The organism is Azospirillum brasilense (genome assembly GCF_005222205.1).
Classification (GTDB): domain Bacteria; phylum Pseudomonadota; class Alphaproteobacteria; order Azospirillales; family Azospirillaceae; genus Azospirillum; species Azospirillum brasilense_G.
This window is the reverse complement of the sequence record NZ_CP032346.1, coordinates 1,232,501-1,289,226: the sequence shown is the minus strand read 5'-3', so window position 1 is coordinate 1,289,226 and position 56,726 is coordinate 1,232,501. Positions and strand designations below refer to the sequence as shown.

Here is a 56,726-nt window from a genome sequence, read left to right as displayed (position 1 = left end):
TGCCGGGGGACACCACCTGCGCCGCCGGGCGGCCCAGCACCGTCTCGATGGCCGCCCCCACCGCCCGCACCACCGGCGCGTCGGCGTCGGTCAGGGTGGGCAGGAAGGCCAGCACCTCGCGCAGTTCATAGTCGAAGCCGGAGCGCTCGCGGCGCAAGCCCTCCAGGATGCCGGTGATCTCCGCCCGCACCTCCTCCGGGTCCTCCTCGATCAGGTAGCGGCGGTCGATGACCATGCGGCAGCGGTCGGGCACCATCGGGCTGGGCAGGCCGCCATGGTTCTCCGGCTGGCCGCCATGGATGGCGTTGATGTTCAGCGTGGATTGCCGCGCCCCTTCCGGGACCACCGGCATGGCGGTGCGCTTGGCGGCCAGACGGGGAATCAGCTCCGTCTCGATCCGGTGCAGCACGGCCCCCATGTGGCGCACCGCGCAGTTGCCGAGGAAGGGCATGGACCCGTGGGCGACGCGGCCCTTCGTTTCGATCTCCGCCCACCAGACGCCGCGGTGGCCGATGCACACCCGGTCCACGTTTAGCGGCTCCGGGATGATGACGTGGTCGACGCGCGGGCGGGAGAAGTAGCCGAGCGTGGCGAGATGCCCGACCCCGCCGTAGCCGCCGGACTCCTCGTCCACCGTGCCGGAGATTTCCAGCGCGCCGGGGAAGGGGATGCCCGCCTCCAGGATCGCCTCCACGGCGATGATCGAGGCGGCGATGCCGCCCTTCATGTCGCAGGCGCCGCGGCCATAGACGCGCCCGTCCTTCACGACGCCTTCGAAGGGATCGACCGTCCAGCCCTGGCCGGCGGGCACCACGTCGATGTGGCCGTTGAAGTGGACGCAGGGGCCGGGCTCACGACCCTCAATGCGGGCGACGATGTTGGTGCGCGGGTAGCGGTCGCTGTCGCCCGGCGCCCCGTCCGCCCGCACATACTCCACGGCGAAGCCGCGCCCGGCCAGCCGCCGGCCGAGGAGCTCCGCGCAATCGGTGTAGACGTCGCCGGGCGGGTTCACGGTGGGGATGCGGATCAGGTCGCGGGTCAGCGCGACGAGGTCGTCGCGCCGCTCCGCGATGCGGCGGAACAGCGACTCCCGGTGGTCGAGCGGCATGCATCACCCCCACGCACAATTCGTCGCGCGGAAGGATCGGTCATGCCGGCGCGCCTGTCGAGGGGGTTCCGCGCCTCACTCCGCCGCGTGATGCCGCAACCGCCCGTCCTGATTGGCCTGCCCGTTGCGGATTTGCTCCTCATACCAGCGGCGGTGATGGTCCTTGGCCCAGTTCTCGTCCACCACGCCGCGGCCCATGGCGTCGAAGGCGCCTTCCATGCCGATGGTGCCGATGTAGATGTGCCCGATGATCAGCGCGATCATCAGCGCGGCCACCACCCCGTGCGCCACATGCAGGATCTGCATGCCGCCGATCCCGGTGACGGCGAAGGGCATCATCAGCAGGAAGCCGGTGAGCGACAGCGCGAAGCCGCCGAACACCACCGCCCAGAAGACGCCCTTCTGGCCGGCGTTGAAGCGTCCGGCCTCCGGATGCTCGCCGGACTTGTTCAGCACGCCGCCGAGCGTCTTCAGCCAGACGAGATCGGCCTTCTCCGGGATGTTGTCGCGCACCCACAGCACGAAGATCATCAGCAGCCCGAGGACGAAGGGCACGCTGAAGAAGTTGTGCATGTACTTGCTGGCCTCGGCCAGCATCGTGAAGTTCGGATGGCCGATCAGCGGGATCAGCAGCATGCGCCCGAAGGTCAGGATCAGCCCGGTCACCGCCATCAGCAGGAAGCTGACCGCCGTGGTCCAATGGGCGAAGCGGTCCATGCCGCTGAAGCGCGGCACCGGACGCCCCGACCGGCCGCCCTGGATGCGGATGGTGCCGCGGATCAAATAGAAGATCGCCAGCGCCGCGATCGGCCCCAGGATCAGCGCCCCCGCGATGATCTTCAGCCAGACCATGCGGAACTCGCGCCATTCCCGCCCCTCCGGCTGAACCAGGACGCCCAGCTTCGCGTCGGGGATGCTGACCCGCCCGGACAGCTTGCCGTCCGGCGTCTGGTAGAGCTGCACCTCGTCCTTCGACGTTGGCGAGGTTGGCCCCGGCGTCTGGTAGAACTGCGCCTGCACCGCCGGGGCGGCGAGCAGCAGAACGAACAGGACCAGCAGGGGGCGCAGGAGCTTCGTCATGGCGCGTCCTTCCCTAGAAAATATGCGCTTTGCGGGGTGCTGCATCGGGACAAACTCGCCCCCACCCCGGCCCTCCCCCGCTTTGCAGGGGAGGGAGAATTGTCCCCTCTACCGCGACAGCGGGGGAGGGTTAGGGAGGGGGCATACCCCACCCGCTCAGCTCCCGCCCGTGCCCTCGCGGCCCGGGCTGAAGGCGTCGCCACGGTCGTTCTGGCCATAGGCGGTGGACCAGCCCCAGGCGCCGGAGCCGTAGCCGCGGCGCACCGTCCGCTCCTTGTAGATGTCGGCCAGGACGTCGCCGTCACCGGCCATCAGCGCGCGGGTGGAACACATCTCCGCACAGAGCGGCAGCTTGCCCTCGGCCAGCCGGTTGGTGCCGTATTTCTGGTACTCCTCCATCGTGTTGTCCTCTTCGGGACCGCCGGTGCAGAAGGTGCATTTGTCCATCTTGCCGCGGCCGCCGAAGTTGGTCGCCTGCGGGTACTGCGGCGCGCCGAAGGGGCAGGCGTAGAAGCAGTAGCCGCAGCCGATGCACAGGTCCTTCGAGTGCAGCACCACCCCGTCGGCCGTCTGGTAGAAGCAATCCACCGGGCAGACCGCGGCGCAGGGCGGGTCGTTGCAGTGCATGCAGGCCATGGAGATCGACCGCTCGCCCGGCACGCCGTCCTTCAGCGTGATGACGCGGCGCCGGTTGATGCCCCAGGGGATGTCGTGCTCGTTCTTGCAGGCGGTGACGCAGGCGTTGCACTCGATGCAGCGTTCCGCGTCGCACAGGAATTTCATGCGGGCCATGGTTGTCTGTCCTCCTTGCGGCGCGTCAGGCCGGTTCGACGCGGCACAGCGTCACCTTGGTTTCCTGCATGAAGGTCATGGGGTCGTAGCCGTAGGTCGTCACCCCGTTGGCCGGCTCGCCCAGGACGATGGGGTCGGTGCCCGGCGGGTAGTTCTCCCGCAGGCTGTTGCCCTGCCAGTAGCCGGAGAAGTGGAAGGGCATGAAAACCGTGCCGGTGCCGATGCGTTCGGTCACCAACGCGCGCATCCGCGCCTTCGCGTTGTCCTCCGGCCCATAGACCCAGACCATGCCGCCGTCGCGGATACCCAGACGCTCGGCGTCCTTGGGGTTGATCTCCACGAACATCGTCTGCTGCAGCTCGGCCAGCCAGGGGTTGGAGCGGGTCTCCTCGCCGCCGCCCTCATACTCGACCAGCCGTCCGGAGGTCAGGATGAAGGGGAAGCGCTGGCGGATGTCGCTGTCCGCGATCTTGAACTGGAGCGAGCGGGCGAGCTGCGGCAGGCGGTAGTCGCGCCGGTCCTCGATCGCCGGGAACTCCTTCACCAGCTCGGGCCGCGGGGAGTAGATCGGCTCGCGGTGCCGCGGCACCGGGTCGGGCAGGTTCCAGGCGACGGCGCGCGCCTTGGCGTTGCCGTGCGGCACGCAGCCGTGCTTCAGCGCGACGCGGATGATGCCCATCGACAGGTCGGTCTGCCAGCTCACCTCGTCGGTCTTGTCGCCGCCGATGGCCTGGATGACGCGCATCTCCTCCGCCGTCAGGTCCTTGTCCCAGCCCAGCTTGCGCAGCATCGCCATGGTGAATTCGGGATAGCCGTCCTCGATCTCCGACCCCTTGGAATAGGAGCCGTCGGCGAGCAGGCTGACGCCGTTGCGCTCCACCCCGAAGCGGGCGCGGAAGACGCCGCCGCCCTCCATCACGTGCTTGGAGGTGTCGTAGAGGACGGCACAGCCGGGATGCTTCAGTTCCGGATGGCCCCAGCAGGGCCAGGGCAGGCCGTAATACTCGCCCTTCAGCGGGCCGCTGGTCGCCTGCATGGTGATCTTGTCGAAATCGGCCTGATGCTTCATGTGCATCTTCAGCCGCTCCGGCGACTGGCCGGTGTAGCCGGTGGACAGACAGCCGCGGTTGATCTCGCGCAGGATGTCCTCCGGCACCGGGCGGGTCTGCTCCACCGTAATGTGCTTGAACATCTCGTCGGCGAAGCCGAACTTGCGGGCCAGCAGGTAGATGATCGTGTAGTCGTCCTTGGACTCGAAGATCGGCTCCACGACCTTCTCGCCCCACTGCACCGACCGGTTGGAGCAGGTGCGCGAGCCGTCCGTCTCGAACTGGGTGCAGGCGGGCAGGATGTAGGTGCCGTTCTTCCGCTCCTTGAAGGCGGCGAAGGTGGTCGGGTGCGGGTCGGCGATGACCAGCAGGGACAGCTGCTCCAGCCCCTTCAGCATCTCCGGCATGCGGGTGACGGTGTTGCCGCCGTGGCCGAAGACGACCATCGCCTTCAGCGGCGACGGCTGCTCGATCTCCTCCGGCTTGTAGGTGACTCCGTCGAACCAGCGGGTGGTCGGGATGCCCTTGGCCTCCATCAGCTCCTTGGACCCGAAGCGGCTCTTCATCCAGTCGTAATCGACGTCCCAGACGCGGCAGAAATGCTTCCACGCCCCCTCGGCCAGCCCGTAGTAGGAGGGCAGCGTGGAGACGTCGAGGCCGAAGTCGGTGGCGCCCTGCACGTTGCAGTGGCCGCGGTAGATGTTCGCCCCGCCGCCGGCCGTGCCGATGTTGCCCAGCGCCAGCTGCAGGATCGACAGGGCGCGGACGTTGGCGGTGCCGGTGGTCTTCTGGGTGATGCCCATGCACCAGATGACGGTGGACGGCCGGTTCTTCGCCAGCGCCTCCGCCACGCGGTAGAGCTGCTCGCCGGGCACGCCGCTGACCCGCTCCACCGTCGCGGGGTCCCACTTCTTCACCTCGGCGCGGATCTCGTCCATGCCGTAGACGCGCTGGCGAATGTACTCCTTGTCCTCCCAGCCGTTCTCGAAGATGTGCCAGAGGATGCCCCAGGTGACCGGGATGTCGGTGCCGGGGCGGATGCGCACATAGTCGGTGGCGTGGGCGGCGGTGCGGGTGAAGCGCGGGTCGATGACGATGAAGGGCGCGCGGTTGTGCTCCTTCCCGCGCAGCATGTGCGGCAGCGAGACCGGGTGGGCCTCCGCCGGGTTGCCGCCGATGATCAGCAGCGCCTTGGAATTCTGGATGTCGTTGTAGCTGTTGGTCATGGCGCCGTAGCCCCAGGTGTTCGCCACCCCGGCGACCGTGGTGCTGTGGCAGATGCGCGCCTGATGATCGACGTTGTTGGTTCCCCAGAAGGCCGCCAGCTTGCGGAAGAGATAGGCGCCCTCGTTGGAGAATTTGGCGGAGCCCAGCCAGAAGGTGGCGTCCGGCCCGGACTGCTGGCGGATCTCCAGCAGCTTGGTCCCGATCTCCTCGATGGCTTGGTCCCAGGAGATGCGCTGCCACTGGCCGTCCACCAGCTTCATCGGGTATTTCACCCGCCGCTCGCCCTTGGTCAGCTCACGCACCGAGGCGCCCTTCGCGCAATGCGCGCCCTGGCTGATCGGGCTTTCCCAGCCCGGTTCCTGCCCAGTCCAGACGCCGTTCTGCACCTCCGCGATCACCGTGCAGCCGACGGAGCAGTGGGTGCACACGTTCTTGCGGGTGACGACTTCGACGTTGGGCAGGGTCGGCCCGGCCTCGGCCTTCCGGATCATCGCGGCGGGCAGCGCGCCGAGCGCCGCCATGCCCCCGGCGGCGAGGCCGGAGGTCTTCAGGAAGCCGCGGCGGTCGACGGTTTCTCCCAGCCCGGCGGTGCCCGCCGACAGCCCGTTCAGGCGGCGGGACAGGGAGGCGCGGGTGGCGGCGGTTCCGGCGTTGCGCTTGACGAGCATGGGGCGGCCCTCTGGATCAAAGTCGCGGTCAGAGTCGGTTCAGCGCGTAGAACCGCTTCACGTGTTCGGTTTCGCGGTAGCGGGACTTCACCTGCTCCTGCCGCGATTCCATCGCTTCCGCCGGGGCGGCGCGCAGGGTCGCGGCCGCGGCGGCGGCCCCCGCCGCACCGAGCCCGAGGCCTTTCAGCAGGCTCCGGCGTTCCAGTCCGGCCTTGCCGGCTTTCGGGTTGTCGTCACGGTGCATGGATCGTGCCCTCCCGCTGGTCGGCCCCGCGAGGCGCGCCCGGAGGGGCGGACGCGATCATCGCGAAGGCGTTGGTCTCGATGTCCAGGAACAGCCGCCCGAAGGTGCCCAGGGGCCGGTAGAAATGCGCCGCCGACGCCTCCTCCAGGTCCTGGAAGAAGCGTCCCGCCCACGGGGCGAGGTGGCGCTCGAAGAAGCGCTTCTGGCGCGGCAGGTCCGGTTCGCCGTCCGTCGTTCCGACGGTTCCGGCGGCCAGCGCGCCCATGATCTCGGCGATGGCGGCGATGTGGTCCTCCGGCTCGCTGACGCCGGGAGCGCGCTCGATGCCCAGCGCCTGCATGTCCTCGCGCAGGCGGGCGAGCGGCCGGTCGATCAGGAATCCGGTGCGGTAGTAGGAGGCGAAGGGAACCAGCTCTCCCCGCGTCACCCCGAGGAACAGCTCATGATACTCGCGCTCGGCCCGGTGTTCGCCGTCCGGGTCGTCGGCGAGCGTACGGGCGCGTGCGGCCAGATCGCTGATGGCCCGGCCCAGCGGCGAAGCGTCACCGGCCAAAGCGCCGACCGTGGCCAGCAGGTCGCGCGACGGCGGGCGCGCCAACAGGTGGGCCAGCAGGCCGTACGCCTGCGCCCGCAGCCGATCCGCGTCGTCGATGATGGCCGTTTCCGCCATGCCCTTGCCCCGCTTCGCCTTTTCCGTGGCCGGTTAAGGTCCGGCTCATCAGGGACAACAGCGGGATTGCCCAAAGGTTGCGCAGTCCAGGCGGGGTGGTGGGCTCGCCTGACTGCTTCAGCGCTTGCCCCCTCCCTAACCCTCCCCCGCTTTCGCAGGGGAGGGAACTGCCGCCGCTTCGCAACCATCTCCCTCCCCTGCGCAGCGGGGGAGGGTCGGGGTGGGGGCAAGGACCTCGCTTTCCTCAGGCTTATCCATGTCAGCCACCACCACCTCCTCCGGCTCCTCCTCCTCCGGGGGTTTCTCGTCGGTGGCGATGCGATCCAGCAGGTCGGCGATGCGGTCGGTGGCGAGCAGCTTGCCGTAGCCGGGGGCGTTGCAGTCCCAGTCATACTCGGCGAAGCCGCGGAAGCCCGCGATCACCGGGTCGCTGGTCCAGGCCTTACGCAGGGCCAGCCGTTTCAGCTCCTGCGGGACGTTGCTGGCGAGAAAGCCGGTGTAATCGCTGTCCGCGCCCAGGCTCTCCACCGGCGGCAGGCTTTCCGGGTCGAAGGGTTCCGGCGGCGGAACGGCAATGGCCTGCGGCTCCTCCGCCGCGTCCCGCCCCTCCTGCGGCTCGGAGGGCTCGACGGGAAGCGCGCGCGCCTCCTGCTTGCGGCGGGACCAGCGGGACAGGAAACCTTCGGACCCGTCATCCATGACTCTGATCCTTTCCGGGTTGGGAAACCGGTGCACGGCGGGCCAGCGCCTCCGGGTCGGCGCGGTCGCGCTGGCGCTTGTAGAAGGGCCGTTCGGTGTGGTGGCGGGCCACGAAATCGCGCATCCATTCCGCGAGATCGGGCGGCAGGGGGATCGCCTCGATCAGGTCGTCGCCCGCGTCGGAATGGGCGTCGACCTCGCCGGGATCGACGGTGACGGCGAGCAGCCGCAGCCCCGGCTCCTCCGCGCAGCGGCGCAGGATGACGTAGAGCATCGGGTGGCCGCCCTTCAGATTCTCGACGTAGTTCTCCGTCTCGCCGGGATGGAGCACGATCTCGGTGGCGCCAGCGTAATAACCGGTGCGCTCGCCATCCTGAGCCAGCACGGTCCAGGGCGCGCGGTCGGGCAGCGCCGGCAGGGCGCCGGTCACCCGCCAGCGCGCGTCCACCCACGGGTTGTCGATGCGCTGGCGCTCCACCGTGATGCCGACGCCGCGCCGGTCGGCCGGCCCGGTCATGACCGCGTCCCCTGTGCCGTGGGGATCAGCCGCTGCTCCCAGACCCGCCGCACCGGCTCGAAGCCCGCGTCCATCCAGCGGTCGATCCAGGTCAGGAAATGCCGGGTGAAGCTCTCCAGCACCGCCACGGCGTCGGTGTCGCCGAAGCCCTCCTCGCGCAGCGCCGTACGGTCGGGGTGGCGTCCGGGGTCGGGGTCGTCCGGGTCGCCCAGAACCTCCAGCTCCGCGCCGACCACGGCCCAGGCGGGAAGCCCGTCCTCGGCGCCGGGGCCGAGAGCGACGGTCACCCCGCCGGCCACGGCACCGTTCAGCAGCAGTCGGCCCGCGCCGTCGAAACGGATGCTCTGGTTCGGCGGCCCCAGCGCCTCCAGCGCGTCGGCCAGCGCCACCAGGGTGACGGCGGCGAGGCCGTCGCCCGCGTCCGGGCGGTCGGGGACCAGCACCACCGCCACGTCCAGCCGGTCGCGCCGGCCGCTGTGGACGAGCGTGCCGGGCGCCGCTCCCTCCGCGGCGAAGCGGCAGGCGGTGGCGAAGGGGCCGCCCGCCTCGGCGGGCCAGGGCTGGAAGATGGGCGGCAGAGTCGGAGTGTCGGTCGGGTCCATGCCTCTGATAACGCATGAGCGGGAGGGTTGGTGCCCGCGCCTGTTGGTGGGGGGACGGCCTTGTCACCCCCCTTGCCCAAAGGAGTCCGCCGCCTTGCTCGCTGCTCTCATTTCTTCCAGCCTTGTCGCCGGGCTGCTGATGACCGGCAACGTCATCGCCCAGGAAGCCACCAAGGAGTCGCTGTCCAACGACATCAAGGTGCAGCAAAGCCAGGAGCCGCCCCCCAACCAGCAGGGTGTCCGCGCGCCGAAGGCCACCACCAGCGGCGAAACCCAGGGGGCGGAGCTTCAGCAGGCGCTGGCCGACGTTCGCCGGGCGCCGCCCGACCTCCAGGGCAACCCGGTGCCGCGTCCGAACCAATGGGCCAGCGAGCCCGACATGGGGCACGAGCCGACCCGCTCCGAGAACCCCTCGGACCTGAGCAGCCAGGAAGCCAAGTAAGGCGAATCACCGACGTTCCGCGCGACGCATTCTTTTCCTCTTGATATGCTCCAATTGAGCATTTATGGTTTTGCTCATAGCGAGCATTAAAGGAATGCGCCATGCGCGACACCACCGGCCTTGCCTACACGCCCGACATCGCCGCGGCGACGCAGCCGATCTACGAGCGCATGAAGCGCGTGGTCCCCGCCGTCGAGTGGCCGTTCCACGCCCCGCTGGTCCACGAGATCAACCGCCTGAAGCGGGAGCGCAACGCGGTGATCCTCGCGCACAACTACCAGACGCCGGAGATCTTCCACGGCGTGGCCGACATCGTCGGCGACAGCCTGGCGCTCGCCGCGCGGGCGACCGAGACCGACGCCGACGTCATCGTGCTCGCCGGCGTGCATTTCATGGCGGAGACGGCGAAGCTGCTGAACCCGGCCAAGACGGTGCTGATCCCCGACACCGGGGCGGGCTGCTCGTTGGCCGAATCGATCACCGCAGCCGACGTGCGGCTGCTGCGCGAGCGCTATCCGGGCGTGCCGGTGGTCGCCTACGTCAACACCTCGGCCGACGTGAAGGCGGAGGTGGACATCTGCTGCACCTCCGGCAACGCGGTGGAGGTGGTGGAATCGCTGGGCGCGCCGCGCGTCATCATGCTGCCCGACGAGTATCTGGCGAAGTACGTCGCCACCCAGACCAGCGTCGAGATCATCGCCTGGAAGGGCCATTGCGAGGTGCACGAGCGCTTCACCGGCGACGAGATCCGGGAGTTCCGCGGGCGCTTCGACGAGCTGATCGTCATCGCCCATCCGGAATGTCCGCCCGACGTGCTGGAGGCCGCGGACTTCGTCGGCTCCACCGCGCGCATGGTCGATTTCGTGGCGGACCGCCGCCCGCCGCGGGTGCTGATGGTCACCGAATGCTCGATGAGCGACAACGTCGCCGCCGCCTCGCCGGCGACGGAGTTCGTGCGGCCCTGCAACCTGTGCCCGCACATGAAGAAGATCACGCTGGCGAACATCCTGGACAGCCTGCGCACGCTGGAACCGCAGGTGACCATCGCGCCGGAGGTGGCCGACCGCGCCCGCCGTTCGGTGGAACGGATGCTGGCCGTCAAGCCGCGCTGATCCTCCATCATCCATTCCCTCTCCCGGCACGGGAGAGGGTGGCCCGAAGGGCCGGGTGAGGGTCGCGCGAGGATCAAGGCGCTGATCCTTGCCGGTACCCTCACCCTCCCTCTCCCGGCATGGGAGAGGGAGGCTCTCGTCAAAATTCCCTCTCGTCGGGAGGCTTTCCATGCCCACCCCCTACACGGTCCGCGATTCGGAGGTGGTCGTCATCGGCTCCGGCATGGCCGGGCTGACCGCCGCCCTGCATCTGGCGCCGCGCGCCGTCACGCTGCTGACCAAGACGCCGGACCTGCCGGGCGGCTCCAGCAACCACGCCCAGGGCGGCATCGCCGCCGCCATCGGCCCCGGCGACGGGCCGGAGGCGCACGCCGCCGACACGGTGGCCGCCGGCGCCGGCTTCGTGGACGCCGGACGCGCCCTGCTGCTGACCCGCGAGGGGGCGGAGCGGGTGCGGGCGCTGCTCCTCGCCGGGCTGCCCTTCGACCGCGGGGCCGACGGCGCGCCGCTGCTGGGGCGGGAGGCGGCGCATGGGGCGGCGCGCATCGTCCATGCCGGCGGCGACGCCACCGGGGCGACGCTGGTCGCGGCGCTGGCCGAGCGGGTGCGCGCCACCCCGTCGATCCGGGTGGAAAGCAACGCCTTCGCCGTCGATCTCGCGGTGCGCCACGGGCGGGTCTGCGGCGTGCTGGCTTGCCATTCCGAAGGCTGGGTGTTCCACCGCGCGCCGCGCGTGGTGCTGGCGACCGGCGGGGTCGGCGGGGCCTACGCCCGCACCACCAACCCGCCGGAGGCGACCGGCGACGGGCTGGCGCTGGCCGCCCGGGCCGGGGCGCTGCTCGCCGACGTGGAGTTCGTGCAGTTCCATCCCACGGCGCTTGCCGTGGACGCCGATCCCGCCCCGCTGCTGACCGAGGCGCTGCGCGGCGCCGGGGCGCTGCTGCTCGACCGTCGCGGGGTCCGTTTCATGGCGGCGGAACATCCCTTGGCCGAGCTGGCGCCGCGCGACGTGGTGGCCCGCGCCATTGGCGCCCGCGTCGCGGCGGGCGAGCCGGTGTTGCTGGATCTGCGCCCGGCGCTGGCCGCCAAGCCGGACGGCTTCCCCACGGTGCTGGCGCTCTGCGCCGCCCATGGGCTGGACCCGTGGCGGGAGCCGGTGCCGGTCGCCCCGGCGGCGCATTACCACATGGGTGGGGTGGTCACCGATCCCGCCGGGCGGACCAGCCTGGACGGGCTGTGGGCCTGCGGCGAGGTCGCCTGCACCGGCGTCCACGGCGCCAACCGGCTGGCCAGCAATTCGCTGCTGGAAGCGCTGGTGTTCGGCGCGCGGGTCGCCCGCGACGTGGCCGGGCGGGACCTGCCCCCCCTGCCGCCCTTCGCCCTGCCCGACATCCCGGCCATCGCCGGGGAGATCGGCGCCGGCCTGCTCGACGCCATGACGGACGAGTCCCGCCGCACGCTCTACCAGGGCGCCGGGCTGGTGCGCGACGGGGTGGGGCTGTTGGCCGCCCGGCGCAAGCTGGACCGGCTCGCCGTGGCGCTCGACGCGCTGTGCGGCGGCGGCCCGGCGGACCTCCCCGCCGTCCGCCGCTGGGGCGAGGCGCGCAACCGCCTGCTGGCCGGGCGGCTGATCGTCCACGCAGCGCTCGCCCGCAGCGAAAGCCGCGGGGCGCATTTCCGCACCGATTTCCCGCAGGAAGACCCGGCAGCGCAGCGCCACCGCTTCACCCTCACCGACCTGACCGGGGCCGCCGGCCCCCTTTCCGGAGACGCCGCATGCTCCATCCTCTGACCTATGAACCGATCGTCCGCGCCGCCCTGGCGGAGGACCTCGGGCGGGCCGGCGACATCACCACCGACAGCATCGTCCCGGCGGACGCCGTGGCGACGGCGCGGGTGGCCGCGCGCAGGGACGGGCGCGTCGCCGGGCTGGAGGTCGCCCTGTCCGCCTTCCGCATCCTTGACCCGGTGGCGGAGCTGCGGGTGGAGCAGGGCGACGGCGCCGACGTGGCCCCCGGTGCCACCATCGCCACCGTGACGGCCCGCGCCCGCGCCCTGCTGACGGCAGAGCGCACGGCGCTGAATCTCCTGGGCCGCCTGTCCGGCATCGCCACCGCCACCCGCGCGCTGGTGCGCGAGGTCGAAGGGACCCGCGCCCGCATCGTCTGCACCCGCAAGACCACCCCCGGCCTGCGCGTCCTGGAGAAGCAAGCGGTGCGGCTGGGCGGCGGCTTTAACCACCGCTTCGGGCTCGACGACGCGGTGCTGGTCAAGGACAACCACATCGCCGTGGCCGGCGGCATCCGCCCGGCGGTCGAGCGCGTCCGCGCCGCCATCGGCCACATGGTGAAGGTGGAGGTCGAGGTGGACACTCTGGCGCAGCTCGAGGAGCTGCTGACCCTGCCGGTCGACGTCGTCCTGCTCGACAACATGGACCCGCAGACGCTGCGCCGCGCCGTCGCCCTGGTGGACGGCCGCATGGTGACGGAGGCGTCGGGCAACGTCACCCTGTCCACCGTGAGGGCCATCGCCGAGGCCGGCGTCGATATGATCTCGGTCGGCTGGCTGACCCACAGCGCGCCGAACCTGGACGTCGGGTTGGATATGTAGCGACCCGGATGAGGAGGGGACGCGCTGTCCCCTCCTCCCGGAACGAGGTCGTCAGTGCCCCGTGAAGTTCCGATGCTGCACGGTGTTCTCCTCGCTCAGCCGGACCGAGGGGGCGGCGTAGGTCTCGTCGGCGGTGCGGCCCAGCGTGCCTTCCAGGATCACGCTGGCGCCGATGGCGAGGACGACCGCCGCGGCCAGGGCCATTCCGAACGCTTTCATGAGGCTTCCCTCCTGCTGTGGACCGGAGCGGACGATGGGGCGGCCGGTGGGGCGGCGCCGATCCCGGAAATGCCGCGCGCGCCCTCCGCCACGGCGCCTTCGGCCTTGGCGATGCGGGTGTAGAGCGCCAGCGCCTGCGCCACCACCTGATCCATGTTGTAGTAGCGGTAGGTCGCCAGCCGCCCGACGAAATGGACGTTCGGCGTGGCGTCGGCCAGCTCCTGGTACTTGCGGTACAAGGCCGCGTTCTCCGCGCGGGGAATCGGGTAGTAGGGGTCGCCCTCCGCCGACGGGTATTCGTAGGTCAGGCTGGTTTTCGGGTTCGTCTGGCCGGTCAGATGCTTGTATTCGGTGATGCGGGTGTGCGGCACCTCCTCGCCGGGGTAGTTCACCACGGCGACGGGCTGGAACCATTCCCGGTCCACCGTCTCGTGCCGGAAGGTCAGGGAGCGGTAGGGCAGCTTGCCGAAACGGTACTCGAAATACTCGTCCACCGGCCCGGTGAAGATCAGGTTGCGGTAGCGCGCGTCGCGCACCACGTCGCGGAAATCGGCGCCCAGGCGGATGGTGATGTTCGGGTGGTCGAGCATGTTCTCGAACATCCGCGTGTAGCCGTGCAGCGGCATGTTCTGAAAGCTGTCGCCGAAATAGCGGTCGTCGTCGTTGGTCCGCGTCGGCACGCGGGCGGTCACCGCCTTGTCGAGCTGCGACGGGTCGAGGCCCCATTGCTTGCGGGTGTAGCCGCGGAAGAACTTCTCGTACAGCTCCCGCCCAACCGCGCCGACCACCACGTCCTCGGAGGTGCGGACGTCGGCGACCGGTTCCGCCCGGCTCTTGAGGAACTCCGCCACGCCGGCCTCGTCGAGCTTCAGCCCGTAGAGCTGGTTGACCGTCGTCCGGTTGATCGGGATCGGGACGAGCTGCCCGTCGACATGGGCGAGCACCCGGTGCTCGTAGGGGCGCCACTGGGTGAAGCGGGACAGATAGTCCGCCACCGGCTGCGAATTGGTGTGGAAGATGTGCGGGCCGTAGCGATGGATCAGCACGCCCGCGTCATCGTGATGGTCGTAGGCGTTGCCGCCGATGTGCGGGCGCCGGTCGATCAGCAGCACCCGCTTGTTCAGCCCCGCCGCCAGCCGTTCCGCCAGCACGCTGCCGGCGAAGCCCGCCCCGACGATCAGATAATCGAAGACCGCCGGCCCGTCCGTCCGCCCCACATACGCCGGAGCGGCCCCATCGAAATCACGCATAAGCTCTGCCTTCCTCGTCCTGCCAAAAGGCGGACAAGGGGGGCACGCCGTCCGGCGCCCCACCCGTCCGCACATCCTGCGAACGGTGGAACCCGCCGGTGGTTCCGGGCGAAGGCGGTCGAGAAGGAGGTACCGTTGCAGGGTACCTCCCCTGGCATCACCCCCCGAAGACGGTGTTGAGCTGCGCGCCGACGCGGACGAAGGTGGTCCGCTTCGACACCTCTTTCAGCTTGGTGGCGCCGATGTAGGTCATCATGCTGCGCACGCCGCCCATGATCTCCTGCATCGTGCCGTCGATCGGTCCACGGTAGGGGACCTCCACGGTCTTGCCCTCCGACGCGCGGTAGGAGGCGACGCCGCCCGCGTACTTGTGCATCGCCGTGTCGGACGACATGCCGTAGAAGGTCATCGCCACCGGCACCTTCTGCCCGTCGCGCTCCTCGTAGCGGATGTCGCCCTCGCACTCGTCGTGGCCGGCCAGCATGCCGCCGAGCATCACGAAGTCCGCACCGGCGCCGTAGGCCTTGGAGATGTCGCCCGGCACCGTGCAGCCGCCGTCGCCGCAGACCTGCCCCTTCAAGCCGTGGGCGGCGTCGGCGCATTCGATGATGGCGGAGAGCTGCGGGTAGCCGACGCCGGTCATCTTGCGCGTCGTGCAGACCGATCCCGGCCCGATGCCGACCTTGATGATGTCGGCCCCGGCGAGCAGCAGCGCCTCGGTCATGTCGCCGGTCACCACGTTGCCGGCCATGATGACCATGTCCGGGTTCTCCGTCCGCAACCGGCCGATGACGCGCACGAAGCGCTCCGTGTAGCCGTTGGCGACGTCCAGGCAGAGCTTGGCCACCGGGGCCTTGGCCTTCACCGCCTGGAACTTGTCGTAGTCGGCCTCGGTCGTGCCCAGCGAGTAGAAGACGTTGGCCGTGTCCTCGTCGCGGAAGAAGGAGATGAGGGACTCCGCCGGGTAGTGCTTGTGCAGCGCGGTCATGGCGCCGAAGCGCGACAGGGCGCGGGCGACGGCCATGGTGCCGACCACGTCCATGTTGGCCGCGATCAGCGGGAAGCCCGTCCATTCCAGCCCGCTGTGGACGAAGCGGAAGGTCCGCTCGATGTCCACGTCGTTGCGGCTTTCCAGGGTGCTGCGCTTCGGGCGGATCAGCACGTCCTTGAAGTCCAGCTTCAGATCGTTCTCGATGATCACCGGCGGGTCGTCCTTAATGTTGTGGGGGCGGGCCGTTGCCCCCTCCCCGGCCCTCCCCCGCTTCGCAGGGGAGGGAGAATAAAGTCCCCTCCCCTGCGGCAGCGGGGGAGGGTTAGGGTGGGGGCCTCACCCCTCGCCCAGCAACTCCAACAGCGACAGCGCCACAACCTCCGTCGCCTTGAACAGGTCGGACAGCGGCAGGCGCTCGTCGGCGCGGTGGGCGTTGGCCTCCTCGATGGTGTGAGGGCCGGCGCCGAACAGGGCGATGGGCACGCCCGCGTCGGAGTAATGGCGCGCGTCGGTGTAGAGCGGCACGCCCTTGGTCTCCACCGGCTCGCCCATCACGCGGCTGGCGTGGGCGCAGAGGACGGCGGCCAGCCGGTCGGTGCCGGGCAGCGGGGTCAGCGGGCGGGCCAGCAGGACGCGGCGGACCTCGACGCGGGCCTTCGGGAAAGCCGTGGCCGCCTCGGCGATGACCGCGCGCAACGTCTCCTCCACCGCCTCCGGCGCCTCCTCCGGGATCATGCGGCGGTCGAGGCGCAGGGTCACGCGGTCCGGGACGACGTTGGTGTTGATGCCGCCCTTGATCAGCCCGACCGTCAACTGCGGCGAGCCGATGCCCCCCACCGCCGACACGGTCTCGGCATAGCCCTTGCGGTGCTCGTAGAGCGCGGCGAGGATCGCCGTCGTCGCCTCCAGCGCGTCGATGCCGGTCATCGGCAGGGCGGCGTGGGCGGACCTGCCGGTGACCTCGACCTCCAGATGCAGGCAGCCGTTGTGGGCGGTGACGACGCCGTAGCTGAAGCCCGCGGCGATGGCGACGTCCGGCCTGCTCAGCCCCTCGTCGAGCAGCCATTTCGGCCCGATCTCGCCGCCGGCCTCCTCGTCGTAGGTGAGGTGCAGCTCCACCGTGCCGCGGTCCAGCCCGGCCTTTTCCAGCGCCAGCAGCGCGTAGGTGTAGGTGACGAAGTCCGACTTCGAGACGGCGACGCCGCGCCCGTACATCCAGCCGTCCACCACCTCCGCCCCGTAGGGGTCGCGGGTCCAGCCTTCGCCCGGCGGCACCACGTCGCCATGGGCGTTCAGCGCCACCGTCGGCCCGTCGCCGAAGCGGCGGCGCACGATCAGGTTGGTGGCGGAGATCATGCCGTTGGCCCGCACCAGCTCCGCCGGGACCGGGTGGCGCTCCACCGTCAGGCCCATGCCCTCCAGAAGCACGGCGGCCCGCTCGGCGTGGGGAGCGCAGTCGCCGGCCGGGTTGTCGGAGGGCACCTTGACCAGTTCGGCCAGGAAGCGGACCTGCGCGTCGCGGGTCTGCTCCAGGAACGCGTGGATGGCCTGTTTGGCGGCGTCGGTCATGCTGTCGGGGTCTCGTGCTCGAAGTGGCGGATGATGTCCAGGAGGATCCGCACCGAGAGGTCGGCGTCCTCCGCGGTGATGGATTCGGCGGGGTTGTGGCTGATGCCGCCCGCACAGCGGACGAACAGCATGCCCATCGGCAGCACGCCGGCGAAGGCCATGGCGTCGTGCCCGGCGCCGCTGGGCAGCGACAGGGGACGCACGCCGGCGCGGACCACGGCGGCCTCGATCTGCCGCCGGATGCCGGGGGAGCAGGGGGCGGCCGCCGCGTCGTGGGTGGTCTCCACCGCCAGTTCCACGCCGCGGCGGGCGGCGATGCCCTCGAAGTCGGCGAGGATGACGGCGCAGGCGTCCCGCCGCACGGCGTCCTCCGGCGCGCGGACATCAAGGGTGAAGGCGGCCTCGCCGGGGATGACGTTGACGGCGCCCGGCTTCGCCTCGATCCGGCCCACCGTCGCCACCAGCCCGGCGTCCGAGGCGGCGGCCACCCGCTCCGCCGCCAGCGTCATCTCGGCGGCGGCGGCCAGCGCGTCGCGGCGCAGCGCCATGGGCACCGTGCCGGCGTGGCCGGCCATGCCGCGCAGCCGGACGGCGAAGCGCGTGGCGCCGTTGATGGCCGTGACGATGCCGACCGGCAACCCTTCGGCCTCCAGCACCGGCCCCTGTTCGATGTGGACCTCCAGAAAGGCCAGCGCCTCCCCCGGCTTGCGGGCCGCCGTGGCGATGGCCTCGGGGTCGCCGCCGAAGGCGCGCAGCGCGTCGGCCATGCGCACGCCGTCGCGGTCGCGCATCTCCAGCGCCGCCGGGTCGAAGCGACCCGCGATGGCGCGGCTGCCGGTCAGCGTCACGGGAAAGCGCACCCCCTCCTCGTCGCCGAAGCCCAGCACCTCGATGGCGAAGGGCAGGCGCTCGCCGCGCCGGTCCAGTTCCGCCACCGCGGCGACGGCGGCGAGCACGCCCAGGTTCCCGTCATACCGGCCGGCGTTGCGCACCGTGTCGATGTGGGAGCCGATCAGCAGGGCCGGCGCGCCCGGCACGGTCCCCTCGTAACGGCCGACCACCGTGCCCGCCGGGTCCAGCCGGGCGTTCATCCCGGCCTTGCCCATCAGTTCCATCAGCCAGTCCGCGGCGGCGCGGTGCTGTGGGGTCAGGAACAGGCGGGTCAGCAGCCCCGGCTCCTCCGTGAAGCCGGCGAAGGCGTCCAGCCGCGCCATCAGGTCCGCGCCGAAGCCGGTCATGGCTCGATGTCCTTGGGCAGCAAATCCTTGAGGCGCAGCCAGGTGATGCGCTCGACCTGGGCCAGCGCCGTGGCGAACTCCTCCTCCGGGCCGTTGGACAGGCGGGTTTCGAACGCCTCCAGGATGTCGGCGCGGCTGCGGCCCTTGACCGCCAGGATGAAGGGGAAGCCGAAGCGCGCCTTGTAGGCGTCGTTCAATTCGGTGAAGCGGGCGAACTCCTCGGGCGTGCAGCGGTCCAGCCCGGCGCTGGCCTGCTCCGCCGTGCTGTCGGCGGTCAGCTCGCCGCGCAGCGCCAGACGGCCCGCCAGATCGGGATGGGCGTTCAGCAGCGCCAGCTTCCGGTCATGGCCGGCGGCGCGCAGGACGGCGACCATGGCGGCGTGCAAGCCCTCCGCATCGTCGGGGAGGTTTCCCCCTTGATTGCCGGCATCCCAGGCGCCTTCGGCGACCCAGGGCGAATGTTCGAACACGCCGCCGAATCGGGCGACGAAACTTGCACGGTCCATCTCGCTCGGTCGCATCCCGGCCTTCCCTGATCGGTCCCCTGCCCCGCAGCATAACCGCAATCGCCGAGGTCCGCTTTTTCGATCCGTTTGAAAGTCTTTTTGCGCAGGCCCCGTTCGGACCGCGCGGCGGTGCGGTGTAAAGTCGCTTATCCCTTCTCCGCAGGGGGGCGAGGGGATTCACGAGAGGAGAGACCCATGTCCGGAAGCGGGCGCCTGACCACCCATGTTCTCGACACGACGCACGGACGGCCCGGCGCCGGGATTGCCGTCACCCTCTACCGCATCGACGGGGAGCGGCGGGAGCGGCTGATGCAGACCCGCACCAACGCCGACGGGCGCTGCGACTCGCCGCTCCTCGCCGGGGCCGACCTGACGCCGGGCGTCTATGAGCTGGTGTTCGAGGCCGGCGCCTATTTCCGCGCCTCCGGCCTGGAGATCGTCGAACCCGCCTTCCTCGACGTGGTGCCGATCCGCTTCGGTGTCGCCAACGCGGACCAGCATTACCATGTGCCGCTGCTCGTCTCCCCCTACAGCTACTCCACCTACCGGGGAAGCTGATCGGTCCAGGCGGCGAGCAGGCGGCGCTCCTCCGGCGTGATCCCGGTGACGTTGCCGGGGGGCATCGCGTCGGACAGCGCCGCCCAGACGCGGATCTGGGGCGCGTGGCGGCTGATCGCCTCCGCGCTGTCCAGCGTCACGCCGCGCGGCGGCGCGCCGATCCCCTCCCACACCGGCTGAGCCGCGTGGCACATGGAGCAGCGGGACAGCACCACCTCCTCCACCTGCGCGAACTCCACCTTGGCCGGCGCGGCGGCGCTCTCGGTCCGCGTGCCGGCGGCGCTCAGGCCCACGATGACGGCGACGCCCGCGGCGGCCACCGCCCAGGTCCACCAGGGCGTCGGCTTGCCGGCGTGGCGGCTGTTGAAGAAGTGGCGGATCACCGCCCCCACCACCAGCACCACCGCCACGATCACCCAGCTGTAGCGCGTGCCGAAGGCCAGCGGGTAGTGGTTGGAGATCATCAGGAAGACGACCGGCAGCGTCAGGTAATTGTTGTGCAGCGACCGCTGCTTGGCCTGCTTGCCCAGCGCCGGGTCGGGCACCTGGCCGGCCTTCATGGCGGCCACCGCCTTGGTCTGGTTGGGGATGATGATGCGGAAGACGTTGGCCGACATCATCGTGCCGATCAGCGCGCCGACATGCAGCATCGCCGCCCGCCCGCTGAAGAGGTGGCTGAGGCCCCAGGCGACCAGCACCAGGAAGACGAAGCCCGCCGCCGCCAGCTTCACGTCGTCCTTGCCCAATGGCGACTTGCACAGCCGGTCATAGCCGTGCCAGCCCAGCCCCAGGGCGCCCAGGCTGAGCAGCACCGCCCCCCACCAGGGGATGTCCAACACCGCCGGGTCGATCATGTAGAGCGCGGCGCCGTGGTAGTAGAGCACCGACAGCAGCGCGAAGCCGCTGAGCCAGGTGGCGTAGGCTTCCCATTTGAACCAGGTCAGCTTCTCCGGCAGCTCCGGCGGGGCGACCGTGTATTTCATCATGTTGTAGAAGCCGCCGCCGTGGACCTGCCACGCCTCCCCCGCCACCCCATCGGGCAGGCCGTCGCGCCGCCGCAGGGACAGGTCGAGGTGGATGAAATAGAAGCTCGACCCGATCCAGGCGATGGCCGTGATGACGTGCAGCCAGCGCACCAGAAAGTTGACCCACTCCCAGACGATCGGCTCCATGCGTCGCGGCCTCTTCCGTTCGGTGATCCTCACCCTGAACTCTACGGTTGCCGCAGCGCAGCGGGGAAGCGGATGCGTGCGCCAGCACTTTCAAAAAAAACGGAAAGGTGGGAGGATTCTTCCCTCTTATCCCCTCGCCCCCAGGGGGAGAAGGAAAATCAGGAAAGACAAGGCGTGGCGCTGCTGGAGAACATGCGGGTGTTCGTGCGGGTGGTGGAGCTGGGCAGCCTGTCCGCCGCCGGGCGCAGCCTGCGCCTGTCGCCCGCCGTGGTCAGCCACCGGCTGCAAAGCCTGGAGGAGCATCTGAACGCCCGCCTGCTCAACCGCACCACCCGGCAGGTGCAGTTCACCGAGGCCGGAAAGGTCTTCTTTGAACATTGCCTGGAGGTTCTGGAGGCGGCGGAACGGGCGGAGAGCAGCGTCGGCGCCATCGGCGGGGCGCCGGTGGGCAGTCTGCGGGTGACCGCGCCGCTGGGTTTCGGGAGGCGCATCCTGGCCCCGATGGTGCCGCGCTTCCACGCCGCCTACCCCCAGGTGGATTTGCGGCTGCGCCTGTCCGACCATCTGCTGGACCTGCTGCGCGAGGCGACCGACGTCGCCATCCGCATGGCGCCGCTGAAGGATTCCAGCTTCGTCGCGCGCAAGATCGCCGACCTGCCACGGGTGCTCTGCGCCGCGCCGTCCTATCTGGAGCGGCGGGGCGTGCCGGCCCGGCCGGAGGATCTGCTGTCCCACCATTGCCTGCTGCTGCGCTTTCCGGGCTCGCAGCAGTTCCAGTGGACGCTGAACACCCCACAAGGCCCGATGACCCTGCCGGTGTCCGGCCAGTTCGACGCCGACGACGGCGACGTGCTGACCGGCTGGGCGCTGGCCGGGGCAGGGATCGTGCTGAAGCCGCTGTGGGAGGTGGCCGACCATCTGCGCCACGGGGAACTGCGCGTCGTCCTGCCGCACTGCCCGCCGGAGCCGGTGACGCTCGCCGTGCTCTACCCCCACCGCAACCTGCTGCCCGCGAAGATCCGCGTCTTCATCGACTTCTTCGCGGAGCAGGCGCGCGCCGCCCTGGCGGATACGGACATGGCTGGAGCGGAACCGAATGCCGCGCCCTGACCGTTCCCGCTTTTCCCCCGCTTTTCCAACGGCGTGCTATGATGCCGCCACGCCGCGCGGCGGGGTTCGCCGCAGGGAAGGACGAGAATGACCGCACAGCCGCCCGCCAAGCCGATCCCGCCGAAGCCCGCCAAGCCCATCCGCAAGAAAACCCGCCGCGCCACCCAGCGGCTGACCATGACGGACGTGGCCAACGCCGCCGGCGTGTCGCCCAGCACCGTCTCGCTCTATCTGCGCAAGCCGGAGGCGGTGTCGGAGGAGTTGGCGACCCGCGTGCGGACGGTGATCGACCAGCTCGGCTACGTGCCCAACCTCGTGGCGGGCAGCCTCGCCGCGGCGAAGAGCCGGACGGTGGGGGTGATCCTGCCCTCCATCACCAACTCCTTCTTCGCGGAAACCTACAACACGCTGCAAAGCGCCTTCCAGACCGCCCATTACCAGACGCTGCTGGGCGTCAGCGAGTTCGATCCGGAGCGGGAGGAGGAGCTGATCCGCGCCTTCCTCGCCTGGTCGCCCGCCGCGGTGGTGGTCACCGGCCTGCACCACACCGAGCGGACGCGCGCCATGCTGCGCTCCTCCGGCGTGCCGGTGGTGGAGATGTGGGACATCCCCTCCGCCCAGACCCCGGCGGTGGACATGACGGTCGGCTTCTCCCACTTCGAGGTCGGGCGGCGGCAGGCCAGCCACCTCTACGACCAGGGCAGCCGCAAGGTCGCCTACATCGGCGCCGCCGTGCACCAGGACATGCGCGTGCGCAGCCGCACCGACGGCTATGAGGACGAGGTGCGCCGTCGCGGCCTGCACGAGCCGATCGCCTTCACCGCCCCCGACACCGCCTCCACCCCCGTCGGCATCTGGCTGATCGACGAGGTGTTCGCGCTGCATCCGGACATCGACGGGGTGGTCTGCTCCAACGACGCCATGGCGCTGGGCGTGCTGTTCGAGGCGAACCGGCGCGGGCTGAGCGTGCCCGACGATCTGGCGGTGATCGGCTTCGGCGACCTGACCTTCAGCGCCGCCTGCCTGCCGCCGCTGTCCACCGTGCGCCCGCCGCAGCGCGAGATCGGCGAGCTGGCCGCCGGCCAGATCCTGGCCCGGCTGAACGGCACGACGGTGGCCCAGCCGCACCATGGGCTGGATTGCGAACTGGTGGTCCGCGACAGCACCCGCCCCGACGCCGATGCGGGCGTGGAGCGGCAAAGGGCGGGGTGAGGCTTGCCCTGACGGACAGGGCTGACGATTGTCCCTTGTCCATGGTTCGTTCCCCTGCTTCCTTCCGCTCCATCGTGGTTAACACACCGGAATAGAGCGATGGCCGGCTTGGCTGTAGATGGCGTTGCGGTGATCCGCTCCACCCTGCCGACGCTGCCGGACACGCCCGGCGTCTATCGGATGATCGGGGCGGACGGTCGCATCCTGTATGTCGGCAAGGCGAAGAATCTGAAACGCCGGGTGGCCAGCTACACCCGGACGGACGGGCTGCCCAACCGCACCCGCCGCATGGTGGCGCTGACCCGCTCCATGGAGTTCGTCACCACCCACACCGAGGCGGAGGCCCTCCTGCTGGAGGCGAACCTGATCCGCCGTCTGCTGCCGCCCTTCAACGTGCTGGTGAAGGACGACCGGTCCTTTTCCTACATCGCGCTCGGCCAGGGTCACGAGTTCCCACGCCTGATGCACCATCGCGGCAGCGCCGACCGGCATGGCAAGAAGCGCGACCTGTTCGGCCCCTACGCCTCCCCCGCCCTCGTCGGCATGACCATCGGGGCGTTGCAGCGCGCCTTTCTGCTGCGCAACTGCGACGACGCCACCTTCACATCGCGCACGCGGCCCTGCCTCCAGCACCAGATCAAGCGCTGCTCCGCCCCCTGCGTCGGCCGGGTCACGGCGGAGGACTACGCCGCCCAGATGCAGGGCGTGCGCGACGTGCTGTCCGGACGCAGCGCGGCCATCCAGGCGGAGTTCGCCCGCCACATGATGGACTGCTCCGACCGGCTGGCCTACGAGGACGCCGCCCGCTGGCGCGACCGCATCCGCGCCCTGACCGCCCTGCAGAGCCGCCAGGACATCAATCTGGAAGGTGTGCTGGAGGACGCCGACGTGCTGGCCGTCCACGCCGAGGGCGGGACCGCCTGCGTCCAGGCCTTCTTCTTCCGCGGCGGGCGCAACCAGGGCACCCGCGTCTTCTTCCCCCGGCACGACGGAGAGGAGGAGCCGGCTGCGATCCTCGCCGCCTTCGCCGCCCAGCTCTACGAAGGGACGCCGCCGCCCCGCCACCTTCTGCTCAGCCACGCCATCGCGGAGCGCGCCCTGCTGGCCGAGGCGCTGACGATCGCCGCCGGGCGGCGGGTGGAGGTGGAGGTGCCCCAGCGCGGTCCCAAGCGCCGCGTCGTCGAACACGCCCTGACCAACGCGCGCGAAGCGCACGGCCGCCGCATGGCCGAACGCTCCGCCCAGGGCAAGCTGCTGGCCGGGGTGGCGCGCGTCTTCGGGCTGCCGAAAACACCGGCCCGTATCGAAATCTACGACAATTCGCACATCCAGGGGGCCTTCCCCGTCGGCGCCATGGTGGTCGCCGGGCCGGAGGGCATCCAGCGCAACGCCGGACGCCGCTTCCACATCAAGGATCCCGACGCGGCCGGCGACGACTACGCGATGCTGCGCGAGGTGCTGACCCGCCGTTTCGGCCGCGCGCTGCGCGAGGACCCGCAGCGCAGCGGCGGTCAGTGGCCCGATCTGGTGCTGATCGACGGGGGCTTGGGTCAGTTGAACACCGCCCGCGCGGTTCTGGACGGGCTGGGCATCACGGGCGTGCCGCTGGCCGCCATCGCCAAGGGTCCGGACCGCGACGCCGGCCGCGAGCGCTTCTTCCTGCCGGACCGCGAGCCCTTCCGGCTGGAGCCCAACGACCCGGTGCTCTACTTCCTGCAACGGCTGCGCGACGAGGCCCACCGGACGGCCATCGACGCCCACCGCACCCGCCGCCTGAAGGCGATGGACCACACCCGCATCGACGGCATCCCCGGCGTCGGCCCGTCGCGCAAGAAGGCCCTGCTGCATCATTTCGGCAGTTCCACCGCGGTGGCCTCGGCCGGGCTGAAGGATCTGGAGGCCACCCCCGGCATCAGCGCGGCGCTGGCCCGGCGGGTGTTCGAGCATTTTCATGGGTGAGCCGCTGGCCCCCTCCCTAACCCTCCCCCGCTTCGCAGGGGAGGGGACTGAATTTCCCTCTCCTGCGAAGCGGGGGAGGGAAGGGGCCCGCGGCGAAGCCGTGGGAAGGGTGGGGGCAACCGCAGCCCGGATTATTCCAAGGACACCGATGCAGCCGCTGCTCATCAGTCCTGCGTTTGCACGGTTCTTGGTTAGTGCTTCCTTAACCCGACGGGATCATGGTCCGCCCACCGCAAACAGAGCATGCACGCAGGGCGCCTGACCATGGGCCAGAAGACCATCAAGTTGTCCGACAAGAACGGCTACCGCGACGTCGAACTCGACAGCCTGCCGCGCAACGTGCGCGCCGCCGTCACCGACATGGCCGCCAAGAACCCCGTCGCCAGCATCATCGTCGACCAGACGGGCATGCTGTACCGGATTCACCTGACCGAGCCGGCGAACGTCTATCTGGACGTGCTCTCGGTCGCCTGAACCGCGGCACATCCCCTGACGAAACGGCGGCGCACCCGATGCGCCGCCGTTTCCATTTCAGCGTGCCGTTACAGGCGTTCCGTCACTCCGGCAGGACGGAGACGGTGCGGTCCAGGGCATCGCGCGGAACCGTCGAGCCGAAACCGGACAGGATCGCGCGGGCATGCCCCGGCGCCAGACCGGTCATCCGGGCCAGATCGCCGGCGTCCAGACCCTGCTGTTCGGCGGCGTGGCGGATGCGGGTGATGGCGTCGCGTTTCTCCGAGCGGTCCATGGCGCTGCTCCGTTTGCGGACGTGATGGGGCATGCGGTCCTCCTGTGCCGGCGGGCAGGGAGAGGCGGGTCTGCGGCTCCTCAGTGCGGGCGGCCTTCCAGGCGGCGCAACGCGCGGTCGAGCGTGCTCACGGGCATCATGAACACGGTGCCGCCGAGAACCGCCCGGACATCCTCGATGTCCAGGCCGGTGGCGGCCGCCACGCCACGCTCGTCCAGGCCGCGGTCTTCGGCGATCACGGCGATCCAGCCCGCCAGCGTGCGGGCCTGGGCCATCCGGGCCGGGTCCGCCAACGGGTGACGGCGCGCCGACAAGCTGCGGCCCCGGGGGTCCGCAAGGTCGGTTGGGGTTAGCATGGGCTCCTCCCAAAGAGCATTGGCCTGATCGTATGGCCTTCTTTTTCGGGCTATGGTGCGCTTCCTCCGTCCTGCGCACAATCCATCCATCGGCGTAATGCCCTTCGCCCGATGCTCCCTGGCAAAAGGTTCTGCGACGAAAAGTCCCGATTCCGTGCCGCCACGCTCAGGCACCCATCCAGCGCCGCGTCGGCCCGGTGTCCACATGGACGAAGTTCCGCTTGGCGTAGCAGCCCGCCCCACCGTCGCCGAAGGACAGAGCGCAGCGGTAGAGGTCCACCGCGCGCCGCCCCTGCAGGCGCAGGTCGACCGCCCGCCCCTGCAAATGCAGGCTGCCTGTCGCCGCCCCCTTCACACGGCGGTTGGTTTCCTGGGAGCGGAAGGCCGACAGCACCTCGAACGGATGCTGGCTGTCCAACTTCTCCTGCATCTCCGACAGACGGTTCAGCAGGGCGAGATCGATGCGGTGGCAATCGTCGCTGCGATGGTCGCGCAGCACCCAGTCGATGCGGGCCATCGCCTCCGCCACCGGGCGTCCCTCCGCCCAATAGACGCCGTCAAAGCTTTCCCCCGTCAGGCAGTTGTAGATCCGCAGGGTGCGCTCCGGCGCCGGTTCCCACGCCGCGGCGCTGCGGCTGTTGCAGACGCCGACCGCCACGGCGGCCCCCAGTCCGAAAATGCCGCGGCGCGTCAGCGCGCCTGTGGCGGATTGGTTTGTGCGGGATTTTGAGGATGGCGTTTGAAGGTGGGGAGCGGGAGAGCGATGGGACGGCACGTTCAGCGACGACAGGAAAGACGGCGACAAAAAAGACATGGAACCACCAGTGCGTTGCGTTACCGAAGCCCAGAACAGGGAAAACCGGGAAATGTCGGCACGCCCTGTCGACGGCGGGGGTTGCGCGTCGGTAAGCCGGGCGTGCCGCGGGGATGGGATGGGCCTTCAGCCATCGTTCGGCCCTTCCCCGTCGAGTCCCCTGTCCGGCGGCGGGAGAACCCGTTGCCGCGCCGGGCGTTCCGCCGTGGCGGGTAGCATACGGTAGTTTACATCCCGTTCGACGGGGGTGGCGTTCACCGCCTTCGGTCGGATGGTCTCAGCCTTCGGATGAGCGCCTTACCCCAACGAACAGAGATGCGGGCGGACTTCGGGAATAGGGGCCGGCCTAAAAGCACAGTGCCGATGGACACCGGTTTTTCCCGATGAAAGAATGCCGGCAACACATCGACCCACCCCTTTTGAGAAGGATCACACGTCGTCTTTCTCAACGTTCGGGAGATGTCACGGATGACCGAGGAAACTCCGCCCGCGCAGGGGTGGGCATTGGATGACCGCGCCGTCAGGACTCAGCTTGAGCGGATTTTGACGAGCGATCATTTCGACGCGTCGGACCGCAACCGCCGCTTCCTGCGCTATGTGGTCGAGGAGTGCCTGGAGGGACGGGCGCAGCAGATCAAGGCCTACTGCATCGCCGTCAGCGTCTTCAACCGCGAGCCGAGCTTCGATCCGCAATCCGACCCCATCGTGCGGCTGGAGGCCGGACGGCTGCGCCGCAGCCTGGACCATTACTACCTGACCGCCGGCCGTGACGACCCGATCCGCATCGTCGTGCCGAAGGGTGGCTACGCCCCGCGTTTCGAGCGGCAAAACCAGGCCCCGCCCGCCGCCCTGCCTTGCCCTCACGCCGTTTCGGCGACGGAGGCGGTGCGCCGACCCTTATCCCTGCGCACCGCCGGGCTGGCGGTCGTCGTGCTGATCGCGGTCGGACTGGCCGGCCTGCTGGTCGGACGAAACCTCGCCACCCCGATCGACGTGGAGGAGGCGCTGGCCCTCGGCCCGCATCCGAACGAGGCCATTGCGGAGCCGAGCGGGATCGAGCCGGCGATGTCGGTGTCCGCCGTCCCGTCCGCGGCAGCCGATGCGTCGATGTCCATCGTCGTCGGCCCCTTCCGGACCACTGGACAGTCGGCGGAGGACGGCGCCCTTGCCGCCATGGTGACCGATGAGATCGCCGGCGGCCTCGCCAACCGGACCGACCTCCCGGTGCGGATCGACCCGCCGCTCACCGCCGCCCTGCCCCATCAGGGATTTCGCCTGTCCGGAAGCCTCCTGGGGCACGACGCGACGGTGCGTCTGGTCGTTCACCTGACCGACCTCGCCACCGGGACGGTGCTGTGGTCCACCAGCCTGGACCGCCCGGCCGGGCCGCAGGGCATGCCGACGCCGCAGGCCTTGGCGGCGGGCATCATCGAGCCGGTGACCGCTCCGCAAGGCCCGCTGCTGCCCGCCGTCACCGCGCGCCTGCGCGCCAAGCCGGCCGCCAGCCTGTCGCCGCGCGAGTGCGCCACCCTCGCCACCGGTCGGCATGAGATCCCGCCGGCCGAGCGGACCGCCCTGAGCGCTTGCCTGACCTCCGCGGCCAGCGCCCCGGCGACCAGCGCCGGCGAGGCCGCCCGCCTCTGGTCGGCGCTGTCCCTGCTGCAATCCGACGCCTACCGGGCGGAGCGGAACGATGCCGCCCTGGAGGATGCCCTGGCCGCCGCCCTGCGCGCCACCGAACTGGAGCCGGCCGCGTTGCGTCCGCTGACGGCGCTCTACACCGCCCACTGCCTGCGTGGTCAATACGCCTCCTGTTTCGCCGCCGGTCAGCGCGCCTTGCAGGCGTCGCCCGGAAACGCCCATGTGCTGGGTGATCTCGGCCTGTGGCACGTCGAAGCCGGACAGTCCGCGAAGGGCCTGCCCCTGCTGGAGCAGGCGATGGAACGCGACCCCGCGCAGCGGGAGCGGCTCCTGCCCGCCTACAGCCTCGCTCTCCAGCGCCATGGGCACCCGGACAGCACGAAGCTGGAGTTCGAGGTGACCGCCGCCGCCCCGGCCCAGGCTGCCCTGGCCATCGCCTTCCTGGAGATGGGGCGCATGGACGAGGCCAAGGCGGCGGCGACGCGGGCCCTGGCGGCGGACCCCGATTTCGCCCGCCGCGCGGCGCGGGAACAGCGCATCCAGCCCCTGCCCCCAACGCTGGACGCGGCCATCCGCAGCAGCTATGCCATGGTCGGATTGGCCGCGCCCGCAGGCGACAGCGTCACCCGGTAGCTCTCATACCCACTCATTCTCATACGGCGTCGTTCTCATACGACGTCGTATGATGAAACCGACGACGCGCTCAAGGCGTCAGCCGGTGCCCGGCTGGACGGAGCCGTCATCCTCGTCGGCCCGCCGCCGCAACTCGTCGGACGTGGTTCCGGCGGGCACGGCGTCCTGGAGCGTCCCGTCACCGGGCGTCTTGGTCTTGTCCTCCAACGGGGAGTCCTTGCCCGCGTCGGAAGGGCTGTCCGGTGTCTTCTCTTCAGCCATGGCGAACCTCCGCTTTGTTGTGGCTTCAGCAAACAACGCCCCGGGCACCCGCGGGGTCCCCGTCACGGCCGGGGTGCGCTGTCCGGAGAGTCGTCGGGGTCCGGCGCCTTATCCTTTCTGGTCTCCGCACCCGGCCCTTCAATGTTCTGGAAGCCCATCTTCTCCTCGTCGATGGCCGGGTCGGCGCGGGTGTTCTTGATGTCGAGCGGCTCGTCGCGCTGGTCGCCGTAACGCTTGTCGGTGCTCATGATCAGCTCCTGTTTGGGGGTGACGGCTTGCGTCTCCGCCCTTCCCAACAGGACGCCGGCGTGGCCGTTGCGACAGCCCCCTTGCCGACGGCGCCCCGGCTGCACACATCACGGCGTCATAATCGCGTATAAAGTTGACCCGGACAGTCAGGCAATCCTTGACCGCGCCGCGGCACTTCCGTAGGGACTCGCGCGGTGGACCATGCCGGACAAGACCGGTATGAAACCGGCACCCGACCATCAAGCACCCCGCCCCGGCCGCGCCCCGCGCACCGGCGGCCCGAACGGAGAGCGTCATGCTCAACGAAGCCACGCCCACCGTCGCCGTTCCGGCGGCGCGGGACATCTTCTCCCTCCCCCGGCACCGGACGGAGGCGCGGCGCCCGGCGCCCTTCCTGCCGATGACGCGGGCGGAGATGGACCGGCTGGGCTGGGATAGCTGCGACATCGTGGTGGTGACGGGCGACGCCTATGTGGACCATCCCAGCTTCGGCATGGCGATCATCGGGCGGCTGCTGGAGGCGCAGGGCTTCCGCGTCGGCATCATCGCCCAGCCCGACTGGAGCAGCGCGGAGCCGTTCAAGGCGCTGGGCAAGCCGAACCTGTTCTTCGGGGTGACCGGCGGCAACATGGACTCGATGGTGAACCACTACACCTCGGACCGCCGCCTGCGTCACAACGACAGCTACACCCCCAACGACGAGGGCGGCAAGCGGCCCGACCGCGCGGTGATCGTCTACAGCCAGCGCTGCCGCGAAGCCTACAAGGACGTGCCCATCGTGCTCGGCGGCATCGAGGCGAGCCTCCGCCGCATCGCCCAGTACGATCATTGGAGCGAGAAGGTCCGCCGCTCCATCCTCGTGGACTCCAAGGCCGACATCCTGTGCTACGGCAACGCCGAGCGGGCGATCATCGACGTCGCCCACCGCATCGCCGCCGGGGAGAAGGCGCGGGAGATCGACGACGTCCGCGGCACCTCCATCGTCCGCAGCCGCGTGCCGGACGGCTGGACCGTCATCGACAGCAGCAGCATCGATGAGCTGACCCCCGCCGCCCCGCGCGCCGCCGGGGCCGACCGCACGGTGGTCCGCCTGCCCTCCTTCGAGCAGGTCAGCGCCGACAAGGTGCTCTACGCCCACGCGTCGCGCGTGCTCCACCAGGAGAGCAACCCCGGCAACGCCCGCGCGCTGGTGCAGCGGCACGGCGACCGCGAGGTCTGGCTGACCACGCCGCCGATCCCGCTGACCACGGCGGAGATGGACGGGGTCTATGGCCTGCCCTACGCCCGCGCGCCCCACCCGTCCTACGGCGACGCGCGCATCCCGGCCTGGGAGATGATCCGCTTCTCGGTGAACATCATGCGCGGCTGCTTCGGCGGCTGTTCCTTCTGCTCGATCACCGAGCATGAGGGGCGCATCATCCAGAGCCGATCGGAGGGCTCGATCCTCAAGGAGATCGAGGAGATCCGCGACAAGGTGAAGGGCTTCACCGGCGTCATCTCCGACATGGGCGGGCCGACCGCCAACATGTACCGCATGGCCTGCAAGGACCCGGAGATCGAGAAGGTCTGCCGCCGCCCGTCCTGCGTCTTCCCGGACATCTGCAAGAACCTGAACACCGACCACAGCGACCTGATCCAGCTCTACCGCAAGGCGCGCGCCATCCCCGGCGTGAAGAAGATCAACATCGCCTCGGGCCTGCGCTACGACCTCGCCGTCCGCAGTCCGGAGTATGTGAAGGAGCTGGTGACCCACCATGTCGGCGGCTACCTGAAGATCGCGCCGGAGCACACCGAGCCCGGCCCGCTGTCCAAGATGATGAAGCCGGGCATCGGCACCTACGACCGCTTCAAGGAGATGTTCGAGAAGGCGGCCAAGGCGGCGGGCAAGAAGCTCTACCTGATCCCCTACTTCATCGCCGCCCACCCCGGCACCAGCGACGAGGACATGATGAACCTCGCTTTGTGGCTGAAGCGGAACGGCTTCAAGGCCGATCAGGTGCAGACCTACCTACCCTCCCCCATGGCGCTCGCCACGGCGATGTACCACAGCGACCGCAACCCGCTGCGCCCGATCCGCCGCGAGGGCTCGGAGACGGTGTTCTCGGCCAAGGGGCTGAAGCAGCGCCGCCTGCACAAGGCCTTCCTGCGCTACCACGACCCGGAGAACTGGCCGGTGCTGCGCGACGCGCTGAAGGCGATGGGCCGCAGCGACCTGATCGGGCCGGGCGAGCACCAGCTCGTGCCGGCCTGGCAGACGACGGGGGGGCTGGGCAAGGCGGACAAGCCCAAGGCGGATCGGCCGAAGCCGGGCAAGACCTTCTACACCCAGCAGGCGGGCAAGGGCCGCCGCACGCCGGCCAAGGCCGGCAAGCCGACGGGAAGGGCGAGGTAGCCATTCACACCCCCTCTCCGCCCCGGGAGAGGGAAGGGGCCCACGCGCCAGCGTGGGAAGGGTGAGGGTACCGGCAAGGACCAGCGCCTCGATTCCCGTACGCCCCTCACCCGCCCGCTTTCGCGGGCACCCTCTCCCGGGGCGGGAGAGGGGATAGGGGCTCAGCAGCCGTTGAGGGCCTTGATCCGTTCGATCAGGGCCAGACCGTCGCGCTCGGCCAGCGCGACCTCGGCGGCGCCGTCGCAGGCGCGGCCGTTCACATAGACGTAGTGGTAGCGCACGCGCACGGTGTCCCGGCCGACGGGCTCCGCGGCCAGCAGGCGGACGGGAACGCTCATGTTGCCGTAGAAGCGGTTCATCGACGCGATGTCGTAGGCGCCGCTGCCCCGCTTCTCGGGAATGACGTAGGTGTTGGCCCGCGCGGCGTCCGCCTGCCCCAAGGCGTCGTAGAAGGCGCGGACCGCCGCGACCCCGTCGGTCGGCTGGGGGCGCGGCGTGGGCGGATGGATTTGGGCCGGGTCAGCGCTCGCGGCGGGCTGCGGGATGGACGCAGGGTTGGCCGCGGGCTGACCCGGCCGGACCACCGTGGCCGCCGAGGACGGCTGCGGTGGAACGGGGACCGGCGGGGCAGGGGGCTGCTCCACCGTTGAAGAGGGCGCCGGAGAGGCAACGGGATTCGGCACGAGCCGCAGGGGACCGCTGGTGGCGGCCTGGGGGATGGCCGCCTGGGGCGCCGTCTGCGCGGCGGCCGCACCGGCCAGCAGACATGCCCCTGTCGCCGCCGCGAGCCCCAGACGCCTCACACGGTTGCCCATCGCACTCTCCTGTCGAAAAGCGTCAAATCCATAGCAAATCCCCATCTCCCGGAGGATTGTCCGGAACGGTCCTCTGGCTTGCATTCCGGCGGGGCGGGCTCTAGCGTGACCGGCATGACCGATGCACAGACCACCCCGATCCGCCGGCTCGCCGCCCCGCAGGCCGTTCTCCTGGAACAGCCGAGGCACGGCGTCCCGCAAACCAGCGAGATGCTGTTCGGTGAAACATGTACGCCGCTCGACCGGGATGGCGACTGGGTGAAGGTGGAAAACCGCACCGACGGCCATGTCGGCTGGCTTCCCCCCGGCACGGACCTGACGGAGCCGGTTGCCCCGACCCACCGCGTATCGGGACGGGTGGCGAATCTGCACCCGGCGCCCACCCACAAGGCGGTGCCGGTGGCGGCGCTGAGCTTCGGCAGCCTCGTGACCGTAGCGGAAAAGGCCGACAGCGGCTGGGTCCGGCTGGATAACGGGCTGTGGACCTTCGGCAAGCTGCTGGAGCCGGTGGCCGTGCCGCTGGACCGCGTTCCGGTGGAGACGGCGCTGCGCTTCCTGGAGACGCCCTATGTCTGGGGCGGGCGGAGCGCCTTCGGCATCGACTGCTCCGGCCTCGTCCAGGTGGCGCTGCGCGGGGCGGGGATCACCACACACCACAGCAGCGGGATGCAGCGCAACGACGGCCGGCTGGGGCCGATGCTGTCCACGGACGGGCAGGGGATGGACTACCGCCGCGGCGACATCGTGTTCTTCCCCGGCCATGTCGGGATCATGCTGGACGGCGCTACGCTGCTGCACGCCACCGTCTTCACCATGTCAGTCGTGACCGAGCCCCTGGCCGACGTCGCCGCCCGCGCGGAAGGCATCACCGGCGTCCGCCGCCCCGTCTTCTAGCACCCGTTCCTCCAGCGCCCAGCCGATCAGGAGCAGCGTCGGGCCGTCACCCGCCGCCACGCCCCGCTCCGCCATGGCGCCCAGCGTCGTGCGGTGGTGGCGTTCGTCGGGGCGGCAGCCGTTCTCCACCGCCAGCACCGGCGTGTCGGGGGACAGCCCGCCCGCGGTCAGGCCGCACCCGACGCGGCGGGCGGCCTCGCGGCCCATGTAAATCGCCAGCGTGCCCTTGGGGTCAGCCAGCCGCGCCCAGTCCGGCTCGGTCGCGTCGCCCGCGCGGGCGTGGGCGGTGACGAAGGTGACGGCGCGCGACACGCCGCGCTTGGTCAGCGACAGCCCGGCGCTCGACGCGCAGCCGAGCGCGGCGGTGATTCCGGGGATCACCGACACGCTGATTCCGACACGCTCCAGATGCTCGATCTCCTCGCCGGCCCGCCCAAAGATCATCGGGTCGCCGCCCTTCAGCCGGACGGTGCGCCGCCCGGTGCGGGCCTGCGCCTCGATCAGCGCGTTGATGGCTTCCTGCGAGTGGGAGTGCTTGCCCGACCGCTTTCCCACACAGATCAGCTCCGCCCCCGGCTGCGCCAGGGCGAGGACGCCCGCCCCGACGAGATGGTCGTAGAGGATCACCTCGGCCTGCGAAATCGCCCGCGCCGCCGCGACGGTGAGCAGGTCGGGGTCCCCCGGCCCGGCGCCGACCAGCGTGACGTGGGGCGTCCGCATGCCCGCCCGTGGGATGGCGCGGGCGACGCGGCGGGCCGTGCGCGGACGCAATGCCGAACCCAGCGCCGCGCGCAGGGCGACGATGAAGTTGAAACGCTTGCCCCCGGACCGGGAGACAAGACCGTCAAGCCACATGACTGCGCTGGGCATCGGCAAGGATCTCCTTGAGTTCGGGAAGGCAGGAGCCGCAGTTGGTCCCGGCCCGCAGGGCCGCTCCGATCTCCTGGACGGTGGTCAGGCGTTGGCTTTGGATGGTGGCGATCAGAGGGTTGACGCCGACGCCGAAGCAGGAACAGACCGTCCGCCCCTCGTCCGCCGTGGGAACCGGTGACCGGCCGGAGAGCAGGGCGCGGCGAGCGGCACCGTCGAGCGCTTCCGCCGACAGCAGATCGACCAGCCAAGCACGGCTGGGCAGCCCACCGGTCGTGGACAGGAACAGGCAGGCCTCCAGCCGGTCATGCGTCACCCAAGCGCGGCGCAGTACGCCGCGGGCCGCGTCGCTGTAATCGACCGTCGCCCCGGCGAAGCCGAACGCCAGCGCGTCGGGGGCGGGCAGGGCGCCCTCGCCGGCCAGTTCGATCAGGTGGCCGCCGGGGACGGCGCGGCGCGACCAGTAGCCGCCGTGGGTGGGCTCCACCGGGGTGCGGGCGATCAGGAAGCCGGTCCAGGCGGCGGGGTAGGGGACGACCGTCACCGGCATCCGCTTCAGGTCCGGCTGGCCCGACACGGGGTCCACGGCCCTGTCGTCCACCAGCCGCCCGACGACGCAGGAGGCGGTGAAGCGGTCGGTCCAGTGCATGGGCAGGAAGGCTTCCCCCACCCGCTGCGCCTCGGTCACGCGCAGCCGGGCCAGCGCCGTACCGATGGGGGTGGAGAGGCTGACCAGGGCGCCGTCCGTCAGGCCGCGCGCCGCCGCATCCTGCGGGTGGAGGTCCAGGCAGGGTTCCGGCGCGTGGGCGGAGAGGCGCGGCGACAGGCCGGTGCGCGTCATGGTGTGCCACTGGTCGCGCAGGCGGCCGGTGTTCAACATCAGCGAACCCGGCTCCACGCTGCGGGGCAGGGGGCGGGAGGTGACCGGGACGAAACGCGCCCGCCCATCGTCGGTGAAGAAGCGCCCGTCGGTGTAGAGACGGCGCATCGGCCCCTCACCGACCCGCCGTGGCCAGGGGGCGGGAGCGAGCGTTTCAAATTCAGCGTCGGACAGCCCGGCGAGGCCGCCGATGTCGAAGGCGCGCGTGCCGTCGTTCTCGAAGGCGGAGAGGGCGGCGTGCTCGCGGAAGATGTCGGCGGGCGTCGCGAAGGGAAAGGCGTCGGCATAGCCCATCGCGCGGGCGACCTGGGTGACGATCCACCAGTCGGGCCGTGCCTCGCCCGTCAGGGGACGGAAGGCCCGCTGGCGGGAGATGGTGCGGTCGGAATTGGTGACGGTGCCGTCCTTCTCGCTCCAGCCGGCGGCGGGCAGGCGGATGTGGGCCAGCCGCGCCGTGTCGGTGTCGGCGATGCAATCGGACACGATGACCGTCTCGCACCGCGCCAGCGCGCGGCGGACGCGGGCGGCGTCGGGCATGCTGACCGCCGGGTTGGTCGCCATGACCCAGACGGCGCGGACGGTGCCCTGCTCCACCGCGCGAAACAGGTCCACCGCCTTCAGGCCGGGCTTGTCCGCCACGCGCGGCGCGTTCCAGAAGCGGCGCAGCCGGTCCACCGACTCCGCCTCGAACCCCATATGGGCGGCGAGCTGGTTGGCGAGCCCGCCGACCTCGCGTCCGCCCATGGCGTTGGGCTGGCCGGTGACCGAGAAGGGTCCCATGCCCGGCGCCCCGATCCGCCCGGTCAGGAAATGGACGTTCAGGATGGCGTTGACCGTGTCCGTCCCCTGCGAGGACTGGTTCACCCCCTGGGAGTAGATGGTGACGGTGCGGCGGACCGTTGCGACTTCAGCGTAGAAGGCCTCGATGTCGGCCAGCGGCAGACCGCAGCGGGCGGCGACATGGGCGGGGGAGAGCGCGTCGGCACGCGCCGCCTCCAGCGCCTCGGCCAGACCGGCGGTGTGCTCCGCGACGAAACGGGCGTCGAGAAGCCCGTTGTCGGCGAGATGGACGAGCAGCCCGTTGAACAGCAGGGCGTCGGTGCCGGGACGGATCGGCAGGTGCCGGTCGGCCCCGTCCACCGCGGCGGTGCGGCGCGGGTCGATGACGACGATGCGGGTGCCGCGCGTCCGCTTGGCCGCCAGCAGCCGCTGGTTCAGGATCGGGTGGCACCAGGCGAGGTTGGAGCCGACCAGCAGGACCAGATCGGCTTCCTCCAGATCCTCGTAGGTCACCGGCACCGCGTCGGCGCCGAAGCCGCGCTTGTGGCCCGCCACGCTGGAGGCCATGCAGAGGCGCGAATTGGTGTCGATGTTGGCGGTGCCGAGGAAGCCCTTCGCCAGCTTGTTGACGACGTAATAGTCCTCGGTCAGCAACTGGCCGGAGACGTAGAAGGCCACCGAGTCCGGGCCGTGCTCGGCGATGGTGTCGGACAGGCGCGTTGCGACGGCGGCGATGGCCTCGTCCCAGGCGACGCGCCGCCCGTCCACCTGCGGGTGGAGCAGCCGTTCGCCGAGGCCCAGCGTGTTGGGCAGGTTGGTGCCCTTGGAGCAGAGCTTCCCCCGGTTGGCGGGATGGTCGGGATCGCCGGAGACGGTCACGGTGCCGTCGGCGGCGACGGAGGCCAGAACGCCGCAGCCGACACCGCAGTAGGGGCAGGTGGTGCGGATGGGCTTCCCCGCCGCGATTTCCCTCTCCCCCTCGGGGAGAGGGGAGGGTGAGGGGGTTGCGCGTGGCGGTGCGTCCGGCAAATGCGCAACCCCCTCACCCCAACCCTCTCCCCGGGGGGAGAGGGGGAAGAAGGAGGGGGAGAGTCGGACGGTGCGTTACCCATGGCCGCACCCTCCACATCCCGGACGGAAGGCGGCCAGCCCGAGCTGCACCGCGCCATCCACCACCCGCACCGGGCAATGGCCGGCGCAGCCCTCGTCCGGGCCGACCGCTTCGCCGCTGGCGAGGTCGATCACCCAGCTGTGCAGCGGGCAGGTCACCCGCGCGCCGTGGACGATGCCCTGCGACAGCGGGCCGCCGGCGTGCGGGCAGCGGTCCTCCAGCGCGTAGACCTCGTCCGCCACGGTGCGGAACAGGGCGATGTCGCCGTAGGCGGTCCGCACCACGCGCGACCCCTGGCGGGGGATGTCCTCGACCGAGCCGACGGTGATCCAGGAAATGCTCTGATCCATGTGACGTTACCCCACCTGAGCGAGCGGCGCGAATTCGTGACGGTCCACCGACCCGTTGGCCCGCTCGGCCCAGGGATCGTCCTGCGAAAAGCTCTGGGAGAAGAGGAAGCGGGCGTTGAGGGACGCCCGGCCCTCGGCATCATCGACCAGCCGGCGCTTCACATACTCCAGCCCGACGCGCTCGACCCACGGGGCGGTGCGCTCCAGGTAACGGGCCTCCTCGCGGTAGAGCTGCATGTAGGAGCCGGTGTATTCCAGCACCTCCGCCTCGGTCTCCACCTTCACCAGCAGGTCGCAGGCCCGGACATGCATGCCGCCGTTGCCGCCGACATGCAGCTCGTAGCCGCTGTCCACGCAGACGACGCCCAGATCCTTGATGGTGGCCTCCGCGCAATTGCGCGGGCAGCCGGAGACGGCCAGCTTCACCTTGTGCGGGGTCCAGGTGCCCCAGGTCATCCGCTCCAGCTTGACGCCCAGGCCGGTGCTGTCCTGCGTGCCGAAGCGGCACCATTCCGAACCGACGCAGGTCTTCACCGTGCGCAGCCCCTTGGCGTAGGCGTGGCCGGACACCATGCCGGCGGCGTTCAGGTCCGCCCACACCGCGGGCAGGTCCTCCTTCTTCACGCCGAACAGGTCGATGCGCTGGCCGCCGGTCACCTTCACCGTGGGGATGGCGAACTTGTCCACCACGTCGGCGATGGCGCGCAGCTCCTTGGCGCTGGTCAGCCCACCCCACATGCGCGGCACGACGGAGTAGGTGCCGTCCTTCTGGATGTTGGCGTGGACGCGCTCGTTGATGTAACGGGACCGGCTGTCGTCCTTGTACTCGCCCGGCCATTCGCAGAGCAGGTAGTAATTCAGCGCCGGGCGGCAATGATGGCAGCCGTCGGGCGTGCGCCATTCCAGCCGCTGCATCACGTCGGGAATGGATTTCAGTTCCAGCGTGGTGATGGCCCGGCGCACCTCGTCGTGGGTGCGGTCGGTGCATTTGCACATCGGCTTGGCCTTCGCCTCGCCCGCGTAGCCGTCGCCCAGCGTGAGGGCGAGGAGCTGCTCCACCTGACCAGTGCAGCTTCCGCAGGAGGCCGAGGCTTTGGTATGAGCCCGCACCTCGTCCAGGCTGGACAGGCCCTTCTCGGTGATCGCCGTGACGATGGTCCCCTTGCACACGCCGTTGCAGCCGCAGATCTCCGCACTGTCGGGGAGCGCCGCAACGGCGGCCTTAGGGTTTGCCGCCCCCTCGCCTCCAAAGCTCTGGCCGAAGATCAGCGTGTCGCGGACCGGCGCCACCTCGGTGCCGTCCTTCAGCATCTGGAAGTACCAGCCGCCGTCCTTGGTGTCGCCGTAGAGCACGGCGCCGAGGATGCGGTTCTCCTTGACCACCACGCGCTTGTAGACGCCACGGGCGGCGTCGCGGAACACGATGTCCTCGCAGCCCTTGCCGCCGGTGAAGTCGCCGGCCGAGAAGACGTCCACCCCCGTCACCTTCAGCTTGGTCGAGGTGACGGAGCCGGTGTAGGCGGCCTCCGCACTCCCGGCCAGCCGGGCGGCGGCGACCTTGGCCATCTCGAACAGCGGGGCGACGAGGCCATAGGTCTGGCCGCGGTGCTCCACGCACTCGCCGACCGACAGGATCGCCGGATCGGAGGTGGTCATGGTGTCGTCCACCTGGATGCCGCGCCCGCAGGCCAGCCCCGCCGCCTTGCCCAGCGTCGTGTTCGGGCGGATGCCCACGGCCATGACCACCAGATCGGCGGGAAGCTCCTGCCCGTTTTTCAGGCGAACCGCGGAAACTTTCTCTATGCCCACAATTTCAGCAGTGTCGGCGCCGGTCAGCACGGTGATGCCGCGGCGCTCCAGCTCGTGCTGCAGCAGCGCCCCGGCGGAGCGGTCGAGCTGCCGTTCCATCAGCGTGTCCATCAGATGCAGGACCGTGACGTCCATGCCCTTGACCTTCAGGCCGTTGGCCGCCTCCAGCCCGAGCAGGCCGCCGCCGATGACCACGGCGCGCCCGCCCTTGGCCGCCGCCTCCAGCATCGTGTCGACATCGGCGAGGTCGCGGAAGCCGACGACGCCGGGCAGGGTGGAGCCGGGGACCGGGATGATGACGGGGGTGGAACCGGTGGCGATCAGCAGCCGGTCGTAGGGCACGGTCAGGCCGGACATCGCCGTGACGCTGCGGTTCGCACGGTCGATCACCTCCACCCGGTCGCCGGTCAACAGCTTGATTCCGTTGGCCTCGTACCAGTCGCGCCCGTTCAGGACGATCTGGTCGAAGGTCTTCTCCCCGGCCAGCACGGGGGAGAGCATGATGCGGTTGTAGTTGGGGTGCGGTTCGGCGCCGAAGACGGTGATGTCGTAGCGGTCCGGCGCCTTGGCCAGCAGCTCCTCCAGCGTGCGGATGCCGGCCATGCCGTTGCCGACGACGACCAGCCGTTCGCGCGGAGTCGGTGGATTGGTGTGCGTGCTCATGCTGTGTGCCCTCTTGCGAGGCCGCGAGGCCAAAAAGAAAAAGGCGCCCGAAGCCCTGGAGCCTCCCGCGGGATTCCCAGGGTTTCGGACGCCGTTGTCCGGGTGGTTCGCCGTCGAACCGGCCATGGCGCCGTTGCCCTGGCCCTGATCTGCCCGTCCTTCTGGCAAGCCGCGTGCCAACACCGGCACCAAGGTATGAGAAAGGGACCGGAATGGCGGATTTCCGCCGTTTGCACGGCCCCGCCTCCGCTGGCGCGTGGCGGGAATGCCGAGACCAAAACACGCTCTTTTGTCCTGCTTCGAACAAAAAGCGGTCCGAAAGCCGACAAATTGTGCAATGCGTCACCACCAAGGTACTAGCACAAACAATAGGCAATTCGCGTCAAAGCCGCAGAAACAAAGACCTTTGGCCCGTTTCAAAGGGTCATTCAGCCTTTGGCATGGTCCTTGCGAAAGGAACGGCGGGACGCGCCAACGGCGGTGCGTCCATCCCATACGCCCAAGGTTGGGCCCCTCGGCACCGTCGCTGACCCGGTTCGACAGCCCTTCATGGCTGGAGAGCCCTCAACGGCGCGTCGCCGGTGGGGCGTTGGATCGAGGTCGGGCGTGCCGCGGGGTTCCGGAACGAGAGATGGAGCGACCGACGTGACCCGAGACGTGATCCGAGACGTGATCCGACTGCCCGCCTCCCCCCGCACCGCCCTGCTGTCCGCCGCCGCCACGCTGGCGCTGACGCTCGGGTCCGCCCAAGCCGCTCCGCTCGACGTGGAGAAGGACCAGCTCAAACTGGGCTTCATCAAACTCACCGACATGGCCCCGCTCGCCATCGCCGCGGAGAAGGGCTTCTTCGAGGACGAGGGCCTGTCGGTGACGCTGGAGCCGCAGGCCAACTGGAAGGTGCTGCTCGACCGCGTCATCTCCGGGGAGTTGGACGGCGCCCACATGCTGGCTGGCCAGCCGCTGGGCGCCACCATCGGCTTCGGCACCCAGGCCAACGTGGTGACCGCCTTCTCGATGGACCTCAACGGCAACGGCATCACCCTGTCCAACGAGGTGTGGGACCGGATGAAGCCCAACCTGCCCAAGGGGCCGGACGGCAAGCCGCTGCACCCGATCAAGGCCGACGCGCTGAAGCCGGTCATCGCCCAGTACCGGGCGGAGGGCAAGCCCTTCACCATGGGCATGGTCTTCCCCGTCTCCACCCACAATTACGAGCTTCGCTACTGGCTGGCCGCCGGCGGCATCAACCCCGGCTACTACGCGCCCAACGACGTGTCGGGCCAGATCCAGGCCGACGCCCTGCTGTCGGTCACCCCGCCGCCGCAGATGCCGGCAACCCTGGAGGCCGGGACCATCTTCGGCTACAGCGTCGGCGAGCCGTGGAATCAGCAGGCGGTGATGAAGGGCATCGGCGTGCCGGTCATCACCGACACCGAGATCTGGAAGAACAACCCGGAGAAGGTCTTCGGCGTCACCGAGGGCTGGGCCGCCAAGAACCCCAAGACCCATCTGGCGCTGGTCAAGGCGCTGATCCGCGCCGCCATGTGGCTGGACGAGAACGGCAACGCCAACCGCGCCGAGGCGGTGAAGATCCTGGCCAAGTCGGAGTATGTGGGGGCCGACGCCAAGGTCATCGCCAACTCGATGACCGGCACCTTCGAGTATGAGAAGGGTGACAAGCGGGCGGTTCCCGACTTCAACGTCTTCTTCCGCTACAACGCCACCTATCCCTTCTACTCCGACGCCGTCTGGTATCTGACGCAGATGCGCCGCTGGGGCCAGATCGCCGAGGCCAAGCCGGACAGCTGGTACGACGAGACCGCCCGCAAGGTCTACAAGCCGGAGATCTACCTGAAGGCCGCACGGCTGCTGGTGGAGGAGGGCAAGGCCAAGGAGGCCGATTTCCCCTGGGCCAGCGACGGCTACAAGCCGCTGGACGAGGGCTTCATCGACGGCATCGCCTACGACGGCCGCAAGCCCAACGAGTATCTGACGAAGCTGCCCATCGGCCTGAAGGGCGGGCAGGCGGTGCAGGGCGGCCAACTGGTCGGCGGTTGAGCGCTTTTTTCCCCGGATGACCTGCGCCGTGGTCGCGACGGGCCCCCTCCCTAACCCTCCCCCGCTGACGCAGGGGAGGGGACAGACACCCTCCCCTGCGAAGCGGGGGAGGGCCGGGGTGGGGGCCGCGGCGCCCCGCGCCAAACAGAAAGATCACCCCATGACCAGCGTGACCGAAGCCTCCACCCTTTCATCCGCCGAGGCGATGCGCGCCCGGCGCAAGGCCCGCCTCGCCCATGGCCTGAACCATGCCGCCGCGACCCTGCAGATCGTCGGGCTCGGCTGGCTCAGCCCGCTGCTCCGCATGGCCGCCGGGGACAGCCCGCGCCAGCAGGGGCGGGAGCTGTGGCAGCAGATGGGCGTGCCGCTGACCGCCCTGATGCTGTTCCTCGCCGCCTGGGCGTGGCTGGCCCCGCAGGTGAACACCAGCCTGGGCGCCATCCCCGGCCCCGCCCAGGTGTGGGAGCAGGTCGGCGTCCTCCACGCCGACCACAAGGCGGAGCGCGCCAAGGAGGCCGCCTTCTACGACCGGCAGGCCAAGCGCAACGCCGAGCTGCTGGCCAAGGACCCGAGCGCCGAGGTGAAGACCCGCCCCTACGCCGGCAAGCCGACCTATCTCGACCAGATCGTCACCAGCCTGAAGACGGTCTTCACCGGCTTCCTGCTCGGCGCGCTGGTGGCGGTGCCGCTGGGGGTGGCCTGCGGCCTGTCGCGCACGGTCAACGCGGCGATGAACCCGCTGATCCAGATCTTCAAGCCGGTGTCGCCGCTGGCCTGGCTGCCGCTGGTCACCATGGTGGTCAGCGCCACCGTGTCGAGCGACAATCCGACCTTCGAGAAGTCCTTCCTCACCTCCGCCGTCACGGTCACGCTCTGCTCGCTGTGGCCGACGCTGATCAACACGGCGGTCGGCGTGTCCTCCATCGACAAGGACCTGATGAACGTCGGCAAGGTGCTGCAGCTCTCCGGCCCGACGATGGTGCGCCGGCTCGTGCTGCCCTCGGCGCTGCCCTACATCTTCACCGGCCTGCGGCTGTCGCTGGGCGTGGGCTGGATGGTGCTGATCGCGGCGGAGATGCTGGCCCAGAATCCCGGCCTCGGCAAATTCGTGTGGGACGAGTTCCAGAACGGCTCCTCCTCCTCGCTCGCCCGCATCATGGTGGCGGTCTTCACCATCGGCCTGATCGGCTTCCTGCTCGACCGCGTCATGCTGGCCTTCCAGGCCGCCGTTTCCCACACCGGCACCCGCTGAGGAGTCCCCGAGCATGGCCATCCTTGAGCTGAAGAGCGTCGCGAAGTCCTATGGCGGGACCGAGGTGCTGCGCGGAATCGACCTGTCCATCGCGGAGGGCGAGTTCGTCGCCATCGTCGGCTTCTCCGGCGCCGGCAAGACCACGCTGGTCAACCTGATGGGCGGGCTGGCCGCCCCCGACGCCGGCGAGGTGCTGTTCCGCGGCCAGCCGGTGCGCGGGCCGGGGGCGGAGCGCGGCGTCGTGTTCCAGAACTACTCGCTGATGCCCTGGCTGAGCGTGAAGGACAACGTGGCGCTGGCCGTGGACGCCGTGCACAAGGGCAAGCCGTCCCCGGAGCGCGGCGTGCTCACCCGCCGGGCGGTGGAGACGGTCGGCCTGGGCCATGCCACCGACCGCCGCCCGAAGGAGCTGTCGGGCGGCATGCGCCAGCGCGTCGGCTTCGCCCGCGCGCTCGCCATGAGCCCGGAGATGCTGCTGCTCGACGAGCCGCTGTCGGCGCTGGACGCGCTGACCCGCGCCAAGCTCCAGGACGAGATCGAGGCGATCTGGCGCAAGGACCGCAAGACCGTCGTCCTCATCACCAACGACGTGGACGAGGCTATCCTGCTGGCCGACCGCATCATCCCGCTGACGCCGGGTCCGGGGGCGACGCTCGGCCCGGCCTTCGCGGTGGACCTGCCGCGCCCGCGCGACCGCACCGCCGTGAACCACGACCCCGACTTCAAGCGCCTGCGCGCCGAGGTCACGGCGTGGCTGATGGAGGCCGGGGCCAGCCGCGCCGCCGCCGCGGTGGACGAAACCCTGACCCTGCCGGCGGCGACGCCGATCACCGCCGCGCCGCCGCCCAAGCCCTATTTGGCCGGCCAGCCCGGCGGCCTGTCCGACGACCGCTACGTCGAGTTCAGCCGGGTCACCAAGACCTTCGCCACGCCGAAGGGACCGCTGACCGTGGTGGACGGCTTCGACCTGAAGATGCGCAAGGGCGAGTTCATCTCCCTGATCGGCCATTCGGGCTGCGGCAAGTCCACGGTGCTGTCGATGGTCGCCGGGCTGGCCGACGTGTCCAGCGGCGGCATCGTCCTGGACGGCCGGGAGGTCGACGGCGCCGGCCCCGACCGCGCGGTGGTCTTCCAGGCGCCCAGCCTGTTCCCCTGGCTGACCGCGCTGGAGAACGTCATGCTGGGGGTCGACCGCGTCTACCCGCAGGCCGGCCGGGGGGAGCGCAACGACATCGCCCGCTACTACCTGTCGCGCGTGGGGCTGGGCGACGCCATGCACAAGAAGGCGGCGGAGCTGTCCAACGGCATGAAGCAGCGCGTCGGCATCGCGCGGGCCTTCGCCCTGTCGCCGAAGCTGCTGCTGCTCGACGAGCCCTTCGGTATGCTGGACAGCCTGACCCGCTGGGAGCTTCAGGAGGTGCTGATGGAGGTGTGGGCGCGCACCCAGGTCACCGCGATCTGCGTCACCCACGACGTTGACGAGGCGATCCTGCTGGCCGACCGTGTGGTGATGATGTCCAACGGGCCGAACGCCCGCATCGGCCACATCCTGGAGGTGGACATCCCCCACCCCCGGACCCGGCAGGCCCTGCTGGAGCACCCCCGTTACTACACTTACCGGGAGGAGTTGCTGAACTTCCTGGACGGCGGGCACCACGGGACGGTGAAAGCGGCGTGAATCGGACGGCTTGACGGGAAGGGCGGAGCGGCCATGGCGAACAGACCCCTGACCATTCTGGTGGCCGGCCCCAACGCCGACGCCACGCGTCCGGTGGAGGACGGCTTGGCCGGGGCGGGGGGCGCCGGCCGGATCGCTCCCCGGATCGCCGTTCTCCATGGCTTCGCCGATCTGCCGGCCCGCATCGCCGCGCTAGCACCGGACGCGGTCGTCGCTGTTTTGGAAACATCGGACGCTGCGGCGCTGGACGGCGTCTTCCGGCTGGCCCGGTCCGCGGCCTGCGCCGTCGTCCTGTTCGCCGACAAAGCGCCGCCGGGGGCGGCGGCGCAGGCGGCGGAGGCCGGGGTGGCCGCCTTCGTCCTGGACGGGCTGCACCCCGCCCGCGTGTGGCCGATCCTGGAGACCGCGCTGGCGCGATTCGCTGCTTTCGAAACGCTGAAACGCGAACGCGACGAGGCGCGCACGCAGCTCGCCGACCGCAAGCTGATCGAGCGGGCGAAGGGCATCCTGATGCAGCGGAATTCCCTGACGGAGGAGGCGGCCTACAACGCCCTGCGCAAGGCGGCCATGAAGCAGGGCCGCCGCATCGCCGACATCGCGCAGAGCGTGATCACCGCCGCCCAGATCGAGCTGTGACCCGTTTCACTTCAAGCGCTTGAGATGAAAATTATACTGAACTGCCCGTTCGCTTCTCAGACCGGAGTGCCGAGGTTTGGGCAGGCCGGTCACAGTGCGTTCCCTCAACAATGCCAAAGCTTGCGAGTCGCGGCAAGCCGTCCAATGATCGTGGTGGCCTTCACGGCGGCCCCAACCGGACCAACGTTGCCAACGCCGGCTCAGGCGGTCTGCGAAGACGAAGCCATCCGCAACAAAACGCATTGATGATCATGAAAACCAGAGGGTCCCCGTCGCGAACCGCCCTCGCTATGATCCCGGCGCGGACGTCCGAACCGGCGCGCCGCTTGGTTCAGGGAGTGTGGCATGCTGGTCCGGCAGGGTGAACATCGCGGCGTGTCGGCGGATCGCAGTCTGGCTTGGTCGCTGGCGGGCATCGCCGGTGCCGTCAACGCCGCGGGATTCTACGCCGCCGGCCTCTACTCCTCGCACATGACCGGCACCGTCTCGACCATGGCCGATCATCTGGCGCTGGGCGAGATGGGCGCCTTCGGCATGGCGCTGGCGATCGTGGCGACCTTCATCGCCGGGGCGATGGTGTCGGCGATGCTCATCAACGCCGGGCAGCGCCGCGGCCTGTCGGCGATCTACGCCTACAGCGTCTGCCTCGAAGCCCTGCTGCTCGCCGGGCTCGGCGCCGCCGACGTCTGGCTGCACGAGCTTCGCGGCGCCGCGCTGGTCATGGGATTGAGCTTCCTGATGGGGTTGCAGAACGCCATCGTCACGCGCATCTCCAACGCCCGCGTCCGCACCACCCACGTCACCGGCATGATCACCGACATCGGGATCGAGCTGGGCAACCTGATCGACGACCTCTATCACCGCAACGGCCGGGATCGCGTCCGGGTGACGCTCGACAAGCTGAAGACGCATCTGCCGACCGTCGGCTCCTTCTTCCTGGGCGGCGTGCTGGGGGTGCTGGGCTACAGCGCCTGGGGCGCCATGCTGTTCGTGACGCTGGCGGTTATCCTCGCCGGCTTCGCCGCCCCGGTGATTGTCGCCGAATGGCGGACGGCGGAGTAGGGGCGTTTCAAATTCAGCGTTGCCGGACCCCGCTTTTCCCTGTTGACGCACCATGACCAATTCCGAAGGCCCGATCCCCGACATCATCGCCCCCGGCCTGAACGCTTTGTTCGTCGGCTTCAACCCCGGAATGCGCTCGGGCCGGCTCGGCCACAATTACGCGGGGCCGGGCAACCAGTTCTGGAAACTGCTGGCGGAGGCCGGCCTGACGCCACGGCTGCTGCGCCCGGAGGAGGACCGGCTGTTGCCGGAGTTCGGGCTGGGCTCCACCAACCTCGTGGCGCGGGCGACCCCGGGCGCCGCCGATCTCAGCCGGGCGGAGCTGCGCGGCGGCGTGCCGCGGCTGCGCGCGCTGATCGCGGAATTCCGGCCGCGGGTGATCGCCTACACGGGGAAGGGGGTTTATCTCGCCGCCGCGGATCGCGACCGGGCGGAGTGGGGGGTGCAGCCGGACAGCCTGTTCGACGGTCCGGTGGACGTCGTGCTGCCCTCGCCCAGCGGGCTCGCCCGTCTGCCCTTCGCGGAAAAGCTGCGCTGGTTCAGCGAGGTCAGGCGGGTCATCGACGCTGAAGTTGACACCCGCCGCTGACGTCAGCGGGTGTCCGTTACAAATTCAGCGTTGCGGACGGTCAGGCCAGCAGCTCGTCGAGAAGGGCGTGGAGGCGGCGCAGCTCCTGCCATTGCGCCTCGCTGAGCTGCTTGCGGTGCGCCCGCAATTCCCCGGCGTCGACGGCGGAAAAATCCTTGGCGATGCGCTGAACGGCGGAGACGAACCGCACCGCCGGGGCCGGCTGAACCCGCGCCGCCGCCGCGGAATCCGGCTCGCCGCCGCCCATCTGGGCGCGCTTGGCCTCGCGCAGCGCCTTGACCGTGCCGCCGTCCTTGATGGTGTCCCACAGCTTCCTCTGGAGGACCGGATCGTCCACCGCGGCGATCTCCGTCAGGATGCTTTTCGGCACGGAGCGGTGGCGCGTTTCAAATTCAGCGACGATGTCGGCCGGCAGACGCAGCAGCGACAGGGTGCGGGTGACCTCCGCCTGGCTGCGCCCGATGACCTGCCCCAGCGCCTCGTGCGTGTAGTCGTGCCGCTCGATCAGCCGGGCGAAGGCGCGGGCCAGTTCCATGGCGTCGAGGTCGACGCGCTGAATGTTCTCGATCAGCGCCAGCTCGTCGGGGTCGCCGTCGGTGACGATGGCGAAGATGGTCTGGCGGCCGGCCAGCCCGCAGGCGCGCAGGCGCCGCTCACCCGCGATCAGCCGGTAGTCCCCGTCGCCGAGATCCTGCACGAGAACCGGCTGCTTCAGCCCGTGGCGGGCGATGGAGTTGGCCAGTTCCTGGAGCGACTGGTCGTCGAAATGGCGGCGCGGCTGGTCGGGATTGGGGTGCACCCGGTCGAGATCGACCTCGATCAGCCGCGGGAAGTCGGCGGAGAGCCCGAACAGCGCGTCCCCGCCGCGCTGCGCCGCCTTGTCGAAAATGCGGGTGCTGGTCCGTTCGAGTTTACGAGACATGGGCGTCTTCCGCAGTCTGGAGGTGGGCGGCCAGTTCACGCGCCAGTTCGCCGTAGGCCTGGACGCTGTTGGAATTCGGATCGGCCTCGATGGCCGGACGGCCGGCGCCCGACGCCTGGGCGAACAGGGTGGCGCGCGGCACCGCGTTCAGGACGCGGGTGCGCCCCTCGTAATGCTCCTGAATCTCGCGCAGGCTGGCCTGATCTTGCGTCAAGCGGGACGAGAACATGGTCGGCAGGATGCCGAAGATGTTCAGCGACGGGTTCGAGCGGCGGCGGATCTTGGCGATGGTTTCCAGCAGCAGCGGCACGCCGAGCCCGGCGAACACCTCCGTCTGCACGGGAATCAGCACGAGATCGCTGGCCGCCAGCGCGTTGATGGTGAGAAGGCCGAGGTTGGGCGGGCAGTCGATCACGATGACATCGTAACGGTTCCGCACCTCCGCCAGCTTCTCCTTGAGAACCAGGGAGTTGTCCGGCTCCGCCACCAGTTCCGTTTCCGCCGCGGCCAGCCCGATGCTGGAGGGGGCGAGCATGACGGCGCCACCGCACACCGGCTGGAGGATGCTGTCGAAGGACGCCCCGCCGCGCACCACATTATAGATGCCCTTGCGCTGGGTTTCGATCTCGCCCGGGTCGAGCCCCATATGAACGGTGGCGTTGCCCTGGGGATCGCTGTCGAGAAGCATCACCTTCAGACCCAGCGTGGACAGCGCGTAGGACAGGTTGACCGCCGTCGTCGTCTTGCCGACGCCGCCCTTCTGATTGGCCACGGCCACCACGGCGCGCTGCATCTTGGGCACCCCGGCGTTCTGCGGCACGGCGGCCATGCCGCCCTGTCCGGCCAGAAACCCGGCGACCTGCTGGGGGATGCGCTCCGCCCCGCTTTCCCACCGGCTGATCCGGGAGCGGTCGTAGCGGCGGTTCAGTGCGCCGTTGAGCCAGGTCGCGAAGCTCAGCTGGTCCTCGGCACGCCGTTCGCGGATGGCGCGCAGTTCTTCCCCGTTCATCGGGCCTCCGGCTTTCCCTGTGTGTGGACCTTTCTTGCAAAATTTGACGCAACTGGTCAAGCCGGAGCGCGCCGAATTGCGTCAAATGGTGGGGTGAAGGTGGGTCATGCGACGTCGTATGGGACTATGGTCATAGAAAAATGGACTTTCCGCCGGCCGCAGCGAGCGGCAAAAAACCATTCCGGAGGCGAATCGACCGAGACCCCGTCAAGCCCATTTTCCAAAGCGTTACCAATTCAGCGTTGGCGGTGGGGAGTGGCTTCGATTCGACCCTTGAATCGCCTGGAGTCTGCCGTTTCAAATTCAGCGTCGTCGGCCGATTCGTGGGTTTGCGTTGGCGTTACAAGATCTGCGCGAGACTCGCCGAGTCGGCTAAGCCCTGGAAAGCCTTGGGTTTCCGAGTCGAATGTTACCAATTCAGCGTTGGACCCGAGTCGCCCTTGTATCAAATTCAGCGTTGGGTCCGGTTGACAGTTGACGGTCCTGTCCCGGAACCCCCGACCAGGGGTGATGCTCGTCCTGGTGGAGGACGGGGGTCCGGATCACCCTCGAATGCCCGGTTGGCGATTCTCCGACCCTTCCGACGTTGCGTTTTCAGCGAAGGGGGTCGCGCCAGCACCCGCGCAACCGGTCTAACCGGAGAATCCTATAGGGACTCATATAGGACATGGTTGCGAGTTCAGCGTGGATAACCGCCTTTCGTGACTCGTCTTCAGCGTGGATGAGCGAGTCCCCGTTGCGACTTCGGCGTTCCCGCCGTTGCGGAGTCAGCGAGCCGATCCGGCCGATTTCGCCCGCTGCGATTCCAACTCAGCGTGGACAAGCCCGCCCGGCTGTGGACAAGCGGCTTTCCGGCCTCGGACGCTCCGTTGGCGACGCTGATTTTGAAACGTTGGTTCGAACGTTGGCTCGGCGGTTGCCGGCGGGGAGGGGACGGTCGGGTTCGCCGATGGCCGCTTCGCTGAAGTTGAGTCAGAATCTGCAGCTTCCGTTGCAACTTCAGCGATTCGTGGGATGGACGCGCTTCACAGCCACCACATTTTGTGTTTTCTGAAACGACAGGAACGTGACCGAACGAGGCCGGAGGGGTCCCATGGCGAAAATCCACGAGCAGCTTACCCTGGAGGGATTCGAGGCGGTTCTTGCCCGCACCGAAGACCCCAAGGAGCGCCGCCGTGTGATGATGGCCCATGAAGCGCTGTCCAACGAGATGGACGCGATCGGCTATCTCCACGCCGGGTTCTGCCAAGCCTCCCTGCCGCACCGCAAGCCCAAGGACGAGACCGCCCCCTGGGTGCGCAACAACGGCAAGTACCAGCTCGTCGTCCGCCCCGGCATCCTGCCGCTGCGCGACGGCACGGTCCTGGACGTCGGCGTTCCCTACGGCGCCAAGGCGCGCCTGATCATGATCTACCTGCAGACCGAGGCGCGCAAGACGCGCAGCGCCCACGTCGATCTGGGGCCGAGCATGAGCGCGTGGCTGCGCCGTCTCGGGCTGGCCCCGACGGGCGGCGAGCGCGGCAACTACAAGCCGGTTCGCGAGCAGGTGCTGCGGATCGCCCGTAGCGAATTCACCCTGCGCACCACCACCGGCCCCTCGACGGCGGAGATCTCCGACCAGCGCCTGATCGACGGCATCAAGCTGTGGCGGGACGAGGAGGACACGCCCGACCTGTTCCGCACCGGCGGCGAGTGGGTGCGCTTCGTCCGCCTGACCCAGAGCTTCTTCGAGCATCTGATGGAACACGCCGTCCCGCTGGACGAGCATGCGATCGCCAAGCTGAAGAATTCCGCCCTGGCGCTCGACGCCTATGTGTGGCTGGTCCACCGCCTGCACCGGCTGGACAAGCAGACGGTGGTTCCCTGGCACGCGCTGTCGCAGCATTTCGGCTCGGTCAGCGAGCACCGCGTCCTGGCCTTCCGTCTCAAGGAAGCGTTGAAGGACGTCATGGCCGTCTATCCCGACGCGAACATCGAGCCGACTTCCAAGGGCCTCGTCCTGCGCCCCTCGGCGCCGGCGGTGCCGTCCAACAAGCATCTCGTCCTGCGCCCCGTCCGCGGCTGAGGCGGAACGGGTTGAGCGCCGCGGACGGAATCGTCCTTAACGCGACGCGGGCTGTTGAAAAAGGCCCCTTGGGCGTGACATTGTCGATCGGTTGCAACCATCCAGTGCGATTGCGCCCCGGATGCAGCGGAAGGACCGATCTCAATGTCCTACAAGGTCGATGACGATCAATATCCGGCGCGCGCCGTGGTATCCATCGAGGCCAGTTGGGGAAGCCGCACCTACATCGGTTCGGGCTTCCTGGTCGGTCGCAACGACGTCATCACCGCCTCCCACGTCGTCTACAACGCCGCGCTCGGCGGCAAGCCCAGCAGCCTGAAGATCTACCCGTCCTACAACCCGGGCAAGTCCGACAACAAGGCTTACGGCGTCGCCAAATCGCAGTTCTTCACCAATTTCGATCCGGACTCGGACGGCAAGGTGATCACCGGCGATTTCTACCGCGCCACCCAGAGCGGCTCCGAGATCGACGTCGCGCTGCTGACCCTGTCCGAGCCCATCGGCGACCCCTACGGCTATTTCGGGATCGACTGGAACTTCAGCGGCGGGGCCGTCAGTGTTCTGGGCTATCCCGCCAAATACGATCGCTACGAGATGTACGACAGCGGCTCGATCCGTCGGTCGAACGTCGATACGGTCTACTATGTGAACCCGGATCTGGAGATCAATCCGGGCAACTCCGGCGGTCCGATCTATTACAGCGCCGGAAACAACGTCTTCGCCGTCGGCGTCGTGTCGACCGCCGTCGGTGCCGCCTCGCTTGGCGGCCACGCCTATTGGCTGAAGGACGCGCTGACCGCCAACGACTCCTACATCTCCTCCAGCGCCCCCCCGCCCGACACGCAGCGGCGGGCCTTCGTGAACAACGGGGTGTCCGGCTGGGAAGTGCAGATGGAGATCTATGTCGGCCCGCTGACCACGCTGAAGAACATCTATCTGGGCACCAAATCCGTCGAGGCGGTGATCGGCAGCGTGCTGGGCGACTTCATGAATCTGGGCGGCGGCGATGACGCGGCGGACGGGAAGGACGGCGACGACGTGCTGGACGGCGGCACCGGCTCCAACTTCCTCACCGGCGGAGCGGGCAACGACACCTTCTTCCTGGACGGGCGGGGCACCGGGGTGACCTGGTCCACCATCACCGATTTCGAGCCGGGCGAATGGACCACCGCCTGGGGATGGAGGGAGGGGGTGTCGACACTCACCTGGGAGGCGATGAAGGGCGCCACCGGGTACGAGGGCGCCACGGCGCGCATCGACTTCGACGGCAACGGCACCATCGACGGCAGCATCACCTTCACCGGCAAAGCCGTCGGCGCGGTCATCACCATGCCGGGGCAGGTCGGCGCCGACAGCTATCTGGCCTTCCGGCTGGCCTGACCGACGGCCTTTTCCATCACAAGGACGCAGAGACACGGAGGAGGGCGCGCCTCCGTGTCTCCTTGCTGATCCCGTGGTGATTCCAGGCGGCCCGGAGCACCCTACAGCGGCAGCAGCAGTTCCCGCTCCGCCGCGGCGTCCGGCGACGGTGCCGCCAGCGTTCCGCGGGTGACCGTCACGGCGCTGCGCCCGCCGCCCTGCGGGATGACGCGCACCTGCACGCCGATCCGCTCCACCAGCGCCGGGACGTGGCTGATGACGCCGACCTGCCGGCCGGTGGCCTGGAGCGCCTCCAGGCAGGACAGCGCCAGATCCAGGCTGCCGGGGTCCAGCGTGCCGAAGCCCTCGTCGATGAACAGCGTGCCGATCCCGCCGCCGCCGCTGCCCCCCGCCATGGCCGACAGGCCGAGCGCCAGGGCCAGCGACACCAGGAACATCTCGCCCCCCGACAGGCTGTGCACGCCGCGCCGCTCGTCGCCCATCTCGCCGTCCACCACCTGGATCTCCAGGTCGGCCCCGCCGACCCGCTCCAGCCGGTAGCGGCGGGCGAGATCCGCCAGATAGCGGTTCGCCTGCACCAGAAGCAGATCGAGGCTGAGGCTCTGGGCGAAGTTGCGCAGCTTCCGTCCGTCGGCGGAGCCGATGAGCTGCGCCATGGTCGCCCACAGCACCTGCGCCTTGCGCTGCGCCTCCACCCGGTCGAGCACGGCGGCGAGGCGGCCGCGGTTCTCCGTGTCGGCGCGCAGCCGGGCCTGGGCCTCGCCCAGCCGACCGCGGGCTTCCTGCAGGCGCCGGGCCGTCTCGGCCACGGCCGCGCCGGCTTCCTCGGCGCCGAGGGCGGGATGTCCTGTGGCGTGGAGCTCCTGCCGCGTCCGCGTCCGCTCCGCCGCCCGAAGCGCGTCCTCGCGCCGCGCCGACTCGAGGGCGGCCAGCGCCCGCTCCTCCCCGGTCAGCCACTCCTCGTCGCGGACCAGATGGGCGCGCGCCTCCTCCACCGTCACGCCGCAGCGCTCCGCCGCCGCGGTCAAGGCATCGGCCGCCGCTTCCGCCTCCGCGGCGCACCGGCGGGCGGATTCGCCGCGGGTGGCGACGGTCTGCTCCGCCCCCGACAGGCGGGCCGCCGCGTCCTGCCGGGCGACGGTGGCCTGCTCGACCAGGGCCTCGGCGCGCTGGCAGGCGTCAGCCAATTCCTTCTTCACCACGGCCACCGGCCGGCCGCCCAGCAGGGACGCCCGCGCCGCGCGCCGATCCCGCAGAGCCGCCGCCAATCCCTCGCACCGCCGTCGCGCCGCCTGCTCGGCCTGCCGCGCCCCCTCCAGCTCAGCCGCCTTGGCGCCGGCCTGCCGTTCCAAGGCCTCCACGTCGCGCCGCGCTTGGGCCAACCCCTCGCGCTGGCGCAGAACCTCGGCGACCCGCCCGCCGACGCTCTCGCGGAATCCGTCGGGGTCGCTGTCCAATGCCTCGTCCCAGCCGGTCAGCCCGGCGAAGGGTTCGGCCAACTCCACCCGCGCCGCCGCCCGCGTGTCCGCCGCCTGATCGCGCCGCGCCACGGCCAGGGATTCGGCGTGGCGGGCGGCGTCGCGCTGGCGGCTCCGCGCCTCGATCGCCCGCTCCGACTCGGTCAGCGCCGCGTCCCGCTCGCGGCAGGCCTGCACCGCGGCGTCGATCCGCGCCTTGTGGTCCAGCGCCCTGGCCTCGGCCTGCCCGGCCTCCGCCAGTTCCGCGTCCACGCCGGCCAGCCGCCGGGTGACGGTCTCCGCGTCCGGTTCGGCGGGCAATCCGAAGGCCGGCGCCCGCTCCGTCCAGCGCTCCAGCGTGGTCGCCCGCTCCACCGCCAGGGCGGCCAGCCGTCCATCCAGGGCCGCGGCCCGCTCGCGCGCCGCCTTCGCGGCGGCGGTGTGGGCGCCTTGCTCCGTGGCCAGCCCGGTCACCTCGGCGCGCAGGGCGGCGACATGGCGTTCCTGTTCCTCGGCAAGCCGGTCGAGCGGCGTGTGCCCGGCCCCCCAGGGATGCTCCGTGGCGCCGCAGACCGGGCAGGCCTCACCGTCCGTCAATTGAGCGCGCAGCGACGCCACATCCTCGCTGCGGGCGAGGCGGAGGCGGTGCAGGGTGGCCTCGGCCTCCGCCAACGCCGCCCGGCGCTGGTCCAACCGCGCCATCGCCACCGCCGCGCGGGTCTCCCCGTCCGCTGCGGCCGTGCGCCGCTGCTCCCGTTCCGCTTCGGCCTCCGTGGCGTCCGCCGCCAGCCGCGCGGTCCGCTCCGCCAGTTGGGCCAGGGCGGACAGCCCGTCGCGGCGTCCCGCCAGCGCCGTGCGGCGGTCGCGCAGGGCGTCCAGCGACTCCACCGCCTCCGCCTTCAGCGCCTTCAGCGCCCGCTCGGCCTCGTCCCGCTGCGCTTTGGCGTCCCGCCGGACGGCGGACAGGCGGGCCAGCTCCGCCTCGTGGGCCATGGCCTCCGTGGCGGCGCGGCCGGCCTCCGCCTCCGCCTCCCGCACCATCCTTGCCGAGTCGCGGTGGCGCAGCAGCAGCGCGTCCCAGCGCGCCCACTGATCGGCCACCGGCAGCAACGCCGTCTGACCAGCCAACCAGCCTTCGCGTTCCGCCGAATCGGTGCGGGCCTGTTCCAGCGCCGCCTGGATGGCGCTGCAGCTCTCCCCAATCCCCTTGGCATCCGCCTCCGCCGTCGCTGCCTCCGCGAGCGCCCCGGCCTGTTGGCCGGCCAGCGCGTTGATCTCGGCGTCCAGGGCGGCGGCCTGTTCCAACTCGGGCTCGGCGGCGTTGATGGCGCCGCGGGCGGCCTCGTAGGCGCCGCGCACCTCGCGATGACGGGCCTCCGCCTGGACCAGCCGGTCCTGCGCCTCCGTCACCGCGGCGTGGGCGCGGCCCAGCGCCTCCCCGGCCTCCGATGCCGCCGCGGCGCAGCGGTCCGCCTCGCTCAACCGCACCCGCAAGGGCTGGAGCCGGCGCAGCAGCGCGGCCTCGTCCCGCCGCGTTCCGGCCTCCTGCCAGACCGCTTCGGCCCGTGCGCTCGCCGCCGCGGCGTCCGCCTCCGCCTTGGCCAGCCGGGCGTCCTGCTCGTGCCAGGCGACGGCGGCGCGGGCCTGCTCGAACGCCGTCTCCTCCTGCCGGACCGCCTCGGCCGCCGCTCCGGCCTCGGCGTCCAGGGCGGCGCGTGCGTCGTCGGTCAGCACGCCGATGCCCGCGCCTTGCGCCTCCAGCGCCTCCAGCGCCCGCTGCTCCTCGCGGGAGCGCTCATGCGCGGCGACGGAGATGCGGGAATAGATCTCGGTGCCGGTCAGCAGCTCCAGCAGGGCGGAACGCTCGGTCGCCGGGGCCTTCAGGAAATTGGCGAAATCGCCCTGGGCGAGCAGGACGGCGCGGCGGAACTGCTCGAAGCTCAGCCCCAGCCGGGTGGAAATCTCGTCCAGCACGCTGGTCTTGCCGTCGCCCAGCCGCTTGCCGTCCGCCAGCGCGGTCAGGCTCATCGTCTGCTTCTGCAACTGGCCGCGCGCGTTCTGCCGCGCCCGCCGCAGCTCCCAGCGCGCCCGGTAGGCGGCGCCGTCGATCCCCGCGAAATCCACCTCGGCCCAGCCGGACCCGGCGCCGCGGCGCAGGACGCTGCGCACATCGGTGGTGCTGATGGCGTCGGTGTCGCCGCTGGCGCCCAGCGCCACGCCGCGCCCGTCCGGCAGCCGCGGCATGCGGTCGAACAAGGCGAGGCACAGCGCGTCCAGGATCGTGCTCTTGCCCGCCCCGGTCGGGCCGGTGATGGCGAACAGCCCGGCGTGGCGCAGCGGTGCGCCGGCCAGCTCCACGGCGAAGGTCCCGTCCAGGCTGGCCAGATTGCAGCCGCGAACCGCCAGAATCCGCATCACGCACCCTCCTGAACGGTCGCGACCAACTCGTGAAAGGCGGCGAGCAACGCCGGGTCCGGCTCGCCCTCGTGATGGCGGCGGTAGAGCCGCAGGAACACGTCCTCCGGCGCCAGATCGGCCAGATCGGCCAAAGGCACAGACTCAGCCAGCGTCTCGCCGCTGCCGGTCAGCCGCAGGGCCAGCTTGACCAGCCGCGCCGGGCGCCCGGCCAGAGCCGCGACCACCTCCTCGCGCAGGGCCGGCCGGGGCGCTGGCAATTCGACCGAGACCTCTATGTAAGGCCAAGCCTCGCGCGGCAATTCCTCGTCCAGCTCCAGAGCGGCCAGCGCC

Annotated in this window: 50 protein-coding genes (2 of these 50 running past the window's edge); 20 read left to right on the top strand and 30 right to left on the bottom strand. The window is 70.1% G+C overall.

The features are described from left to right. From D3869_RS19875 to D3869_RS19835, 9 genes are all read right to left on the bottom strand, one after another. Positions 1–1,108, bottom strand: partial view of an acetylornithine deacetylase/succinyl-diaminopimelate desuccinylase family protein gene (locus D3869_RS19875; protein ID WP_137141569.1) — the 5' portion only. The gene continues 176 nt to the left of window position 1, outside the view; 1,108 of the gene's 1,284 nt are visible here — the first part of the coding sequence; its start codon is at positions 1,106–1,108; its stop codon lies off the left edge, out of view. Between the two features lie 75 nt (positions 1,109–1,183). Continuing rightward, the gene (locus D3869_RS19870; RefSeq protein WP_137141568.1) at positions 1,184–2,188 is read right to left on the bottom strand and encodes a formate dehydrogenase subunit gamma; all 1,005 of its coding nucleotides are present in this window, start codon (positions 2,186–2,188) and stop codon (positions 1,184–1,186) included. Positions 2,189–2,344: 156 nt separating this feature from the next. After that, complete coding sequence (gene fdh3B / locus D3869_RS19865; RefSeq protein ID WP_137141567.1) at positions 2,345–2,980, bottom strand: formate dehydrogenase FDH3 subunit beta; 636 nt, start codon at positions 2,978–2,980, stop codon at positions 2,345–2,347. Between the two features lie 25 nt (positions 2,981–3,005). Then, entirely contained in the window at positions 3,006–5,924 is a 2,919-nt protein-coding gene (locus D3869_RS19860; RefSeq protein WP_137141566.1) for a formate dehydrogenase subunit alpha, read from the bottom strand. 28 nt (positions 5,925–5,952) lie between these two features. Next, positions 5,953–6,168 carry a twin-arginine translocation signal domain-containing protein gene (locus D3869_RS19855; RefSeq protein WP_137141565.1) on the bottom strand — a complete coding sequence of 72 codons (216 nt, stop codon included), beginning with the start codon at positions 6,166–6,168 and terminating at the stop codon, positions 5,953–5,955. Continuing rightward, a complete protein-coding gene (locus tag D3869_RS19850; RefSeq protein ID WP_137141564.1) occupies positions 6,158–6,838 on the bottom strand; it encodes a TorD/DmsD family molecular chaperone in 681 nt (226 codons plus the stop codon). Before D3869_RS19850 ends, D3869_RS19855 begins: the two co-directional genes overlap by 11 nt. A 135-nt stretch (positions 6,839–6,973) precedes the next feature. Continuing rightward, on the bottom strand, positions 6,974–7,537 hold the full coding sequence (locus D3869_RS19845) for a DUF3306 domain-containing protein (protein WP_137141563.1): 564 nt from the start codon (positions 7,535–7,537) through the stop codon (positions 6,974–6,976). Continuing rightward, entirely contained in the window at positions 7,530–8,054 is a 525-nt protein-coding gene (locus D3869_RS19840) for a DUF3305 domain-containing protein (protein ID WP_137141562.1), read from the bottom strand. The genes D3869_RS19845 and D3869_RS19840 overlap by 8 nt, the downstream gene beginning before the upstream one ends. Further along, positions 8,051–8,656 carry a biotin/lipoate--protein ligase family protein gene (locus tag D3869_RS19835; RefSeq protein WP_137141561.1) on the bottom strand — a complete coding sequence of 202 codons (606 nt, stop codon included), beginning with the start codon at positions 8,654–8,656 and terminating at the stop codon, positions 8,051–8,053. Before D3869_RS19835 ends, D3869_RS19840 begins: the two co-directional genes overlap by 4 nt. Before the next feature lie 94 nt (positions 8,657–8,750). On the opposite strand from D3869_RS19835, the gene D3869_RS19830 reads away from it, so the two are divergent. From D3869_RS19830 to nadC, 4 genes are all read left to right on the top strand, one after another. After that, positions 8,751–9,098, top strand: a complete 348-nt coding sequence (locus tag D3869_RS19830; protein WP_237905426.1) for a hypothetical protein — start codon at positions 8,751–8,753, stop codon at positions 9,096–9,098. A gap of 101 nt (positions 9,099–9,199) precedes the next feature. Further along, positions 9,200–10,210, top strand: coding sequence for a quinolinate synthase NadA (gene nadA, locus D3869_RS19825; protein ID WP_137141560.1), 1,011 nt, complete (start codon positions 9,200–9,202; stop codon positions 10,208–10,210). A gap of 169 nt (positions 10,211–10,379) precedes the next feature. Then, positions 10,380–12,002 (top strand): L-aspartate oxidase, encoded by a 1,623-nt coding sequence (locus D3869_RS19820; protein WP_137141559.1) that lies wholly within the window; start codon positions 10,380–10,382, stop codon positions 12,000–12,002. Beyond that, a complete protein-coding gene (gene nadC / locus D3869_RS19815) occupies positions 11,987–12,820 on the top strand; it encodes a carboxylating nicotinate-nucleotide diphosphorylase (RefSeq protein ID WP_137141558.1) in 834 nt (277 codons plus the stop codon). Before D3869_RS19820 ends, nadC begins: the two co-directional genes overlap by 16 nt. Before the next feature lie 51 nt (positions 12,821–12,871). On the opposite strand, the gene D3869_RS33150 is transcribed toward nadC, so the two are convergent. From D3869_RS33150 to uraD, 6 genes are all read right to left on the bottom strand, one after another. Further along, a complete protein-coding gene (locus D3869_RS33150; protein WP_172428592.1) occupies positions 12,872–13,039 on the bottom strand; it encodes a hypothetical protein in 168 nt (55 codons plus the stop codon). After that, entirely contained in the window at positions 13,036–14,289 is a 1,254-nt protein-coding gene (gene glf / locus D3869_RS19810) for a UDP-galactopyranose mutase (protein WP_137141557.1), read from the bottom strand. The genes D3869_RS33150 and glf overlap by 4 nt, the downstream gene beginning before the upstream one ends. Before the next feature lie 157 nt (positions 14,290–14,446). Continuing rightward, positions 14,447–15,490 carry a GMP reductase gene (locus tag D3869_RS19805; RefSeq protein ID WP_137141556.1) on the bottom strand — a complete coding sequence of 348 codons (1,044 nt, stop codon included), beginning with the start codon at positions 15,488–15,490 and terminating at the stop codon, positions 14,447–14,449. A gap of 126 nt (positions 15,491–15,616) precedes the next feature. After that, complete coding sequence (locus tag D3869_RS19800) at positions 15,617–16,849, bottom strand: M20/M25/M40 family metallo-hydrolase (protein WP_137141555.1); 1,233 nt, start codon at positions 16,847–16,849, stop codon at positions 15,617–15,619. Next, positions 16,846–18,087: an allantoate amidohydrolase gene (locus D3869_RS19795; RefSeq protein WP_137141554.1), complete on the bottom strand. Its 1,242-nt coding sequence runs from the start codon at positions 18,085–18,087 to the stop codon at positions 16,846–16,848. The genes D3869_RS19800 and D3869_RS19795 overlap by 4 nt, the downstream gene beginning before the upstream one ends. Continuing rightward, on the bottom strand, positions 18,084–18,593 hold the full coding sequence (uraD, locus tag D3869_RS19790; protein WP_247895800.1) for a 2-oxo-4-hydroxy-4-carboxy-5-ureidoimidazoline decarboxylase: 510 nt from the start codon (positions 18,591–18,593) through the stop codon (positions 18,084–18,086). Before uraD ends, D3869_RS19795 begins: the two co-directional genes overlap by 4 nt. 195 nt (positions 18,594–18,788) lie before the next feature. On the opposite strand from uraD, the gene uraH reads away from it, so the two are divergent. Next, positions 18,789–19,151: a hydroxyisourate hydrolase gene (uraH, locus tag D3869_RS19785; RefSeq protein ID WP_137141552.1), complete on the top strand. Its 363-nt coding sequence runs from the start codon at positions 18,789–18,791 to the stop codon at positions 19,149–19,151. Here uraH and D3869_RS19780 read toward each other — a convergent pair. Continuing rightward, the gene (locus tag D3869_RS19780; RefSeq protein ID WP_137141551.1) at positions 19,136–20,323 is read right to left on the bottom strand and encodes a urate hydroxylase PuuD; all 1,188 of its coding nucleotides are present in this window, start codon (positions 20,321–20,323) and stop codon (positions 19,136–19,138) included. The genes uraH and D3869_RS19780 overlap by 16 nt on opposite strands. 174 nt (positions 20,324–20,497) lie before the next feature. Between D3869_RS19780 and D3869_RS19775 the strand changes: the two genes are divergently transcribed. The 4 genes from D3869_RS19775 to D3869_RS19760 all read left to right on the top strand — a co-directional run bounded on the left by D3869_RS19775 (position 20,498) and on the right by D3869_RS19760 (position 25,078). After that, complete coding sequence (locus D3869_RS19775) at positions 20,498–21,433, top strand: LysR family transcriptional regulator (RefSeq protein WP_137141550.1); 936 nt, start codon at positions 20,498–20,500, stop codon at positions 21,431–21,433. A gap of 87 nt (positions 21,434–21,520) precedes the next feature. Beyond that, the gene (locus D3869_RS19770; protein WP_137141549.1) at positions 21,521–22,645 is read left to right on the top strand and encodes a LacI family DNA-binding transcriptional regulator; all 1,125 of its coding nucleotides are present in this window, start codon (positions 21,521–21,523) and stop codon (positions 22,643–22,645) included. A 99-nt stretch (positions 22,646–22,744) separates the two neighbouring features. Beyond that, complete coding sequence (gene uvrC / locus D3869_RS19765) at positions 22,745–24,604, top strand: excinuclease ABC subunit UvrC (RefSeq protein WP_137141548.1); 1,860 nt, start codon at positions 22,745–22,747, stop codon at positions 24,602–24,604. A gap of 243 nt (positions 24,605–24,847) precedes the next feature. Further along, positions 24,848–25,078, top strand: coding sequence for a hypothetical protein (locus tag D3869_RS19760; protein WP_247895799.1), 231 nt, complete (start codon positions 24,848–24,850; stop codon positions 25,076–25,078). 82 nt (positions 25,079–25,160) lie between these two features. On the opposite strand, the gene D3869_RS19755 is transcribed toward D3869_RS19760, so the two are convergent. The 3 genes from D3869_RS19755 to D3869_RS19745 all read right to left on the bottom strand — a co-directional run bounded on the left by D3869_RS19755 (position 25,161) and on the right by D3869_RS19745 (position 26,366). Further along, complete coding sequence (locus D3869_RS19755) at positions 25,161–25,385, bottom strand: hypothetical protein (protein WP_137141547.1); 225 nt, start codon at positions 25,383–25,385, stop codon at positions 25,161–25,163. Between the two features lie 47 nt (positions 25,386–25,432). After that, entirely contained in the window at positions 25,433–25,708 is a 276-nt protein-coding gene (locus D3869_RS19750) for a hypothetical protein (RefSeq protein WP_137141546.1), read from the bottom strand. 166 nt (positions 25,709–25,874) lie between these two features. Further along, a complete protein-coding gene (locus D3869_RS19745) occupies positions 25,875–26,366 on the bottom strand; it encodes a YcbK family protein (protein ID WP_247895798.1) in 492 nt (163 codons plus the stop codon). 624 nt (positions 26,367–26,990) lie between these two features. On the opposite strand from D3869_RS19745, the gene D3869_RS19740 reads away from it, so the two are divergent. Then, entirely contained in the window at positions 26,991–28,796 is a 1,806-nt protein-coding gene (locus D3869_RS19740; RefSeq protein WP_247895797.1) for a hypothetical protein, read from the top strand. 78 nt (positions 28,797–28,874) lie between these two features. Here D3869_RS19740 and D3869_RS19735 read toward each other — a convergent pair whose 3' ends face one another. Then, positions 28,875–29,057, bottom strand: coding sequence for a hypothetical protein (locus tag D3869_RS19735; RefSeq protein ID WP_137141545.1), 183 nt, complete (start codon positions 29,055–29,057; stop codon positions 28,875–28,877). A 62-nt stretch (positions 29,058–29,119) separates the two neighbouring features. Then, a complete protein-coding gene (locus tag D3869_RS19730) occupies positions 29,120–29,305 on the bottom strand; it encodes a hypothetical protein (RefSeq protein WP_137141544.1) in 186 nt (61 codons plus the stop codon). Between the two features lie 296 nt (positions 29,306–29,601). Between D3869_RS19730 and D3869_RS19725 the strand changes: the two genes are divergently transcribed. Beyond that, positions 29,602–31,698: a YgiQ family radical SAM protein gene (locus D3869_RS19725; RefSeq protein WP_137141543.1), complete on the top strand. Its 2,097-nt coding sequence runs from the start codon at positions 29,602–29,604 to the stop codon at positions 31,696–31,698. Between the two features lie 161 nt (positions 31,699–31,859). On the opposite strand, the gene D3869_RS19720 is transcribed toward D3869_RS19725, so the two are convergent. Beyond that, positions 31,860–32,513, bottom strand: a complete 654-nt coding sequence (locus D3869_RS19720; protein WP_137141542.1) for a hypothetical protein — start codon at positions 32,511–32,513, stop codon at positions 31,860–31,862. A gap of 114 nt (positions 32,514–32,627) precedes the next feature. Here D3869_RS19720 and D3869_RS19715 point away from each other — a divergent pair, with 114 nt between their 5' ends. Continuing rightward, positions 32,628–33,407, top strand: a complete 780-nt coding sequence (locus D3869_RS19715) for an NlpC/P60 family protein (RefSeq protein ID WP_137141541.1) — start codon at positions 32,628–32,630, stop codon at positions 33,405–33,407. Here the strand turns inward: D3869_RS19715 and cobA are convergent. The 4 genes from cobA to nirB form a co-directional block, all read right to left on the bottom strand. Continuing rightward, positions 33,330–34,283 (bottom strand): uroporphyrinogen-III C-methyltransferase, encoded by a 954-nt coding sequence (gene cobA / locus D3869_RS19710; RefSeq protein WP_137141540.1) that lies wholly within the window; start codon positions 34,281–34,283, stop codon positions 33,330–33,332. The genes D3869_RS19715 and cobA overlap by 78 nt on opposite strands. Continuing rightward, complete coding sequence (locus D3869_RS19705; RefSeq protein WP_137142016.1) at positions 34,252–36,885, bottom strand: nitrate reductase; 2,634 nt, start codon at positions 36,883–36,885, stop codon at positions 34,252–34,254. Before D3869_RS19705 ends, cobA begins: the two co-directional genes overlap by 32 nt. A 156-nt stretch (positions 36,886–37,041) precedes the next feature. After that, positions 37,042–37,398 (bottom strand): nitrite reductase small subunit NirD, encoded by a 357-nt coding sequence (gene nirD, locus D3869_RS19700; RefSeq protein WP_137141539.1) that lies wholly within the window; start codon positions 37,396–37,398, stop codon positions 37,042–37,044. 6 nt (positions 37,399–37,404) lie between these two features. Further along, positions 37,405–39,870 (bottom strand): nitrite reductase large subunit NirB, encoded by a 2,466-nt coding sequence (gene nirB, locus D3869_RS19695; RefSeq protein WP_137141538.1) that lies wholly within the window; start codon positions 39,868–39,870, stop codon positions 37,405–37,407. Between the two features lie 645 nt (positions 39,871–40,515). Here nirB and D3869_RS19690 point away from each other — a divergent pair. From D3869_RS19690 to D3869_RS19665, 6 genes are all read left to right on the top strand, one after another. After that, positions 40,516–41,928, top strand: coding sequence for a CmpA/NrtA family ABC transporter substrate-binding protein (locus D3869_RS19690; protein WP_247895795.1), 1,413 nt, complete (start codon positions 40,516–40,518; stop codon positions 41,926–41,928). A gap of 160 nt (positions 41,929–42,088) precedes the next feature. Further along, on the top strand, positions 42,089–43,180 hold the full coding sequence (locus D3869_RS19685; protein WP_137141537.1) for an ABC transporter permease: 1,092 nt from the start codon (positions 42,089–42,091) through the stop codon (positions 43,178–43,180). Positions 43,181–43,193: 13 nt separating this feature from the next. After that, the gene (locus D3869_RS19680) at positions 43,194–44,858 is read left to right on the top strand and encodes an ABC transporter ATP-binding protein (protein WP_137141536.1); all 1,665 of its coding nucleotides are present in this window, start codon (positions 43,194–43,196) and stop codon (positions 44,856–44,858) included. Between the two features lie 33 nt (positions 44,859–44,891). Continuing rightward, entirely contained in the window at positions 44,892–45,494 is a 603-nt protein-coding gene (locus D3869_RS19675; protein WP_137141535.1) for an ANTAR domain-containing response regulator, read from the top strand. 345 nt (positions 45,495–45,839) lie between these two features. Beyond that, entirely contained in the window at positions 45,840–46,556 is a 717-nt protein-coding gene (locus tag D3869_RS19670; RefSeq protein WP_137141534.1) for a YoaK family protein, read from the top strand. A gap of 52 nt (positions 46,557–46,608) precedes the next feature. Continuing rightward, a complete protein-coding gene (locus D3869_RS19665; RefSeq protein WP_137141533.1) occupies positions 46,609–47,145 on the top strand; it encodes a mismatch-specific DNA-glycosylase in 537 nt (178 codons plus the stop codon). Between the two features lie 40 nt (positions 47,146–47,185). On the opposite strand, the gene D3869_RS19660 is transcribed toward D3869_RS19665, so the two are convergent. Both D3869_RS19660 and D3869_RS19655 read right to left on the bottom strand, forming a co-directional pair. Beyond that, complete coding sequence (locus D3869_RS19660; protein ID WP_137141532.1) at positions 47,186–48,067, bottom strand: ParB/RepB/Spo0J family partition protein; 882 nt, start codon at positions 48,065–48,067, stop codon at positions 47,186–47,188. Continuing rightward, positions 48,057–49,076 carry a ParA family protein gene (locus D3869_RS19655; protein ID WP_014197973.1) on the bottom strand — a complete coding sequence of 340 codons (1,020 nt, stop codon included), beginning with the start codon at positions 49,074–49,076 and terminating at the stop codon, positions 48,057–48,059. Before D3869_RS19655 ends, D3869_RS19660 begins: the two co-directional genes overlap by 11 nt. A gap of 1,093 nt (positions 49,077–50,169) precedes the next feature. Here D3869_RS19655 and D3869_RS19650 point away from each other — a divergent pair. Next, positions 50,170–51,141: a replication protein RepA gene (locus D3869_RS19650; RefSeq protein WP_014197970.1), complete on the top strand. Its 972-nt coding sequence runs from the start codon at positions 50,170–50,172 to the stop codon at positions 51,139–51,141. 144 nt (positions 51,142–51,285) lie between these two features. Then, on the top strand, positions 51,286–52,521 hold the full coding sequence (locus tag D3869_RS19645) for a trypsin-like serine peptidase (protein ID WP_137141531.1): 1,236 nt from the start codon (positions 51,286–51,288) through the stop codon (positions 52,519–52,521). Between the two features lie 101 nt (positions 52,522–52,622). On the opposite strand, the gene D3869_RS19640 is transcribed toward D3869_RS19645, so the two are convergent. After that, positions 52,623–56,393, bottom strand: coding sequence for an AAA family ATPase (locus D3869_RS19640; RefSeq protein WP_137141530.1), 3,771 nt, complete (start codon positions 56,391–56,393; stop codon positions 52,623–52,625). Further along, positions 56,393–56,726, bottom strand: partial view of an exonuclease SbcCD subunit D gene (locus tag D3869_RS19635; RefSeq protein ID WP_137141529.1) — the 3' end only. It continues 923 nt past the right edge of the window; 334 of the gene's 1,257 nt are visible here — the last part of the coding sequence; its start codon lies off the right edge, out of view; the stop codon is at positions 56,393–56,395. Before D3869_RS19635 ends, D3869_RS19640 begins: the two co-directional genes overlap by 1 nt.

Bases quoted from the DNA above. Each gene is read 5' to 3' on its own strand.
- D3869_RS19650 (WP_014197970.1), top strand. From the start codon at position 50,170: ATGGCGAAAATCCACGAGCAGCTTACCCTGGAGGGATTCGAGGCGGTT.
- D3869_RS19685 (WP_137141537.1), top strand. From the start codon at position 42,089: ATGACCAGCGTGACCGAAGCCTCCACCCTTTCATCCGCCGAGGCGATG.
- D3869_RS19840 (WP_137141562.1), bottom strand. From the start codon at position 8,054: ATGACCGGGCCGGCCGACCGGCGCGGCGTCGGCATCACGGTGGAGCGC.
- D3869_RS19855 (WP_137141565.1), bottom strand. From the start codon at position 6,168: ATGCACCGTGACGACAACCCGAAAGCCGGCAAGGCCGGACTGGAACGC.
- uraD (WP_247895800.1), bottom strand. From the start codon at position 18,593: ATGGACCGTGCAAGTTTCGTCGCCCGATTCGGCGGCGTGTTCGAACAT.
- D3869_RS19750 (WP_137141546.1), bottom strand. From the start codon at position 25,708: ATGCTAACCCCAACCGACCTTGCGGACCCCCGGGGCCGCAGCTTGTCG.
- D3869_RS19860 (WP_137141566.1), bottom strand. From the start codon at position 5,924: ATGCTCGTCAAGCGCAACGCCGGAACCGCCGCCACCCGCGCCTCCCTG.
- D3869_RS19675 (WP_137141535.1), top strand. From the start codon at position 44,892: ATGGCGAACAGACCCCTGACCATTCTGGTGGCCGGCCCCAACGCCGAC.
- D3869_RS19850 (WP_137141564.1), bottom strand. From the start codon at position 6,838: ATGGCGGAAACGGCCATCATCGACGACGCGGATCGGCTGCGGGCGCAG.
- uraH (WP_137141552.1), top strand. From the start codon at position 18,789: ATGTCCGGAAGCGGGCGCCTGACCACCCATGTTCTCGACACGACGCAC.
- D3869_RS19740 (WP_247895797.1), top strand. From the start codon at position 26,991: ATGACCGAGGAAACTCCGCCCGCGCAGGGGTGGGCATTGGATGACCGC.
- D3869_RS19730 (WP_137141544.1), bottom strand. From the start codon at position 29,305: ATGAGCACCGACAAGCGTTACGGCGACCAGCGCGACGAGCCGCTCGAC.
- D3869_RS19725 (WP_137141543.1), top strand. From the start codon at position 29,602: ATGCTCAACGAAGCCACGCCCACCGTCGCCGTTCCGGCGGCGCGGGAC.
- D3869_RS19665 (WP_137141533.1), top strand. From the start codon at position 46,609: ATGACCAATTCCGAAGGCCCGATCCCCGACATCATCGCCCCCGGCCTG.
- D3869_RS19755 (WP_137141547.1), bottom strand. From the start codon at position 25,385: ATGCCCCATCACGTCCGCAAACGGAGCAGCGCCATGGACCGCTCGGAG.
- D3869_RS19870 (WP_137141568.1), bottom strand. From the start codon at position 2,188: ATGACGAAGCTCCTGCGCCCCCTGCTGGTCCTGTTCGTTCTGCTGCTC.
- D3869_RS19720 (WP_137141542.1), bottom strand. From the start codon at position 32,513: ATGGGCAACCGTGTGAGGCGTCTGGGGCTCGCGGCGGCGACAGGGGCA.
- uvrC (WP_137141548.1), top strand. From the start codon at position 22,745: ATGGCCGGCTTGGCTGTAGATGGCGTTGCGGTGATCCGCTCCACCCTG.
- D3869_RS19735 (WP_137141545.1), bottom strand. From the start codon at position 29,057: ATGGCTGAAGAGAAGACACCGGACAGCCCTTCCGACGCGGGCAAGGAC.
- D3869_RS19780 (WP_137141551.1), bottom strand. From the start codon at position 20,323: ATGGAGCCGATCGTCTGGGAGTGGGTCAACTTTCTGGTGCGCTGGCTG.
- D3869_RS19670 (WP_137141534.1), top strand. From the start codon at position 45,840: ATGCTGGTCCGGCAGGGTGAACATCGCGGCGTGTCGGCGGATCGCAGT.
- D3869_RS19800 (WP_137141555.1), bottom strand. From the start codon at position 16,849: ATGACCGACGCCGCCAAACAGGCCATCCACGCGTTCCTGGAGCAGACC.
- D3869_RS33150 (WP_172428592.1), bottom strand. From the start codon at position 13,039: ATGAAAGCGTTCGGAATGGCCCTGGCCGCGGCGGTCGTCCTCGCCATC.
- D3869_RS19660 (WP_137141532.1), bottom strand. From the start codon at position 48,067: ATGTCTCGTAAACTCGAACGGACCAGCACCCGCATTTTCGACAAGGCG.
- D3869_RS19795 (WP_137141554.1), bottom strand. From the start codon at position 18,087: ATGACCGGCTTCGGCGCGGACCTGATGGCGCGGCTGGACGCCTTCGCC.
- glf (WP_137141557.1), bottom strand. From the start codon at position 14,289: ATGCGTGATTTCGATGGGGCCGCTCCGGCGTATGTGGGGCGGACGGAC.
- D3869_RS19715 (WP_137141541.1), top strand. From the start codon at position 32,628: ATGACCGATGCACAGACCACCCCGATCCGCCGGCTCGCCGCCCCGCAG.
- D3869_RS19845 (WP_137141563.1), bottom strand. From the start codon at position 7,537: ATGGATGACGGGTCCGAAGGTTTCCTGTCCCGCTGGTCCCGCCGCAAG.
- D3869_RS19645 (WP_137141531.1), top strand. From the start codon at position 51,286: ATGTCCTACAAGGTCGATGACGATCAATATCCGGCGCGCGCCGTGGTA.
- nirB (WP_137141538.1), bottom strand. From the start codon at position 39,870: ATGAGCACGCACACCAATCCACCGACTCCGCGCGAACGGCTGGTCGTC.
- D3869_RS19820 (WP_137141559.1), top strand. From the start codon at position 10,380: ATGCCCACCCCCTACACGGTCCGCGATTCGGAGGTGGTCGTCATCGGC.
- D3869_RS19770 (WP_137141549.1), top strand. From the start codon at position 21,521: ATGACCGCACAGCCGCCCGCCAAGCCGATCCCGCCGAAGCCCGCCAAG.
- nadC (WP_137141558.1), top strand. From the start codon at position 11,987: ATGCTCCATCCTCTGACCTATGAACCGATCGTCCGCGCCGCCCTGGCG.
- fdh3B (WP_137141567.1), bottom strand. From the start codon at position 2,980: ATGGCCCGCATGAAATTCCTGTGCGACGCGGAACGCTGCATCGAGTGC.
- D3869_RS19640 (WP_137141530.1), bottom strand. From the start codon at position 56,393: ATGCGGATTCTGGCGGTTCGCGGCTGCAATCTGGCCAGCCTGGACGGG.
- D3869_RS19655 (WP_014197973.1), bottom strand. From the start codon at position 49,076: ATGAACGGGGAAGAACTGCGCGCCATCCGCGAACGGCGTGCCGAGGAC.
- D3869_RS19680 (WP_137141536.1), top strand. From the start codon at position 43,194: ATGGCCATCCTTGAGCTGAAGAGCGTCGCGAAGTCCTATGGCGGGACC.
- nadA (WP_137141560.1), top strand. From the start codon at position 9,200: ATGCGCGACACCACCGGCCTTGCCTACACGCCCGACATCGCCGCGGCG.
- nirD (WP_137141539.1), bottom strand. From the start codon at position 37,398: ATGGATCAGAGCATTTCCTGGATCACCGTCGGCTCGGTCGAGGACATC.
- D3869_RS19760 (WP_247895799.1), top strand. From the start codon at position 24,848: ATGCACGCAGGGCGCCTGACCATGGGCCAGAAGACCATCAAGTTGTCC.
- D3869_RS19835 (WP_137141561.1), bottom strand. From the start codon at position 8,656: ATGGACCCGACCGACACTCCGACTCTGCCGCCCATCTTCCAGCCCTGG.